General features: G+C 72.6%; 45 protein-coding genes. 8 read left to right on the top strand and 37 right to left on the bottom strand.

Features of this window, described 5'->3' with window-relative positions; genetic code table 11:
* Nucleotides 1-545: 545 nt before the first annotated feature.
* The 12 genes from FM125_RS05340 to FM125_RS05285 form a co-directional block, all read right to left on the bottom strand.
* Nucleotides 546-2,999 (bottom strand): hypothetical protein, encoded by a 2,454-nt coding sequence (locus FM125_RS05340; RefSeq protein ID WP_087133871.1) that lies wholly within the window; start codon nt 2,997-2,999, stop codon nt 546-548.
* Nucleotides 2,996-4,840 (bottom strand): ABC transporter ATP-binding protein, encoded by a 1,845-nt coding sequence (locus tag FM125_RS05335; protein WP_087133870.1) that lies wholly within the window; start codon nt 4,838-4,840, stop codon nt 2,996-2,998. The genes FM125_RS05340 and FM125_RS05335 overlap by 4 nt, the downstream gene beginning before the upstream one ends.
* A complete protein-coding gene (locus tag FM125_RS05330) occupies nt 4,840-6,108 on the bottom strand; it encodes a glycosyltransferase family 4 protein (RefSeq protein ID WP_087133869.1) in 1,269 nt (422 codons plus the stop codon). The genes FM125_RS05335 and FM125_RS05330 overlap by 1 nt, the downstream gene beginning before the upstream one ends.
* A 12-nt stretch (nt 6,109-6,120) precedes the next feature.
* Complete coding sequence (locus tag FM125_RS05325; protein WP_087133868.1) at nt 6,121-7,356, bottom strand: glycosyltransferase; 1,236 nt, start codon at nt 7,354-7,356, stop codon at nt 6,121-6,123.
* Entirely contained in the window at nt 7,346-8,638 is a 1,293-nt protein-coding gene (locus FM125_RS05320) for a glycosyltransferase family protein (RefSeq protein WP_180525368.1), read from the bottom strand. The genes FM125_RS05325 and FM125_RS05320 overlap by 11 nt, the downstream gene beginning before the upstream one ends.
* Nucleotides 8,639-8,868: 230 nt before the next feature.
* Entirely contained in the window at nt 8,869-9,315 is a 447-nt protein-coding gene (locus FM125_RS05315) for a pilus assembly protein TadG-related protein (RefSeq protein ID WP_067190927.1), read from the bottom strand.
* A gap of 58 nt (nt 9,316-9,373) precedes the next feature.
* Nucleotides 9,374-9,802, bottom strand: a complete 429-nt coding sequence (locus tag FM125_RS05310; RefSeq protein WP_087133867.1) for a hypothetical protein — start codon at nt 9,800-9,802, stop codon at nt 9,374-9,376.
* Nucleotides 9,803-9,845: 43 nt separating this feature from the next.
* Entirely contained in the window at nt 9,846-10,190 is a 345-nt protein-coding gene (locus FM125_RS05305) for a TadE/TadG family type IV pilus assembly protein (RefSeq protein ID WP_082739851.1), read from the bottom strand.
* Nucleotides 10,191-10,294: 104 nt separating this feature from the next.
* Nucleotides 10,295-10,489, bottom strand: coding sequence for a hypothetical protein (locus FM125_RS05300; RefSeq protein ID WP_369804933.1), 195 nt, complete (start codon nt 10,487-10,489; stop codon nt 10,295-10,297).
* A gap of 107 nt (nt 10,490-10,596) precedes the next feature.
* A complete protein-coding gene (locus tag FM125_RS05295; RefSeq protein ID WP_227718757.1) occupies nt 10,597-11,526 on the bottom strand; it encodes a type II secretion system F family protein in 930 nt (309 codons plus the stop codon).
* A gap of 5 nt (nt 11,527-11,531) precedes the next feature.
* Nucleotides 11,532-12,392 carry a type II secretion system F family protein gene (locus tag FM125_RS05290; protein WP_067190930.1) on the bottom strand — a complete coding sequence of 287 codons (861 nt, stop codon included), beginning with the start codon at nt 12,390-12,392 and terminating at the stop codon, nt 11,532-11,534.
* Nucleotides 12,393-13,619, bottom strand: a complete 1,227-nt coding sequence (locus tag FM125_RS05285) for a TadA family conjugal transfer-associated ATPase (RefSeq protein ID WP_067190931.1) — start codon at nt 13,617-13,619, stop codon at nt 12,393-12,395.
* Between the two features lie 303 nt (nt 13,620-13,922).
* Here FM125_RS05285 and FM125_RS05280 point away from each other — a divergent pair, with 303 nt between their 5' ends.
* Both FM125_RS05280 and FM125_RS05275 read left to right on the top strand, forming a co-directional pair.
* Nucleotides 13,923-16,967: an FtsK/SpoIIIE domain-containing protein gene (locus FM125_RS05280; protein WP_067190933.1), complete on the top strand. Its 3,045-nt coding sequence runs from the start codon at nt 13,923-13,925 to the stop codon at nt 16,965-16,967.
* A gap of 98 nt (nt 16,968-17,065) precedes the next feature.
* Nucleotides 17,066-17,644, top strand: a complete 579-nt coding sequence (locus FM125_RS05275) for a dienelactone hydrolase family protein (protein WP_067190935.1) — start codon at nt 17,066-17,068, stop codon at nt 17,642-17,644.
* A 66-nt stretch (nt 17,645-17,710) separates the two neighbouring features.
* On the opposite strand, the gene FM125_RS05270 is transcribed toward FM125_RS05275, so the two are convergent.
* Nucleotides 17,711-19,135, bottom strand: a complete 1,425-nt coding sequence (locus tag FM125_RS05270; protein ID WP_087133865.1) for an MFS transporter — start codon at nt 19,133-19,135, stop codon at nt 17,711-17,713.
* Nucleotides 19,136-19,255: 120 nt separating this feature from the next.
* Nucleotides 19,256-19,834, bottom strand: a complete 579-nt coding sequence (locus FM125_RS05265) for an LURP-one-related/scramblase family protein (RefSeq protein ID WP_067189933.1) — start codon at nt 19,832-19,834, stop codon at nt 19,256-19,258.
* Nucleotides 19,835-19,914: 80 nt separating this feature from the next.
* Between FM125_RS05265 and FM125_RS05260 the strand changes: the two genes are divergently transcribed.
* Nucleotides 19,915-20,202, top strand: coding sequence for a DUF805 domain-containing protein (locus tag FM125_RS05260; protein ID WP_143745229.1), 288 nt, complete (start codon nt 19,915-19,917; stop codon nt 20,200-20,202).
* Between the two features lie 37 nt (nt 20,203-20,239).
* Here the strand turns inward: FM125_RS05260 and FM125_RS05255 are convergent, their stop codons facing one another.
* The 7 genes from FM125_RS05255 to FM125_RS05225 form a co-directional block, all read right to left on the bottom strand.
* Entirely contained in the window at nt 20,240-21,028 is a 789-nt protein-coding gene (locus tag FM125_RS05255) for a helix-turn-helix domain-containing protein (protein ID WP_087133873.1), read from the bottom strand.
* Between the two features lie 126 nt (nt 21,029-21,154).
* Nucleotides 21,155-22,519, bottom strand: a complete 1,365-nt coding sequence (locus FM125_RS05250; RefSeq protein WP_082739727.1) for an FMN-binding glutamate synthase family protein — start codon at nt 22,517-22,519, stop codon at nt 21,155-21,157.
* 100 nt (nt 22,520-22,619) lie between these two features.
* Entirely contained in the window at nt 22,620-23,354 is a 735-nt protein-coding gene (locus FM125_RS05245) for a GltB/FmdC/FwdC-like GXGXG domain-containing protein (RefSeq protein WP_082739726.1), read from the bottom strand.
* Between the two features lie 80 nt (nt 23,355-23,434).
* On the bottom strand, nt 23,435-24,334 hold the full coding sequence (locus tag FM125_RS05240; RefSeq protein ID WP_067189929.1) for a class II glutamine amidotransferase domain-containing protein: 900 nt from the start codon (nt 24,332-24,334) through the stop codon (nt 23,435-23,437).
* A 114-nt stretch (nt 24,335-24,448) separates the two neighbouring features.
* Complete coding sequence (glnT, locus tag FM125_RS05235) at nt 24,449-25,825, bottom strand: type III glutamate--ammonia ligase (RefSeq protein WP_067189927.1); 1,377 nt, start codon at nt 25,823-25,825, stop codon at nt 24,449-24,451.
* A complete protein-coding gene (locus tag FM125_RS05230) occupies nt 25,822-27,426 on the bottom strand; it encodes an MFS transporter (protein WP_087133863.1) in 1,605 nt (534 codons plus the stop codon). Before FM125_RS05230 ends, glnT begins: the two co-directional genes overlap by 4 nt.
* Before the next feature lie 129 nt (nt 27,427-27,555).
* Nucleotides 27,556-28,188, bottom strand: a complete 633-nt coding sequence (locus FM125_RS05225; RefSeq protein ID WP_087133862.1) for a hypothetical protein — start codon at nt 28,186-28,188, stop codon at nt 27,556-27,558.
* 119 nt (nt 28,189-28,307) lie between these two features.
* On the opposite strand from FM125_RS05225, the gene FM125_RS05220 reads away from it, so the two are divergent.
* The 3 genes from FM125_RS05220 to FM125_RS05210 are packed head-to-tail and all read left to right on the top strand — an operon-like array spanning nt 28,308 to nt 30,672.
* Nucleotides 28,308-29,459, top strand: coding sequence for an LLM class flavin-dependent oxidoreductase (locus FM125_RS05220; RefSeq protein ID WP_087133872.1), 1,152 nt, complete (start codon nt 28,308-28,310; stop codon nt 29,457-29,459).
* Nucleotides 29,456-30,175, top strand: a complete 720-nt coding sequence (locus FM125_RS05215; protein WP_087133861.1) for a CE1759 family FMN reductase — start codon at nt 29,456-29,458, stop codon at nt 30,173-30,175. Before FM125_RS05220 ends, FM125_RS05215 begins: the two co-directional genes overlap by 4 nt.
* Nucleotides 30,176-30,216: 41 nt before the next feature.
* Nucleotides 30,217-30,672, top strand: a complete 456-nt coding sequence (locus tag FM125_RS05210; protein ID WP_087133860.1) for a MarR family winged helix-turn-helix transcriptional regulator — start codon at nt 30,217-30,219, stop codon at nt 30,670-30,672.
* 90 nt (nt 30,673-30,762) lie between these two features.
* On the opposite strand, the gene FM125_RS05205 is transcribed toward FM125_RS05210, so the two are convergent.
* From FM125_RS05205 to FM125_RS05180, 7 genes are all read right to left on the bottom strand, one after another.
* Nucleotides 30,763-31,719, bottom strand: a complete 957-nt coding sequence (locus FM125_RS05205; protein WP_087133859.1) for an SseB family protein — start codon at nt 31,717-31,719, stop codon at nt 30,763-30,765.
* Nucleotides 31,716-32,501, bottom strand: a complete 786-nt coding sequence (priA, locus tag FM125_RS05200; RefSeq protein ID WP_087133858.1) for a bifunctional 1-(5-phosphoribosyl)-5-((5-phosphoribosylamino)methylideneamino)imidazole-4-carboxamide isomerase/phosphoribosylanthranilate isomerase PriA — start codon at nt 32,499-32,501, stop codon at nt 31,716-31,718. Before priA ends, FM125_RS05205 begins: the two co-directional genes overlap by 4 nt.
* Before the next feature lie 101 nt (nt 32,502-32,602).
* A complete protein-coding gene (locus tag FM125_RS11950; RefSeq protein ID WP_180525362.1) occupies nt 32,603-32,758 on the bottom strand; it encodes a hypothetical protein in 156 nt (51 codons plus the stop codon).
* A complete protein-coding gene (gene hisH / locus FM125_RS05195) occupies nt 32,758-33,417 on the bottom strand; it encodes an imidazole glycerol phosphate synthase subunit HisH (RefSeq protein WP_067189907.1) in 660 nt (219 codons plus the stop codon). The genes FM125_RS11950 and hisH overlap by 1 nt, the downstream gene beginning before the upstream one ends.
* Nucleotides 33,417-33,998 carry an imidazoleglycerol-phosphate dehydratase HisB gene (gene hisB / locus FM125_RS05190; RefSeq protein WP_174520637.1) on the bottom strand — a complete coding sequence of 194 codons (582 nt, stop codon included), beginning with the start codon at nt 33,996-33,998 and terminating at the stop codon, nt 33,417-33,419. The genes hisH and hisB overlap by 1 nt, the downstream gene beginning before the upstream one ends.
* Before the next feature lie 142 nt (nt 33,999-34,140).
* Nucleotides 34,141-35,247 (bottom strand): histidinol-phosphate transaminase, encoded by a 1,107-nt coding sequence (locus FM125_RS05185; protein ID WP_087133857.1) that lies wholly within the window; start codon nt 35,245-35,247, stop codon nt 34,141-34,143.
* Nucleotides 35,248-35,503: 256 nt separating this feature from the next.
* On the bottom strand, nt 35,504-35,872 hold the full coding sequence (locus FM125_RS05180; RefSeq protein ID WP_087133856.1) for a LysM peptidoglycan-binding domain-containing protein: 369 nt from the start codon (nt 35,870-35,872) through the stop codon (nt 35,504-35,506).
* A gap of 260 nt (nt 35,873-36,132) precedes the next feature.
* On the opposite strand from FM125_RS05180, the gene lexA reads away from it, so the two are divergent.
* Entirely contained in the window at nt 36,133-36,885 is a 753-nt protein-coding gene (gene lexA, locus FM125_RS05170; RefSeq protein WP_070639357.1) for a transcriptional repressor LexA, read from the top strand.
* 89 nt (nt 36,886-36,974) lie between these two features.
* Here lexA and FM125_RS05165 read toward each other — a convergent pair whose 3' ends face one another.
* Together FM125_RS05165 and hflX are read right to left on the bottom strand one after the other, a co-directional pair.
* Nucleotides 36,975-39,059 carry an ATP-dependent DNA helicase gene (locus tag FM125_RS05165; protein WP_067189896.1) on the bottom strand — a complete coding sequence of 695 codons (2,085 nt, stop codon included), beginning with the start codon at nt 39,057-39,059 and terminating at the stop codon, nt 36,975-36,977.
* Complete coding sequence (gene hflX, locus FM125_RS05160; protein WP_087133854.1) at nt 39,059-40,678, bottom strand: GTPase HflX; 1,620 nt, start codon at nt 40,676-40,678, stop codon at nt 39,059-39,061. The genes FM125_RS05165 and hflX overlap by 1 nt, the downstream gene beginning before the upstream one ends.
* Before the next feature lie 441 nt (nt 40,679-41,119).
* Here hflX and FM125_RS05155 point away from each other — a divergent pair, with 441 nt between their 5' ends.
* A complete protein-coding gene (locus FM125_RS05155) occupies nt 41,120-41,755 on the top strand; it encodes a class I SAM-dependent methyltransferase (protein WP_067189944.1) in 636 nt (211 codons plus the stop codon).
* 133 nt (nt 41,756-41,888) lie between these two features.
* Here the strand turns inward: FM125_RS05155 and FM125_RS05150 are convergent, their stop codons facing one another.
* From FM125_RS05150 to miaB, 7 genes are all read right to left on the bottom strand, one after another.
* Complete coding sequence (locus FM125_RS05150) at nt 41,889-42,209, bottom strand: HigA family addiction module antitoxin (protein ID WP_067189892.1); 321 nt, start codon at nt 42,207-42,209, stop codon at nt 41,889-41,891.
* A 14-nt stretch (nt 42,210-42,223) separates the two neighbouring features.
* Entirely contained in the window at nt 42,224-42,484 is a 261-nt protein-coding gene (locus tag FM125_RS05145) for a type II toxin-antitoxin system RelE/ParE family toxin (protein WP_067189890.1), read from the bottom strand.
* A gap of 225 nt (nt 42,485-42,709) precedes the next feature.
* On the bottom strand, nt 42,710-43,639 hold the full coding sequence (dapF, locus tag FM125_RS05140; protein ID WP_067189888.1) for a diaminopimelate epimerase: 930 nt from the start codon (nt 43,637-43,639) through the stop codon (nt 42,710-42,712).
* Nucleotides 43,640-43,750: 111 nt separating this feature from the next.
* A complete protein-coding gene (locus tag FM125_RS05135) occupies nt 43,751-46,321 on the bottom strand; it encodes a PEP/pyruvate-binding domain-containing protein (RefSeq protein WP_087133853.1) in 2,571 nt (856 codons plus the stop codon).
* Nucleotides 46,322-46,392: 71 nt separating this feature from the next.
* Entirely contained in the window at nt 46,393-47,568 is a 1,176-nt protein-coding gene (locus FM125_RS05130; protein WP_087133852.1) for a lysophospholipid acyltransferase family protein, read from the bottom strand.
* A 151-nt stretch (nt 47,569-47,719) separates the two neighbouring features.
* The gene (gene miaA, locus FM125_RS05125) at nt 47,720-48,643 is read right to left on the bottom strand and encodes a tRNA (adenosine(37)-N6)-dimethylallyltransferase MiaA (protein WP_087133851.1); all 924 of its coding nucleotides are present in this window, start codon (nt 48,641-48,643) and stop codon (nt 47,720-47,722) included.
* Entirely contained in the window at nt 48,643-50,175 is a 1,533-nt protein-coding gene (gene miaB / locus FM125_RS05120) for a tRNA (N6-isopentenyl adenosine(37)-C2)-methylthiotransferase MiaB (protein WP_087133850.1), read from the bottom strand. The genes miaA and miaB overlap by 1 nt, the downstream gene beginning before the upstream one ends.
* Nucleotides 50,176-50,309: the final 134 nt, after the last annotated feature.

Genomic DNA, 50,309 nt, shown 5'->3' with positions numbered 1-50,309 from the left:
ACAACTATCATCGGCCTCATACCTCCTGCGGAGACGCTCCTCCGGCCTCACTGGCCCCTGCATGTGTCAACAACGTCATGCCCTCCTACATCTAGCGGGCCGTCGTCGAGAGCCTGGCCGCGCTGTTTGCCGAGGGCGAATTGCCTCTCCCGCCCGGTGTGGTCTCCCCCGCCCTGCCCGAGCGCTGGACCCCGGACCACAGCCGCCGCGCCGGCGGCACCGCGGTACTCACGGGCGCTGGCCGGCCTGGACGGGACAGCGGGTCGAGGACGCGTACCGCACGCTCGAGGAGGAGGTGCTGCAGCTGCTCGGCAGCGCCGACGGCGCCGGGCTGCGCCTGGCGGTGATCGGCGGCCGTGACCTTGCCACGGGCCGGTTACTGCCGTATCTGCCGCACCGGTTTCACGTGCCGGCCAGCACCAGCCCCGAGCATGGCCTCGTCTGGCCGCGGAAGCTCCGGTCGAGCCTCTCCCGGGCCGGGCCGTGCACATCAGCCCCGACCACCCGGATCCGGGGCTACCCTGTCAGCTGGCCGCGTCGCCGGACTACGGCCCACCGGCGAGCTCGGCTTCGAGGTCCGCCGCGGCCTGCGCGTAGCGGGGTCGCAGCGCGTAGACGCAGCGCAGCCGCAGCAGGGTGGCGTGCTCGTAGAGGCCGATCCGCGGCGCGGGCAGGCCCTCGGCGAGGGCCAGCTCGTCCACCGTGCGGCGCACGACGTCCGCACGGGCCGCAGACCAGACGCCCTGCCGTTGGCGCCACAGCGCGTGGGCGCGCAGGTTGCCCAGGTCCAGGGCCGGGTCGCCCAGGCAGGCGGTGTCCACGTCCAGCAGCCCGGGGCCGAGCTCCGGGTCCCAGAGCAGCTGCTTGTCATGCAGGTCCCGGTGGGTCGGGACGTTCCCGACGGCGGGCAGTCCCCTCAGCGTCTGCCCCACCTTCTCCACGGCGTGGACGAACCCCGGCTGCGCCCCGGTCCAGTCGGCGGTCCGCTCGAGCCAGTCGGCCAGGACGGCGGCCTCCTGCGCCGGGCCGTGGACGGGCAGGGCCGCCGTCTCCTGCACGGGCAGGGCCGCCGGGGCGGGGATGCCCGCGTTCTCGGCCGCACCGTTCGGGCGGGCGCGGCGGGCCGCGGCGAGGGCCTCGGCGATCTCCGCCCAGGCCCGGGACCATTCGGCGGCGGTGAACGCGGACTCGTGGTGGAGGCTGCGGCCGGGCAGGGCCGCGAACGTCACGGTGGCCTCGGTGGAGTCCAGCACCTGCGGGGTGCGGAAGCCGGCCTCGAACGCTCTGGCCCGCTCGATGCCGTCCAGGATGCCCTGGGCCCTGCCGGCGCGGACGACCTTGGTGAAGGCCTCCGCCTCCGCACCTGTGGTGCGCACGACCGCACGCTTGCGGGGACGCCAGGAGACCACGGTGCCGCCGGCGGCCACGAGCGGGGCGAGGGCCTTGAGCGTCGGGTCGGCGTCGGCCGGCAAGAGCCCGAGGGAGCCGTCCCGCCAGTGCCCGGCGCGCAGGGCGCCACCGCTGGAGACCTCCACGGCCAGCTCGCCGACCGCGCCGGAGGGCCAGCAGCGGTCCACGGCCCAGAGACGGCCCTCGGCTTCGGCCTCGGCCGGCGGCAGTGCGGTGCGCAGTGGCGCGACGGGCAGCGGCGACTGCTCGGCCGGCAAGGCCGAGGCGACGGGCGAACAGGCGGTGACGGACGAACCGAGGGGCGCGGACGAGGCGGAGGTCGCGGAGCCGTCGTCGGGACGGTCTGAGCCGGCGGCGAAGGCGCGGGCGGCCTCCAGCTCGCGCAGGCAGGCGCGCAGGTGGACCACGCGGTCGGTGAGCTGTTCGGCCCAGTCCGCGTGGCGGCGGCGCAGCGGGTCCACCGCCGCGGCCAGGTGGGCGTAGGCCTCCCAGGCGAGCACGGTGACTCGGTCGGCCTCCCCGTGGACGCGGGCGTGGCCGGCGGCGTGGGCGTCGGCGAGCGCGGGCAGCTCCTCCCGGCGGCAGGCGGCGTTCCAGGAACCGAGGTCCACGGCGGCGGGGCCGGTGCGGGCGCGGTCCACGTCGATGATCCGCACTCCCCCGGTGCCGTCGGCGGCGGCGGAGAGGACCTGGTCCGGGGACCAGTCGCCGTGCAGCTCCACGGCGGGGTCCTGGGCGCAGGACGCCTCGAGCAGCGGCTGCAGGTGCGCGGCAGCGTCCCGGACGACCTCATCCAGCCAGGCAGCCGACGACGCGATCGCCTCGGCCGCGACCGGGGCGTCCGGGACGAATGGAGGCAGTGGCGAGCCGGCGGCGGGCAGGGCGTGCACGGCGGCGACCGCCTCTCCGGCGGCCTCGGCGGCGGACGCGACAGGGACGGCCTGGAGGTCCCCGGCGCCCCAGAACGGGGAGGACGCGGCGGTGCCCTTGGTGCCGACCGGCTCGAGCGGCACCACCGGCACCCCGGCGGCGGCCCAGCGGGCGACGGTGGCGACCATGCCGCCGGGCTCGTCCAGGCGGCGCGCGTGGATGCGGACGACCTCGTCTCCCACCCGCACGACCGCGCGGCGCCTGGGGTTGTGGCGCAGCACGGTCCAGGCGGCGTCCGGGCGGCGCTCGGCGAGCGCGGCGCGGGCCCGGTCCAGGGGCACCGCGAGCGCCGGGTCGGTCCAGAGGCTTCCCCAGAGGACGGTGGCGTCCCCGTCCCAGCGGTGGACGCGGACGTGGTCGGCCCGGCCGATGCGCTCGGCGCGGCGCAGGGCGGAGTCCGCCTTGTCCTGGTCCCGGGTGAGCATCAGCCAGCCGTGGCCGGCCTCGGCGAGCGGGGCGTCGAGCGGCTCGGTGCCGTCTGCGCCGAGGGCACGCCAGGAGACGACGATCGACCGCCCGGGCTTCACACGCTCGTGCACGGCCTGCACGCGGCGACCGATGATCCGGGACAGGCCTGCGTCCGAGAGGACCTGCTCCACGCCGGGCAGGGCGGTGAGCGCGGCGCGCTCGGCGTCGGCCGTGTGCTGGGCGGGGGTCATGCGCTCTCCTCCTGGCGTTCGGCCGCTGCCACGCGCTGCTGCGCGGCCCACTGGGCCACCCGGGTGTCCGGGCGACGGAGCAGCTCCGCCGGGGAGCCGTCCTCCACGATCCGGCCGTCCTCCAGCCAGAGCACGCGGTCCAGCTCGCGGATCATCGAGAGGTCGTGGGTGATGGCCAGCGTGGTGCGGCCCTGGGTGAGCGTCCAGAGGGACTCCTCCACCAGGGCGCGGGAGGCCGGGTCCAGGCCGGTGGTGGGCTCGTCCAGGATGACGATCGGTGCGCGGCGCACCAGGGCGCGGGCGATCGCGATGCGCTGGCGCTGGCCGCCGGAGAGGGTGTCTCCGCGGGCGCCGAGCATGGTGTCATAGCCCTGCGGCAGCGCCCTGATGAACTCGTCCGCACCGGCGCGGACCGCGGCGTCCTCGACCTGCTCGTCCGTGGCGTCCAGGCGACCGTAGCGGATGTTCTCCCGCACGGTGGTGGCGAACAGGACGGACTCCTGGAGCAGGATGGACACGTGCGAGCGCAGGTCCGCCCGGGTGACCTTGCGGGTGTCGTAGCCGTCCACGAGCACGGCGCCGGAGCCGGTGTCCGCCAGGCGCAGCAGGTAGCCGGCGAGGGTGGATTTGCCGGCACCGGAGGGGCCGAGCAGGCCGACGCGCTGCCCGGCCGGGATCATCAGGTCCAGCCCGGTGAACAGCGGGCGGCCGTGGCCGTCCTTGGCGCAGATCCTGTCGAAGACCACGTCCCCGACCACCTGCTTCATGGGGACGGGGTGTTCGGGGTCCTGGATCTCGATCTGCTCGTCCATCAGGTCCGCGATGCGTTCGCCCGAGGCGGCGGCGCGGGCGATGCGGCCGGTGTACTTGGCCATGTCCCGCAGCGGCTTCATGGCGGTCTTCAGGTACATGAGGAACAGCACCATGTCCCCCGGTGTCATGGCGCCCTGCATCACCTGCAGGCCTCCGAAGCCGAGGACCACGGCGGTGGACAGGCCCACGAGCACGTCCGTGGAGCGTTCGAGGCCGGCGGCGAGCTTGCGGGCCTTGATGCCGGCCTTCAGCGCCTTCTGGTTGCCGGCGGCGAAGCCGGCGGCCACGGTGTCCTCGAGGCCGTAGGCCTGGACCACCCGGATGGCGCCGAGCGCCTCGGCGGCGTCCCCGACCAGGGCGCCCTCGCCCTTGCGGGTCTTGCGGGAGGCCCGGGTGATCTTGGGCGTGGCGATCCTGGAGATCACCAGGTAGACGGCCCCGGTGGCCAGCACCACCACAGACAGCGTGGGGTTCAGGACCATGACCACCGCGAACAGCACCACCACCGTGAGCAGGTTGCCGATCAGCGGCAGACCCGCGGTGACCGCGACCTCCTGCAGGCGGCCCATGTCCCCCACCAGGCGCTGGGAGGTGTCTCCCACGGAGGCCTGCGTGTGGTAGCGTAGGGACAGGGACTGGATGTGGTCGAACACCCGTGCGCGCAGCCGGGTCACCACCTTCACGCCGGTCTTGGCGAAGGCGATGGTGGAGATGTAGTTGCAGACCGCGCGCCCGGCCACGATGCCGGCGAGGATCAGCGCCCAGGTGACCAGGGTGCCGGTGATGTCCCCGCTCAGCCCGGTGGCGGCGGAGACCTGCGCGCCGAGGGCGACGGTCACGGCGTCCACGGCGATCTTCACCGGCCACGGCTCGAGGATGCGGAAGACCACGTCCCCGATCAGGGCGAGCATGCCCACCAGGATCAGCGTGCGGTGCTCGCCCAGGTGCGGGCGGATGAGGGCGAGGGTGCGGCGGGTCGGGCCCGGCCCCTGCTGCTTCCGGGACCTCGTCTTCGGGGAGGACGTCATCAGGCGGTGCGCTCCCGGACCAGGCGGAGCAGGTCCGCGGCACGGTGGGCCCAGGTGTGGTGGGCCTGAACGTCCGCGCGGCCGGCGGCGGCGAGCGCGGCGGTGAGCTCCCGATCCGCGGCCAGCCGGGTCAGCGCGGCGGCGAGCGCCTGGGCGTCGCCGGGGCGGACAGCCACGCCGCGGCTGCCGACGGCCACGCCCTCGGCGTCCGGCTCGCCGGCGCCGAGGACCTGCGGGATCTCCCCGACGGCCGAGGCCACCACGGTGGCCCCGGCGGCGAGGTACTCGTAGACCTTCAGCGGGGAGAAGTAGTGGTCCTCCGGGTTCTGCGGCCGCGGGTACGGGGCGGTGGCCACGTCCCAGGTCCCGACGACGGCCGGCACCTGCTCCGGGGCGACGGCGCCGTGGAACGTGGTCGCCTGACCCAGGCCGAGGCGCTCGGCCTGCTCGCGCAGGGCCTGAAGCTGGGGTCCGGCACCGCAGAACTCGATCCGCCAGTCGGCGGCGGCCGCGCCGGCCGCGGCGACCGCGTCCAGGAGGGTCTGGGTGCCGTGCCAGGGCTTCAGCGTGCCGAGGAAGCCCACGGTGAACCCACGGGCGGCGGGCTCGGGCGAGCCGCCGTCGTCGTGCAGGAACGCGCCGGAGGCGGCGTGCCGGGAGAGGGGGCGGATGCGCTCGGTGTTCACGCCGTTCGGGATGACCACGGTGGCCGCGGCGGCGGCCGGCACGTCCCGGCGGACCCAGGCGGCGACCGGCTCGGAGACGCAGGAGACCACGTCCGCGGCGGACAGGGCGGACTCGGTGAGGGCGAGGGCGGTGTCCACGTCATGCAGGGACCGGTGCGCGGACTGCTCGGCCACCAGCGGGGCGTTGACCTCCATCACCAGCGGGATCCGGCGGCCGGCGTTCTGGGACAGGGTGGCGGCCAGGCGGGCGCCGACGTCTGAGAACAGGGCGTAGCGTTCGTAGACCAGGTCTGCGCCGTCGGCCGCGGCGGCGGCCAGCATGCGGTCCCCGGCGCGGCGCAGCTCGACCTCGCGCTCGGCGGAGCCGGCGGCGGAGGCGACCGGGACCACCTCGACCTTCAGGTCCGCCAGGTCCGCGGGCACGGACTCGACGCCCTTCTTGTCCCCGCGGCGCAGGCAGTACACGGTGACCTGGTGGCCGAGGCCGCGCAGGGCACGGGTGATCTCCTGGACGTGCACCGAGGCGCCCTTGGTGCCGAAGGGGCCGATGCCCGGATCGGCGAGCAGGTAGGCGATCTGCATGGGTGGCTCCTCTCAGGCGGTCACGAGGTCCCGCAGGCGGGCCGCCTGGCCGGCGGAGCCGAACAGCTCCTCCACCTGGGCGCGGGCGGCGGCGGTGAGTCCGGAGTGGTCCGCGTCCGGGGCGATCGCCTCGGCCACGGCCTCGGTGAGTGCGGCGGTGTCTCCGGTGGGTACGAGCCAGCCGGTCCGGCCGGTCTTGACGACCTCCCCGACGGCGGTGACGTCTGCGGCCACGCAGGGCAGGCCGCGGGCCATGGCCTCGAGCAGCACGGTGGGCAGGCCGTCCGCGTTGCCGTCCGCGCCGACCACGAAGGGGGCCACGAAGACGTCCCGGGTGCCGAGCAGCTCGGCCACCTCGGCCTGGGTGAGGGCGCCGAGCAGGTGCACGTGCTCGGTGAGGCCGAGCTCCTCGATACGGCGGCGCAGGGTGGGGGCGAGCGGGCCGTCCCCGGCGATCTCCGCGGTGACCTCATGGCCGGCGGCCCGCAGGCGGGCGACGGCCTCGACGACGTGTTCGAAGCCCTTCTTCTCCACCAGGCGGCCCACGGCCAGCAGGCGGGCCGGGCGGTCGGCGGTGCGGGCCGGGCGTTCCACGTAGGGGAAGCGGTCCAGGTCCAGGCCGTTGCGGACGAGCCTCAGGGTGCCGGTGGACTCGGGGAAGCGGCGCTTCAGATCGTCCACGTTGTACTGGGAGATGGTGACGGCGTGGTGGGCGTCCGCGAACTTGGCCTGCAGGTCCTGCGGGTCCACGTCCTCATGGAAGATGTCCTTCGCGTGGGCGGTGAAGGAGTACGGCAGCCCGGCGATCTTGGACGCCATGCGGGCCACGGTGGTGGCCACGGACGCGAAGTGGGCGTGCAGGTGGGTGACGCCGTGCTCACGGGCGGCCCGGGCGACCTCGACGGCCTGGTGGGCGTCGTCATGGCCCAGGGCCACCAGCTCGGGCAGGTGCGCGGCGATGCCGGCGGTCAGGGAGCCGTCCCCGTGGTCCCCGCCGTCCGCGGCGACCGCGCCGGCCAGGCCCTGCCAGAGGCGGTGGGCGGAGGTGGGGCGGCCGATGTGCACCACCGGGGCCTTCACGCGGGCCAGTTCGGGGTGGAAGCGGGCGTCCGTGGTGGGGCGCAGGGAGAAGATGACGATCTTCTCGCCCTGGGCCTCGCGGGCCAGGATCTCGGAGACCACGAAGGTCTCGGAGAAGCGCGGGTACATCTTCAGGACGTAGCCGATCACGGGGGTCTCAGCAGGCATTCTGGGCCTCCAGGGAGGAATCGATGGAGCGGGTGGGCAGGGCGGCGGCCTCGCCGCTGAGGACGGTGCGGGCGGCGCGATGGCGGGTGCGGCAGGAGCGCACGACGTCCGCGGCGAGCGGTCCGATGTGCGCGAGGCCGTCCAGGTCCAGGTGGGCGCGGTTTACGCGGCGGGTGACGGCGTCGGTGAGCCAGTGGCCCACCACGGCGGGGCAGACGTCGGCCATGGGCACGGTGTCCACGGCGTCGGCGGCGGCCAGGGCGGCGGCGCGGCGCGGCTGCTCGGCGCGGCGGGAGGCGCGCGGGACCACGAGGGCCGGGGTGTCCGTGGCGAGGACCTCGGCGGTGGAGTTGTAGCCGCCCATGCAGACGGTGGCCGCGGCGTGGGTGAGCAGGGCCGGCAGGTTGCCGACGGCGCGGCGGACCTCGATGCCGGGGCGGGCGACGCCCTCGGCGCCGGTGACCGGGGCCGAGCACGGGTTGGCAGCGGCGGCCTCGCGGACCCGGGCGACGTCTGCGGCGGGCATCTGCGGGCCGGTGACGATGATGTGGCGGTGCCCGGCCGGGACCTCGGCACCGGCGGCGGCGAGCAGGACGTCCACGCCGTCCGAGCCGCCGCCGACGGAGGTGAGGATGTACGGGGTCTGCAGCGGGGCGCCCTCGTCCTCCGGACGGCCGCGGGAGAGCAGGCCGGTGAAGCGGGTGAGCTCGGCCAGGTCCGCGGGGATCTCGCCGGTGGCGGTGGGGTCGTAGACGGCGCGGTCCCCGTAGACCCAGAGGGCGTCATAGTGGGCGGCGACCTCGGCGGCGCCACCGATCGTCTCCCATTCGCCCCGCACGGCGGCCGGGGTGTCCAGCACGTCCCGCAGCCCCAGGACGGTGGCGGTGCCGTGGTTCTGGCGCAGCTGGGACAGGGCCGGCTTGAGCTCGCTGTCCACGCCGAACGCGTGGCGGTCCGCGATGAACAGGTCCGGGGCGAACGCGTCCAGGGCGGAGGCGATGACACCGGAGCGCATGTCCGCCAGATCCTGCACGGACATGCCGATGTTGCGGGCCGCGTAGCCGCCGGCGGTGCGGGAGAACCCAGGCAGCAGCAGCCAGTCCCAGCCCTCCGGGAGGGAGTCCTGCGGGGCGTCCGGGTGGCCGGCGATCAGCATGCCGGTGACCTCCTCGCCGGTGAGCTTCGGCAGGGAGTTCGCCAGCGCCCAGGCCAGGGCCCGGTTGCGCCGGGCATGGCCGAGGCCCACCGAATCGTGCGAGTAGAGCGCCACGCTGATGCCCATGGGATGGCACCTCCTGAAGCCGTCCGTGACCGGCCCTGTGCCGATCGATGGGGACGACGCTAGGCAGGGTCCATGAGGCGTTCATGAGACCGCAGGGAGGTGTTCATGAGAGGTGCTCATGACAGGTGTTCATGAAAGGTGTTCATGAACCGCTGGCCGGCCCGGCCGGTGGACGGCGTGTCGGCGGGGGTGGACGGACCCTGCCGCCGTGGTGGGTGTCCGTCAGGTGGTCAGCGCTGGAGCGACGTGCGGGAGCTCCCTTCCGCGGAGATCGGCACCCGGGCCGGGAGCACGTCGGCGAAGGCCGGCGGCAGCGGAAGCACGTCGGCGGTGCCGGTGAGCGTGACGACGACCGTGGTGTCGTCCGGCGCAACGTGGGCGTGGACGCCCGCCAGCCCCGGAACGGTCTCCGTGGCCCCCACTGCTGCGAGGTACTCGTTTACGGCCTGCCGGGCCTCCGCGTCCGTCAGGGCGAGTCCGGGGCCGGTGTCCAGCGCGAACGCGACCGCCTCGGCACCGGATGCCGCCGCCCCATCCGCCAGGGACTGCAGCTGGCGCGCCTGCACGTTCACCCAGGTGGCGGCGAACATCACCAGGACCAGGGCGAGGACGATCACGGTCATGCCGATGACCAACGGCGTGGTCTGGCCGTCCTCGGCGGCGAGGCGTCTGCGCATCGTTGTTCCCTTCATGCGGCGGCAGGTCGGCGGTGCCGGAGCCCGGGTCAGGGCGCCGTCAGAAGCGGGGCACCCGGTGGCGGGCGTCCGAGGTGACGGTGACCGGTGCGGCGGTGATCCCGAAGAGCTGGTCCAGCACCGGCAGCGGCACCTCCACCCGCACCTGGACCTGCGCGACCATGCCCGGCTGGCGTTCGAGGCAGCTGCCGGGATCACACTGCACGTGGACGTCATACATGTCCGCCAGCACGCCGTAGTCCTTGAGCGTCCTCTGGGCGACCGCGTGCACCGACGCGCCGGCCGTGCCCTGTTCCTGGGATACCGCGGCCCGTGCGGCCTGGTCGGCGGCGGCGACCGCGCCGTAGGCGGCGGCCTGTGCCTGGGAGACGAACAGGAGCACGTAGAACAGCGGGACCAGCAGGACGAACGTCAGGCCGAGGAACTCGACCACGGCGGATCCCCTGTCCTCCCGGAGACGGTTCGCCATCACCCCACGGCTCGGTCCCGATGGAACAGGGCGAGCCTGCTCGTCAGTACCGGAAGGCATGGCCGTGCACCTCCCACTCGATCGGCGAATGCCACAGCCCGAGCACGGGCATGGTGCCGGTGACGGTGACCCGCAGGACCGGGGTGCCGCCGTCGCTGAGGTCCTCGGCGGACACGCTGGTGCCCAGGGCGGTCACCGAGCCGGCTGCCAGGACCTGTTCGGCCCGGGCGACTCCGTCTGCCGCCGTGCGATCCGCCAGTGCTCCGTAGCGGGCGCCGGCACTGGCAGCGTCGATCATCGCGTTGCGGGCGTGGACGGCGATCGCCCCCTGGACCAGCGTCAGGAACAGGACCGCCAGCAAGGCCAGCACCATGGTGCTCTCGGCCACGGCGCTGCCTCGCTCCCCCGCCGACGGGCCGGCCCGTAACGGGCGGCACCGGGGCGGAGCCGGCGCATTGCTCCGGTGCGGAGCGGTCGGACGACGGCCCACGGTCAGCGGGCGGCGTCGTTCACCTGCTGGATCGCCTGCTGGAACATGCCGCTCAGCGCAGGTCCGGCGATGGCGATCAGCGTGGCGACCAGGGCAGCGGACATGAGCGTGATCATGACCCAGCCGGGCACGTCGCCGCGCTCGTCTGCGGCGCGCTCACGGGCGTCGCCGAAGAAGGCGGCGACGGACTGCAGCATCATCATGGCCTTGGTCTGGATATCCATGGTGGGTTCCCCTCTCGTGGTGTCAGCCTGGCTCTCAGGCGGATTCGGTGGTGATGGCTATTCAGTTGTGCCCCGACGTGTCAGATCCCGATGTCCAACAGTGCGATGCCGGGGAAGACTGCGAAGAGGACGGTCAGCGGAAGGATTCCGAAGACGAGCGGAATCATCATGTGGACCTCTTTCCGCCCGGCCGCCTCCATGAGCTCGCGTTTGGACAGCTCCCGGACGTCCTGGGCCTGGGCCCTGACGACGTCGGCCAGGGGCGTGCCGCGCTCGAGGGCGACGAGGATGCCGTCGATGAACCGCTCGAGCGGCGGCAGCTGGGTCCGACGTCCGCACGCCTTGAGGGCTGCGGCCAGCGAGGCCCCTGCTCTCATGTCCGCCAGGGTTCGGGCGAACTCGTCTGCCAGCTCTCCGCGGGCCGTGACGGTGATCCGTTCCAGGGCGCCGGTGGTGCTCTCGCCGGCGCTGACGGACAGGGCGAAGAGCTCGGCGACGGACGGGAACTCGGTGAGGATGCGTCGGCGCCGTCGGGTGATGGCCGAGGCGAGCATCGAGTCGCGCGCCACTACGGCCAAGCCAGTGAACGAGACGACCAGCAGCACCGCCACGACGACACCGATGCGGTCGAGGCCAACGAGGGTGACGGCCAGCAGCGTGGACACGAGCGCTCCGCCGACGCCGAGGACGACCTGCTGGGCCCGGTAGTCGGCCACGGACAGGTCGCTGCCGGCCGCATCGAGCTTGCGGCGCAGCGACTCCTGCCCCGGGTTGAAGCGCTGCAGGGTACCGATGCCGGCGCCGAGGAGCGGCTGGACGATGCGGGCGAGTCCGGACCAGGGAGAGGCCGGTCCCTCCTGGGCGAGCAGGCTCGAGGCGGGCGCGTGGTGCCGCATCTGCGGCTCGACGCGCTCGGCCAGGCTCGGGCGCCATCCCCACGGAAGGTGCTGGACGATGAGGAACAGGCCGAGCCCCAGGGCCAGCCCGAGGCCCAGCGCGATCGCTGTCATGCCGTTCATGCGATCACCCGCTCGTCCTGGGGAAGCGCGCCGATGCGCAGCATCAGCTGGTAGCAGACGACCGAGACCACGAGACCGGCGAGCAGCACTGCTGCTCCTGCCGCGGTCCGATACGTCTCCACGGCCACGGGCTGCGTGCCGATGAGCAACAGGACGACCCAGGGCGCGGCCACAGCCAGGCGTGCCGCGTTGACGGTCCAGGACTGACGGGCCTCCAGCTCGGAGCGGACCCGGGCGTCCTGGCGCAGGAACTCGGACAGGGTCTGCAGCAGCTGGCCGATGTCTGCGCCGCCGACCTCACGTGTCATGCGCAGCGCGGCCACGAGCCGGTCCGCAACGGGGTCGGACATGCGGACCTTGAGTCCCTCGAGCGCATCGAGGAAGCGGGCGCCGGCGCGGTAGTCGCGGCTGAACTCCTGGAAGGGTTCGCGCAGCCCCTCAGGGCCGTTCTCCCCCAGCTGCATGAGCGCCTCGGGCAACGTGAGACCGGCACGGATCGCCGAGCGGACGTGGTCCACCGCGTCCGGCCACACGTCACGGAGGAGGACGTGGCGGCGCCGGGCCTGGAAGGACAGCAGCGCGTAGGGCACCACGGCGCCGAAGAGCGCGAAGCACAGGGCGATCGGCAGGGCACGGGTCAGGGCCAGGACGAGCAGGAGGGCGAAGACGCCGCATCCGGCCATCGCGGCGACCACGCCGGCCGGAGACAGGCGCGCGATGCCCGCCTGCGCGATCAGGCGGCGGAGCCTGCCCTGCCTCGCCGGGGCGTCATCCTCGGCGGGCGCGGGCTCGTTCCAGCAGGACCACCAGACCAGGAAGAGTCCGGCGCCCAGCAGCAGTCCCAGAAGAAGGCCCATTCAGCGATCGCCCACCAGGTCGAGGATGTCGATGCCGTGACGTTCCAGCTGGGGCATCTCGAGGCTCGCGGCCTGGTTTACCACCAGCTGCCCCTCGCTGTCCCTGCGGAACAGGGTCGAGGTCTCGATGACGCCGTCCTCCACCCGCGAGCCGACGGTGAGGATCTCCTCCACCTGGCGGCGGCCCTGCCGGTCCCGGGCGCAGTGCACGACCACGTCGATGCAGGTCGCCACGGTCGGCACGACGAAGTTCCGCGAGATGTTCTCCCCGGCCAGCAGCGGCAGGGTGCAGAGCTTGGTGAGGGCGTCGGAGGCGGAGTTCGCGTGGATGGTGCACATGCCGGCCAGGCCGGAGTTCAGTGCCACGAGCATGTCGAGTGACTCCGCTTCCCGGACCTCGCCGATGATGAGGCGGTCCGGCCGCATGCGCAGTGCCTCCTTGACGAGGCGACGCAGCGGGATCTCTCCGTGGCCTTCGAGGTTCGGCTGGCGGCACTGCATGCCGACGACGTCACGGACCGGCAGCTGAAGTTCGAAGATCTCCTCCACGGTGATCACCCGTTCCCGCGGACCGATCGAGGCCGCCAGACAGTTGAGCATGGTGGTCTTTCCGGCCTGGGTGGCCCCGGAGACCAGGATGTTCATGCCGGAGGACACTGCGGCGTCGAGGAACTTCGCGGCCTGGACGGTGAGCGAGCCGCCGCGCACGAGATCGTCCAGGCGGTTCGCCCGGGCGATGAACTTCCGGACGTTCACGGCCCAGTGCCGCCGGGTGATGTCCGGGATCGCGACGTGGAGACGGGAGCCGTCGGGCAACGATGCGTCCACGAACGGCGTGGACAGGTCCAGGCGGCGCCCGGAGGACTTGAGCATCATCTCCACGGTGTCGCGGACCTGCTGCTCCGTGAGCACGATGCCGGTCAGCTCGGAGCGTCCGGAGCGGGCGCAGTAGACCGCGTCCGGTGCGTTCAGCCAGAACTCCTCGACGCTCGGGTCGTCCAGCAGAGGCTGGAGCGGACCGAATCCGGCGAGCAGGTCGAAGAGCCACCGCTGAGTCTCGGAGGGGTCCTTGAGCGCGGGCAGGGACCCCTTCATGGCCCGGGACTCGTAGTCCGTGGTGGCGTCGCTGATGAGCCTGCGCATCGACTCGGGCTCCCGCTGGGGGTCGATGTCACGCCGTCGGATGAGCTCACGCAGCTCCGATTCGAGGATGCGCACTGCTTCCATTGGTCCCTCCTGCACATGCCGATGCAGCCCCCTCCGCTGGGGTCTCCCGTTTCCGGCGCCATCCCTCGCGCCGCCACCCACAGTACCGTGGCCTGGCTCACACCTCCGGAACCTGTGGACAACGCGTGCCGCGAGCGGACCCGACATGCCCCGGAGAAGGGTTTTCCACAGATCGCAGGCCTGACTCGACGCCCGGTACGGGCGTCAGGGCAAGGTGGGACGCACGGCGACGCCGGGAACGGGATTCCGGCGCCGTCGGCCGCGGCGGCAGGTCGCGGACACGACCGACGGAGGGGAGCCCTGATGTCCTGGACGGTGGAGATCGTGGGGATGTCCGGCATCGAGAGCTGGATCGTGTCCGACCTGCCGCCGCACCCCGCGGATCAGGACCGCGCTGTGGCCGAGCACTTCCCCGACGTCGTGCTCGAGTGTGAGAGTCGCCGAGGCTCCCGCCTCCGCTACATCGCCCGTCCGCCCGGTGCACATCGACGCCTCCGGGGACCGGAGCTGAGCCTCGTGGCCGCGAGCGGCCCGGACGCCGGACACGTCGTGCCGTTCCCGAGGGGCGGCACCACGGTCGGCCGCGGCGGCAGCCGGTGGCGTCTGGCGGATCCGACCGCCCCGGCCCGTCCCGTCGCCCTGACGGCCTCCTCGTCAGGCCTCTGCGTGGACGACGACGGTCCCTCGCCGTGGCAGAACGCGTCGCCCGTTGCTGTGGGCACGACCGACATCGTGGTGGCGCGCGGCCCCGGAGAACCGCTGCCGCCTGCCGCCGTGCCGCCGACGGCCCGCGTCGACACCTCCGGCGCACCGGCGCCGATGTCCCTGGTGCTCCCCGCCGTCATGGCTGTGGGACCGCTGCTGCTCGGCGTGGTGCTGGCCGTGAGCACGGGACGCGCGTTCTTCCTGCTGTTCGGGCTGCTCTCCGTGGTCGCCGTGGGGACGATGCTCGGGCTGCAGCGTCGCAGCAGGACCCTGTTCCGCCGGCGCCTGCACGCTCGGGTGGACGCCGTCATCGAGGAACGGGAGCGCAGCGCCCTCACTCCGCTGTCGCTCACCCGGGCGTGCCGGTCCCCTTCGGCCGACAGGTTTGCGCTGCAGGCCGACGCCGCTGCGGAGGATCGCGGAACCACGTTCTTGCCGCCGGTGTTGCACTGGGGCTCGGGAATAGGAGAACTCCCCGTCGACGACCCGGTGCGCCAAGAGCGCTGGCGCCCCGACACGGTGCGTCGACAGCCGGTGCTGAGCCGCCCGGCCCCCGGGGCGGCCGTGCGCGTGGCCGGCGCCGGGCCCGAACACGACGGCGTGCTTCGGTGGCTGGTGGTTCAGCTGCTGCTTCAGACCTCGCGCCGTGGCCTCGGGTTCGCCGTCTGCTCCGCGGACACCGGCCTGCTGTGGCAGACCGGACCGGGTGCGGCGGGCGTCCTGCTCACCCTGCCGTCCGGGCGGATCGTCGCTCCCCTCCGGCGGGCGTGGTCGCGGCGCTGCCCTGCCGGCTCCGCCACGGCCGTCCCGTCGTCCGGCGAGCGCTGGGCCGAGGTGACGGTGGTGGAAGGCGCAGTCCGCGCCGCCGACGGCGAGGACCTGATCGACATCAGCGACGGCAGCGCCCGCCTCGGCGCCGAAGGTCAGGACCTGGAGGATCTCCACGCCTGCAAGGTCTCCGTCCGCACCGCCTGCTGGTGGGTGGAGGAGATCGCCTCGGATATGGCCGCAGCAGCACCTGGCCTGCGGCCCGGAACCGCTCCGACGCCCCTGCGCGTGCCCACGGCACCGGGTGTCCGGGCTGCGGTGGAGGAGCTGGTGACGCCCCTCGTCGGACCGGACGAGGGCGGCCATGCCCAGGTCGACCTCGACTTCGTGGCGGACGGTCCCCATGTCCTCGTCGCCGGCACCACCGGGTCCGGCAAGTCCGACCTGCTCCTGGGGATGCTGACCGGGCTGTGTGCCACACACCCACCGTCCGAGGTGGCGCTCGTCCTGCTGGACTTCAAGGGCGGCGCCTCGTTCTCGTGTCTCGAGCAGCTGCCCCACACCATGAGCGTGGAGACCAACCACGTCGCCTCCGCCTCCCTCCGTGCGCTGGACGCCGTCGGCGCCGAGCTCCGCCGCCGCGAGGAGCTGTTCGCGGCCCACCGGGTCAGCGACTATCCCGAGTTCCGCCGCCGCGTTCCGGGCATGGCGCTCCCCCGGCTCGTCGTGGCAGTGGACGAACTGCGTGTGCTCATCGACGAACACCCGGAGGCCTCCGAGGTGCTGCGCCGTCTTGCAGCCACCGGGCGATCCCTCGGATTCCACCTCGTCTTGGCGACTCAGCGGGCGACCGGGAGCGTAAGTGCGGACATCCGCTCGAATCTCGGTTCGGTGCTCTGCCTACGCACAGCCACGGAGCAGGAGTCGTGGGACCTGACCGGATTTGCCGGGGCGGCACGCATTCCGTCGGATCAGCCGGGAACCGTCGTCCATGTCGGGCAGGGGAGGGCACCACGCACCTTTCGGGCCGCAACGTGGGTCCGCTCTGACGCCGCCCGCCGATGGGTCCGTCCCGGGGCCGCAGAGATCCAGCAGGTCGCCCCGACCCTCTGGAGCGAGGTCGTCGCCGAGCTGGCTGCCCTCACGGAGGGAGCCGCCCTTCCCGTCCCGGACCCGATCCTGTCTCCGCCGCTGCCGGAGAGCTGGACCCCGCAGGCATCGGGAGCCGTTCCGCTCGCCCTCGTGGACGACACCGCGTCCGGTCGCCATCGTCGGCTCGATGCCGACGCCGGCCCGGAGGCGAGCACCGCCTGGCTCATCGAACCGCGAGGGGGACGCGATCTGCTGATCGCACGGCTTCGGCAAGACCTCATCGGCACCGGCGAGCACGTCCTCCACCTCGACGGCACCGGGACACCGGAGTCAGAACGGAACGGCACCCCACACGACGTTCCCCGCCGTTGGCGTGTCCTCACCCCGGACGGACCGCAGGAGCCCGTCGAGGCAGTCCTCGAGTCTGCGGCCGCACTGGCAGAGACCGGCGGCACCCTGCTGATCTCCGGGTGGGCCGCGTGGGCTTCCCTGCGCTGCCCTCGGTCCTATCGCGGACTGGAGGAGCTCCTGGTCCACCACCTCGGCACGGACGGATCGCGTGGTATCCGCGTCGCCGCCGTCGGCGGTCGGGAGCTGGCCTCCTCGCGCCTGCTCGCGCAGTTGCCCCGTCGGCTCTACGTGCCGGCCGGCACCACCCCGGAGCAGCGGATGATGTGGCCCAGGCTTACCGAGGTCCTGCACGTGCCGGGGCGCGCCGTCCTGATCGACGCCGACCACCCCGAGCCCGGCGCTCCTGCCCAGCTCCCCTTCCCACCGCCGTGACCTGCGCGCACCGTGGGACGCGACGGCGCACCGAAGCCCACCTGTGAAACGCCTCCCCCGGCAGAGGACACCGACCCCATCTGATCTAGGCTGAGCGCATGAGCCAGATCCTGCTGTTCCACCACGCGCTCGGCCTCACCGACGGCGTCCGTGCTCTCGCCGAGAGGATCGAGGCCGGCGGCCACACCGTGCACCTGCCGGACCTCTACCAGGGCACGACCTTCGCCACCGTGGAGGAGGGCGTCGCCCACCTGCAGCAGGTCGGCATGGACGAGATCGTCTCCCGCGGCATCGCCGCCACCGCCGAATACCGCCAGGCCTCCGTGCTCGCCGGCATCAGCATGGGCGTCTGCCCCGCCTTCAAGGCCGCGCAGACCGTCCCGGCGTTCCGCGCCTGCATCGCCATGTCCGCCGCCCTGCCGCTGAACGCCTACGCCCCTCTGTGGATGCCTCACGTGGCCCTGCAGGTGCACCTAGCCAGCGAGGACCCGTGGGTGAAGGACGAGGACCTGCCGCTGGCCCTCTCCTACGCCGCCTCCGCCGAGGAGCCGGACAACCCGGCCGACCTCTTCGAGTACGACACCGCCGGCCACCTGTTCATGGACTCCTCCACAGACGACTACGACGAGGCGCTCACCGACCTCATGGTCCAGCGCATCCACGAGCTGCTGCGGTGACGCCGCCTCACTGACGGAGGCCAGTGCCGTCGTCGGGAAACCGGCGGCGAAGCCGACCGGACTGGCTCAGTACTCCCCGTGGATGCCGCGGCGGCGGGCGCTGGCCGAGAGCAGCAGGGAGGCCACGGCGATCACCGCGCCCACCGCACCGGCCGTGTAGAAGCCGGCCACCGGGGAGAAGGCCTCGATCGCGGCACCGCAGAGCGGGGCGCCTGCCGCCGAGCCGGCCGTCATGCAGGAACCGTAGAAGCCCATCGCCTCACCGCGGCGCTCCTCCGGCACCAGCCGGGACAGGCGGCCCGATGCCGCCGCCAGCGTGGGCGCGGTGAGCAGGCCGGACGGGATGGACAGCAGCGCCAGGGACCACAGATCCCAGGCCAGGGCCATCGGCAGGGAGGCCAGGGCGAACAGGCCCATCAGGACGGTCGGGGAGACGTCCCGATGCGTGGCTCCGTAGAACACCCCGCCCACCGCGGAGGCACCGCACCACAGGGCGAAGACCACACCCACCGAGGCGGCCTGCCCCGCGTGCTGCAGCGTGGCCATGATGGACACCTCGGTGCCGATCAGGCAGAAGCCGGCGCCCACGGCCACCAGCAGCGTGGCCACCGAGGCCCGGTTCATCCACCCGAACGAGTTCCGGCGCCACTGCCGCAGGCGCTCGGCGCGCCCGGTCCGGCGGGTCCGGGCATCCGGAGACACCGGCCCGGAGCCGTCCGCCTTGATCACCGGCAGGGCACCGGTCACGGCCGGGATGGCGGAGGTGACCACCGGGATCGCGCCGGTGGCCAGGTCCGCCGCCGCCACGTCCAGGTGCATGGGGGCGCCGGTGACCGCCTGGGCCACCGCCTGCTCACGGTCTTCTTCCTCCGTATAGGCGTCCTCGCGCTGCGGGCCGGCCTCCAGCTGCCAGGAGCGGGTCGGCGGGTTGAACCACATCAGCAGGGCGCCGCCCACCGCGCCGGACAGGCCCACGACCACCAGGCCCAGCGACGAGTTGCCGGTGGCCGCGATGATGCCGCCGAGCGTCGGGCCGATGATGAACACGCCCTCGGTGATGATCGAGTCCAGGGCGAACGCCGTCTGCCGGTCCCGGCCCTTGGCCAGCACGCCCAGCCCCTGCCGCACCACGGAGAACACGGGAACCGTGAGCACGCCGCCGAGGAAGACGCCGGCAAGGATGAACGGGAACGGCAGATACGCCACCACCGGCCAGATCAGCGCCTCACCGATCACCGAGGGGATCAGGGCACGGCGCAGGCCCTTGTTGTCGATCACCCGGCCGCGCCAGGGGGCGCCCACCGCGATGCCCAGCGTCATGGCCGCCACCACGAAGCCGGCGGTGCCGTACCCCAGGCCCATCGTCGCCGCCACGTGGAAGGTCAGGATCACGCCCGCCGCACTGTGCGGGAAGCGAGCGATGAACCCCACGCCCAGCAGGTTCCGGATGCGCGAGTCCCTGAGAAGTCGAAAGTAGGCGCCGAAGTCCACCCGCGGCAGTCTAGTCCCGCAGGCGCGGCCAGCCGCCCGGGCGGGCCTGCCGGCGTCACGGTGCGGTCAGGGCGCCTGCGCGCCCCGGCCGGACCCCCGACGACGTCCGCTCGCCTCCGTCTAGCTGCTCGACTGGTCCTTCGCCCGCATCAGGTCCAGGCCCAGGACGGTGCCGACCACGGCGCAGCGCACGATGGGCGGCATGGACGGGTCCAGCGTCACCTCGTAGCGGGAGTGCCCCATGAGTCCGCGGGACAGACCCGCCCAGCGCCGCTCGACGGCGGCGATCTGCACCCCGCGGGCGTGAACCTGGTAGGCCTTTCCCCAGGCGTTGCCGACGATCTCGAACTCGGTGCCGTCCACCACCTGGCAGCTCACCTTGGTGCTGAAGAACGCGTGCTCCCGGCGCAGGCGTGCCAGCGGCAGGCCCTCGGCATCCACCATGGACATCCGGTCCCGGCCCCACGTGACCACGTCCTCGAAGCCGAACAGCGTGCGGCCGGTCTCCGCGTCCTCGATCACGAAGGACCGGTTGCCCATGAAGAAGCGGCTCGCGCCGGAGCCGGTGGTGCGCACCCGCAGCACCGGCCGCTCCTGGGCATCGGTGACCTCGAAGTCGTTGGACATGAAGGAGGTCGTCTGCTGCATGTGCAGCACGTCCGTGTGCGCCAGCCGTCCGGCGAAGAACCCAGAGTCCATGGACACCAGTGTGCCGCGCGGGCAGGAGGCAGGTCGAGCGGCCCGGGCGGTCCCGACTCACCGGGCCGCTGCCCGGCCTGATGTCCCGCCCCGCCCCGCCGGTGAGGAAGGTCACAGCTGCGGTGGACGCGGCCGGGACGACCTCCTCCGGTCTGCCGGACCAGAACATCGTCGGTTCCCTCCTGATGTTCGTGTTCACCGTCGCCCACATCCTGCCCATGCTGGGCCTGGCCGTGCGTCGGCTGCACGATGCGAACATGAGCTGCTGGCTGGTCCTGCTGGGTCTGATCCCGGCCGTGGGATGGATCGTCATGATCGTGCTGTTGGTCATGCGGCCCAAGCCCGAGGGCGCCCGCTACGACTCCTGACCGACGTCCCGGGGGCGGTCCGGCCGTGCCCGTCGGCTCAGTTGTGCCCGTCGGAGCCCGAGCCGGCCGGGGCGTCCACCACTGACAGCATCCGCACCGGGGTGGCCAGCAGCTGGGCCACCCCGTGCGGAGCCTCCCCGTCGAAGTAGAGCGAGTCCCCGGTGCGCAGGTGATACCGGCGGTCGCCGTGGGCGTAGACCAGCGCGCCGGCCAGCACATGGATGAACTCGCTGCCCGGATGCTGGAACGTCTCTGAGATGTCAGCGCCCTCGGCGAAGGTGATCAGGGCCGGACGCATCGACTTGGTCCGGTGCGGCAGGGCCCCGAGGGTGCGGTACTCCACGCCCGAGGCGGAGCCGGAGCGGACCACCACGGCCCCCTCGCCTGCGGCGGTGTGCACCGCCTGGTGCTTGCGGTCCAGGCCTCGGAACAGCTCGGTGACCGGGATGCCCAGGCCGGTGGCCAGCAGGTCCAGGGTCTTCAGGGAGCAGGAGGTGGCGGCCCGCTCGATCTTGGAGATCATCGCCTTGGACAGGCCCGTCACACTGGCCAGCTCGGTGGCGGTCATCCCCAGCGCGGTGCGGTAGAACTTCACCTGGTCGCCGATGGAACGCTCCAGACGCCCGCCCACCGGCTCCTCCGGATCTTCCCCCACAGAGGAGTCCGCGGGGATCGCCGGGGCGGGATCCGCCGCAGGCGGCGCCGCCGTCGTCCCCTGCTGCCTGCCCTCAACGGGGGGCACCCGTCCGCCCAGAGGCACGGCGGCGGTCTCGGACAGCGGATCCGGCTCGCCGGGAGCCGGGGCGGAGGGAACCTGGGCAGTCATGGACAGCATTGTGCCCCATCCCGCCGGCCACGGGCCGAGCGGCACCGCCGGTCCACGTCACAGCCACGGCGCGGCGGACCTCCGGGGCGTGTCCTTCCGTGGTCCAGTGGTCCTGCGGAGCGGTGGTCAGCGGGTGCCGGGGATCCAGTCGGTGCCGGCCAGCGGGACCTTCGCCATGGCGGAGGCCTCCAGGGTCAGGGCCACCATGTCCTCCGGCTCGAGGTGGCGCAGGTCCGACTTGCCGCAGGCCCGGGCGATGGTCTGGGCCTCCATGGTCATCACCCGCAGCAGGTTCTCCACCCGCCGACCGCCCTCCACCGGGTCCAGCCGGGCGGAGAGCTCCGGATCCTGGGTGGAGATGCCGGCCGGGTCTCGGCCGTCCTGGAAGTCGTCGTAGTAGCCCGGGGCAGACCCCAGGGCGGCGTACTCGTCCCGGTAGCGGGGGCTGTTGTCTCCCAGGGCGATCAGCGCGGCGGTTCCGATGGACACCGCATCGGCGCCCAGGGCCATGGCCTTGGCGACGTCGGCGCCGTTGCGGATCCCGCCGGAGACCACCAGCTGGACCCTCCGGTGCATGCCCATGTCCTTCAGGGCACGGACGGCCTCGGGCACGGCCGCCAGGATCGGGATGCCGACGTGCTCGATGAACACCTCCTGGGTGGCGGCGGTGCCGCCCTGCATGCCGTCCAGGACCACGACGTCCGCCCCGGCCTTCACCGCCAGGGAGGTGTCGTAGTAGGGGCGGGTGGCGCCGACCTTCACGAACACCGGCTTCTCCCAGTCGGTGATCTCACGCAGCTCGCCGATCTTGATCTCCAGGTCGTCCGGGCCGGTCCAGTCCGGATGTCGGGAGGCCGAGCGCTGGTCGATGCCCTGCGGCAGGGTGCGCATCTCGGCCACCCGCTGGGTGATCTTCTGGCCCAGCAGCATGCCGCCACCGCCGGGCTTGGCGCCCTGGCCCACGACCACCTCGATGGCGTCGGCCCGCCGCAGGTCGTCCGGGTTCATGCCGTAGCGGGAGGGCAGCAGCTGGTAGACGAGGGTGTCGGAGTGGTCGCGCTCCTCATCGGTCATGCCGCCGTCGCCGGTGGTGGTGGAGGTGCCCACGGCCGAGGCTCCGGTGCCCAGGGCCTCCTTGGCGTTGGCGGACAGCGCGCCGAAGCTCATGCCGGCGATGGTGATCGGGATGTCCAGATGCAGCGGGGTCTTCGCGTGCCGGTCCCCCAGCACCACGTCGGTGGCGCACTTCTCCCGGTAGCCCTCCAGGGGATAGCGGGAGACGGAGGCTCCCAGGAAGAGCAGGTCGTCGAAGTGCGGGACCCGCCGCTTGGCACCCCATCCTCGGATGTCGTAGACACCGGTCTCGGCGGCACGCTGGATGGCGTGGATGGTGGCGCGGTCGAAGGTGGCCGACTCGCGCAGGCCGTGGTCGCCGGGCCCGGGCACGGCGTCCGCGCGGACCTGGGCTGCGGTCTGGTTCTGCTGGGGCATGAGGGGTGTCCTCTCCGTGACGTCCCTGTACGGGGACAGGCGGGTGTGTCTGCTCGGGCGGGGCATCCGGGCCGCAGCGGGCGGCCCAGCCGGAACGGGCTCAGTAGGCCTTCGAGTTGTCGGCGGTGAAGTGGTAGAGCCGCCGAGCCGAGCCGTAGCGGCGGAACTCCTCCGGGGACTCGGTGCGCCCGGCCGCCTGCAGCAGCCCGGCGAGCTCCCGGCGGTGCTCGTCCCGCATCTGCTTCTCCACGCAGTCGGTGCCCAGCGAGGCCACCGACCCCTTCACGTAGAGGCGGGCCTCGTAGATCGAGTCGCCGAGGGACTCCCCGGCGTCGCCGCAGACCACCATTCGGCCGGCCTGGGCCATGAAGGCGGACATGTGGCCCACGCTGCCGCCGACGACGATGTCCACCCCCTTCATGGAGATCCCGCAGCGGGCGGAGGCGTTGCCGTCGATGACCACGAGCCCGCCCCGGCCGGTCGCGGCGGCGGACTGGGAGGCATCCCCGTGGACGTGGACACGGCCGGACATGATGTTCTCCGCCAGGCCCTGCCCGGCGCTGCCGGAGACGGTGAGGGTGGCGTGCTTGTTCATGCCGCCGAAGTAGTAGCCGACGTGGCCCTCGACGTCGACCCGCACCTCGCGGTCCACGCCGACGGCGATGGAATGCAGTCCACGCGGATGGGTCACGGTCCAGCGGGTGGCAGTGGCGGCGGGGTCGTGCAGGGCGGCGTTGAGCTCGCGGACGGACTGCTCGGCCAGGTCGACACTCACGTGCTCGGCGGCGTCGGCCTCGGCGGGATGCCGCGGTGCGGCGGTCGGGAGGGTGCTCATGCGGGGATCACTCCTGGAGGGGGTCTCGGATCGGGCGCGGCGGGGCAGTGCGTTCGGGACGGACATGTCCGACCCGGAGGTCACCAGGTGTAGACGCGGCCGGGCTCGGGTTCGAACACGCGGGCGGACTCGATGCCGGGCAGCTCGGACAGCGCCCGGAACTCGGAGGCCACCGCGACCCAGTCGTCGGTCTCGGCCACCACGCAGGGCTTGCAGGCGATGGGATCACGCACCACGGCCATCCCGTCCCGAGTGGTCACCACCAGGGTGTAGAAGCCGTCGAACACCTCGCCCAGGCGCAGCAGGGCGGTCTCGAGGTCCGCGCCCTCCTCCAGCTGGGACGCCACATACCGGGCAGCCACCTCGGAGTCGTTGTCCGAGCCGAAGCGCACTCCGTGGCGCTCCAGCTCGTCGCGCACGGTGAGGTGGTTGGAGAAGGAGCCGTTGTGCACCAGGCAGAGATCGTCCGCGACGGAGTAGGGGTGGGAGCCGGCGGCCGTCACCGCGGACTCGGTGGCCATGCGGGTGTGGGTGACGCCGCGGGTCCCGGACATCGCCTCCAGGCCGTGGGCGGAGGCGACCTCACGAGGATTGCCCACGCCCTTCATGACGGCCACATGGGAGCCCTGGCCGATCACCGAGGCCTCCGGGGCGAGCTCCTCCAGGGCCTGCAGCAGGGCGTCGGTGGACGCCTGGGAACGGACCAGGGTGGTGTGCCCCACGGCCTCCACGGTGGTCTCAGCGCCCTCGAGCCGCTCCGTCAGGCGGTCGGCGAGCTCAGCGGCCGGCAGCGGCAGATCGATGCCCAGCAGTGAGACCAGGCTGGCCGCACCCTGCATGGTCTGAGGATCGTCGTAGACGGCGAGTCCGGCGGAGTCCGGGCCACGCTCGATCAGGTCACAGGTCATGGAGTGCAGCAGGGTTCCCAGCTGCGGGCCCATCTCGGGATTCTTGATCTGCAGGGCGGCGATCCCGCACATCGGCGGTCTCCTCTCTCACGGTGGTCACTGTGTCGGCTCCGGCGCGGGTGCCGGTCCTGTGCCCCGGGGCCGGGCCGTCGCCGGCCCCGGGGGCGAAGCAGTCTCAGAACGAGGTCAGATCTGGGTGAGGTAGGTCTCGACCTCCCAGTCGCTGACCCGGTTGTGCCAGGTGAAGAACTCCGTCTCCTTCAGACTCGCGTAGTACTCGCCGATCTCCCGGTCACCGGAGAGGCAGCCCAGGATGGTCTCGTCGGCGCGGAGGGCGTCCACGGCATGGAGCAGGGTCATCGGCAGGCGCTTGGCGCCGGCCGAGTTGCCGCCCGGCTCGGCGGGGTCGCCCGGGTCCAGGCTGCGGTCGATGCCGTCCAGGCCGGCCTCCAGGGCGGAGGCCATCATCAGGTACGGGTTGCCGGCGCCGTCGCCGGTGCGCAGCTCTACTCGGTTGCCCTCCGGCACGCGGATGGACTGGGTGCGGTCGTTGCCGCCGTAGGTGGACATCTGCGGGGCGTAGGTGGCGCCGGAGACGGTGGTGGTGGCGTTGGCCCGTTTGTAGGAGTTGACGGTGGGCGCCAGGAAGACCTGCAGCGCCGGACCGTGCTCCAGCAGTCCGCCGATGAACCCGTAGGCGGTCTCGGACAGGCCCAGCCCGCGGTCGTCCTCGGCATCCGGGAACAGCGGGGTGCCACCGTCCCAGAGGGAGAGGTGCATGTGCAGGCCGGACCCGGCGCGCTCGGTGAACGGCTTGGGCATGAAGGAGGCGACGTAGCCCTCCCGGTGGGCGATCATCGAGATGATGTAGCGAGCGGCGATCACCCGGTCCGCAGTGGTCAGCGCGTCGGCGTACTTGAAGTTCTGCTCGAACTGGCCGGCGCTGTCCTCGTGGTCGTTGGCGTAGTTGTCCCAGCCCAGCTCGTTCATGGCGGCGGCCACGGTGGTGAGGTGGTCGAACATGCGGGTGACGCCGCGGGCGTCGTAGCACGGGTTCGGGGAGGTGTCCTCGTCGTCGCCGGTGGCGATGCCGCCGTCCTCGGTGCGGCGCAGGATGAAGTACTCCAGCTCCGCGCCGACCATCGCGGTCATGTCCCTCGCCGCCAGACGGGCCAGGGTGTTGCGCAGGATCACGCGAGGGGCATAGGGCCACGGACGGCCCTCCACGTGCGGATCGCACTGGACCATGGCCAGGCCCTCCTGCAGGAAGTGCAGCGGCATCCAGGAGTCCGGGTCCGGCAGGACCAGCAGGTCCGGGTCCTGCGGGCCCTGTCCGATGTTGCCGGCGGCGAAGCCGGAGAACCCCATGCCGCCGGCCTCCAGCTCCTCGGCGGCGGAGACGGGCACCAGCTTGGAGCAGGCACGGCCGGTCATGTCCACGAAGGTGGCCAGGATGTAGTCCACGCTGTCGCGTTCGGCGAGCTCGCGGAGGGTGGGGCGGTCCGCGGCGGCGGGATCCTTCGGGACGTCGGTGGCCTCAGGGCCGGCGGCGACAGCGGTCATCGTGATCTCCTCACAGCGGTCGAGGTGTCGTGATCAAGAACAGGGTCCACTGTCAGTGGAACACGGGGACCAGCAGGAATGAAACCTGTGACGGACTGTGTCCTGGACCACGACGAGACCGTGCCCGTGCAGAGCGTGTGACCGTCATCGGGCGGCGACGCCGGTCGTTCGGCCACAGGGGGCCGACGCACATCAGGCCCGGCGCCGGCCGCGGGCGTGAACCGCGCGGCCACGCCCACCAGCAGCAGGGAGACGGCCACGGCGAACACATAGCCGGCCTCCGGGGACACGGAGTCGATGAACACCCCGGCCAGCGGGGCGCCCATGGCGGATCCGGCGGTCATGGCCGAGCCGTAGAAGCCCATGGCCTCGCCGCGGCGCTCCTCGGCCACCAGCAGGGAGACCGTGGAGGAGGCCGAGGCCAGGGTGGGGGCGGTGAACAGCCCGGAGAGCACGGAGACCGCCGCGAGCACCCAGAGACCGTCCACGAGCGCCATGGGCAGGGTGGACACGGAGAACAGGGCCATCAGCACCAGCGGAGACACGGCCCGAGCCATCGCACCGTAGAGCAGGCCGCCCACCGCGGAGGCCCCGCACCAGAAGGCCAGCACGATGCCCACCGCCCCCTCCCGGCCGGTCTGCTCCAGCTCCGCGATGGCGGAGACCTCGGTGCCCACCAGCAGGATGCCGGCGGCCATGGCCACCGCGTAGACAGCGGCCACCCGCCCGGTCAGCCAGGAGAACTGGCCGCGCAGCAGGGCCATCCGCTGCCCGGCGGTCAGCCGGCGCCGCTGACGTGGAGCGCGGACAGCAGCCTGGTCCTGGGTGTCGGCGGAGACCACCGGGAGGGAGCCGGTGACCGCCGGCAGCGCCCCTGTGACCACGGGGAGCGCCCCGGTCATCAGCTCGGCCGCGCCGGCGCCCGGATTGACCGGGCCGCCCTGCCCGGCCTGCTCCACGGCGCGCTCCTGGTCCTCGGCGGCGGTATAGGCACCCGGCACGGAGGGTCCGGTCAGCTGGCTGGAGCGGGTGGGCGGATCCGAGACCATGAGCACGATCCCGCCGGCGGCCGCCGAGAGCCCGATGACGGTCAGCCCCAGGGCGGTGGAGCCCAGGGTGGCCACCACGGCCCCGAGGGCCGGACCCACCATGAACACCGTCTCGGTGATGATGGAGTCCAGGGCGAAGGCGGTCTGGCGGTCCCGTCCGCGGGTCATCACGCCCAGGCCCTGACGGACGATGGAGAAGATCGGCAGGGCCAGCAGCCCGGCCAGGAACACGCCCACCAGCATCAGCGCATAGGGCAGGTGCGGGACCACCGGCCAGAGCACGGCCACCGCGATCACCGAGGGCAGCAGGGTCCGGCGCACGCCGCGCCGGTCCAGCACCCTTCCGCGCCAGGGCGAGCCGATGGCGATGCCCAGGGTCATCACCGCGGTGGCGATGCCCGCCATGCCGTAGCCCAGCCCCAGGGTGGTGGCCACGTGCAGGGTCAACACCACGCCGGCGGCGGTGTTCGGGAAGCGGGCCACGAACCCCACGGCCAGCAGGCTGCGGATGCGCGGGTCCAGCAGCTGACGGCGGTAGGCGGTGAAATCCACCGGACCATCCTAGGGGGTGGAGGGCGCTCTCACACCTGCGCCGGACGACCGGCGGACCGCCGAGCACGACGACGCCGCCCGCCGTCCCGGGCAACGCACCCTGGGGCTCCCGCGGGGGGCCGGGGCGGCTCAGACGCGCATCTGCGCCGCGGTACGGGTGAGGTCCAGGGCCAGGATGGTGCCCAGGATGGCCAGGCGCACGATGCGCGGGGCGACCGGGTCGATCGCGACGACCACCTGGGTGACCCCCTCGGTCCACTCAGGGTGGCCCGGAGCCGTGGTGCGCACGGCGGCGGCCACGCCGGGGCCCGCAGTGAGGTGGTAGGAGCCCTCCAGGGCGTCGCCGTGCAGCACCAGGCGAGTGCCGTCGCGGACCTCGGTGACGACCTCCACCCCGGCCAGGGTACGGGAGCGCCGGACCACGGCCAGCGGGCGGCCCCCGGCGTCCATGAGCTCTACCACGCAGCGGTCCAGGCCCAGCACGTCCCGGGCAGTGAAGGCGAAGGTGCCGTCGGCCTCCCACATGGTGAGGTCGCGAGCGCAGGACAGCCTCTCGGTGCCGGGGGTGTCCTGGATGCGGACCCGGCCCATCACGCGCCCCTCGACGTCCTGCACAGGGACCTCGCCCGAGACGTCCAGGGCCAGACGGGGCAGCACCAGGGTCCGCTGGGTCTGCCCCTCGGCGGTGCCCTCCATCACCCAGGCATCCGAGGCCCGCGGCCGGGGGCGTCCGCCTGCGGGGTCGAAGACACGGGAGGCCATGCCCATCTTTATGCCCTTCCCCGCCCGATACCAGGGAATACCCCGCCCCTCCGCCTCGTTGGACCGCATAGTTCAGTTTTGGACAAGTTCCGCCCGGCCCCAAGGAGAGCGTGAGCACCATGCAGTTCGGCGTCTTCACCATCGGCGACATCACCACCGACCCCACCACCGGCACCACTCCCACCGAGCATCAGCGCATCAAGGACACCGTCAGGATCGCCCGTCACGCTGAACAGGCCGGCTTCGACGTCTTCGCCACGGGCCAGCACCACAATCCACCGTTCGTGGCGCCCGGCAACCCGCCGACCCTGCTGTCCTACCTGGCCGCGGCCACGCAGCGGATCATCCTGTCTACCGCCACGACCCTGATCACCACCATGGACCCGGTGCGCCTGGCAGAGGACTACTCCTACCTGCAGCACCTTGCGGACGGCCGGGTGGACCTCACCCTGGGCCGGGGCAACACCGGCCCCGTGTACCCGTGGTTCGGCAAGGACATCCGGCAGGGCATCGAGCTGGCCGTGGAGAACTACCACCTGCTGCACCGGCTCTGGCATGAGGAGTCCGTCACCTGGTCCGGCCGCCACCGCACGCCGCTGCAGGACTTCACCCTCACCCCGCAGCCTCTGGACGGCGTGGCCCCGTTCGTCTGGCACGGCTCCATCCGCTCCCCCGAGATCGCCGAGCAGGCCGCCTACTACGGCGACGGCTTCTTCCACAACAACATCTTCTGGAACAAGGAGCACGTGATCCGCATGGTCCGCCTGTACCGCCAGCGATACGAGCACTACGGCCACGGCGCCGCCCACCAGGCCTTCGTGGCCCTGGGCGGGCAGGCCTTCATGCACCGGGACTCCCAGGAGGCCGTGCGCCGCTTCCGCCCCTACTTCGACAACGCCCCGGTCTACGGCCACGGCCCGTCCCTGGAGGAGTTCAGCCGCCTGACCCCGCTCACCGTGGGCTCCCCGCAGCAGGTGATCGAGCGGACCCTCGAGTTCCGCGAATGGGTGGGCGACTACCAGCGCCAGATGTTCCTGATCGACCACGCCGGCCTGCCCACGGACGTGGTGCTGGAGCAGATCGACCTGTTCGGCGAACACGTGCTGCCGACACTGCGCCGGGAGTTCGCCGCCCGGAAGCCGTCGGATGTCCCCGAGGCACCCACCCACGCCTTCCTCGTGGAGCGGGCCCGCCGCGGGCAGGCTCCGGTGCCCGGCGGGACAGCGGACTCTCCTGCCGGTCACGAGCGCGCCGCGGCGGCGGAGGCATGAGCATGCACACCCCTTCCTTCCCGACGGCGTCCCACGCCTCCGACGCGCCCGTCCGGCTGACCGCCGTGTCCGGCGGCATGGGCGAGCCGTCCCTCACCACCCGCCTGTCCACGCGCCTTCACGACGCCGCCCGACGGGAGCTGGAGGCCCACGGCCTCGATGTGGAGACGGCCCAGGTGCCTCTGCGCCCGCTCGCCACGGCAGTGGCACAGGCCCATCTGGGCACGGTCCGTGAACCACACCTGGACAGGGCGCTGGACACGGTGCTCGCCGCCGACGCCCTCGTGGTGGTCGCCCCCACCTACAAGGCCTCCATGGCCGGGATGAGCCGGGCGTTCTGGGAGCTCGTGGAGGACGGGGCGCTCCGGGGCGTGCCCGTCCTGCTGGCCGCGACCGGCGGCACGGCCCGCCACAGCCTCGTGCTGGACACCTCCCTGCGGCCGCTGTTCGCCCAGCTGGGGGCCACGGCCCTGCCGCGCGGAGTGTTCGCCGCGACGGACGACTGGGGCGGTGGACCGGCCGCGGCGGACGGCGCCGGGGCCCTCGACGTGCGCATCGCAGGCGCCGGAGCAGACCTGGCCCATGCGGTGCTGCGGGAGCGGGCCGCACCCCGCCCGCCCGAGGCCTCCGTGAGGCTGCCGACTGCGGACATGCCCACGGCACAGGCACCCTCCCCCACCGAGACACCGTTCGCGGCCATACTGGGAAGGCCCTGACACCGGCAGGGCACGGAACCGTCAGAGCCGGGAGGAGGACCATGGATTCCGTCGATGCCCCGTGGCCGTCGGGCCGCCGCGACGTGTGGCGCTCCTACTTCGAGTCCAGTGCCATGCTGACGCAGCGCCTCGAGCAGTCGCTGCGCGCCGAGACGGGCCTGTCCCTGGCGGACTACAACGTCCTGCTCCTGCTCACCGAGGCCCCGGAGCGCCGGCTCCGGATGGGCGAACTCGCCCGGAAGCTCGTGTTCTCACCGTCCCGGCTGACCTATCTGATCGGGTCACTGGCCCGGCGCGGGCTGGTCGTCCGGCAGGACGCCGTGGACGACGGCCGCGGCAAGGAGGCGTCCCTCACCGATGCCGGCGCCCAGGCCTTCCGGCGTGCGGCCGTCCTGCACGCCCGCGACGTGGACGAGCTCTTCCTCGACGCTCTGTCCGAGCAGGACCTGGCCGTCCTGGCACGGGTGTTCGCCCGCCTCGGCCGCCACCTGTCCTGACCGTACGAGGTCCCGGCGCGCGGGCAGCCTGCGCGACGGCCATGCCCTGGCGGTGGACAGACACCCGTTCCGGCCCCGCACCCGGTGTGCTCAGCGGCGCACGGTGATCTGCACGGAGTCCGCCCGCTCGGCCAGCAGCGGCAGGTCGGCCAGCAGCATCCGCAGGGTGGTGGTCATCAGGCGCACGGAGGTCTCGTCCGCCCCCTTCTCCGGCATCGCGACGACCTGCAGCTCCGGGCCGGAGCCGCCGCCGTTCATGACCGTGCCGGAGGCGGACTCGGTGGCCACGCCGGTGCCCGGTGCCAGGCCCAGGTTCAGCAGACCGGGAACAAGGTCCGCGACGGAACCGATCTCCTGGGCGATCTCCTGATCCCAGTAGGACGGGGTCCAGTCCTTCTGCTGGGCCAGCGCCCACACGGCGGGGCGGCGCACCACATAGGTGTGCTCGGCACCGGCGTCCACCACCACAAGCTCACAGCCCTCGTCCACGGCGGACAGGCAGGCGCGCGGCATCCACACCGCCACCGGCCGGGCCTGCGGATTCCAGGCCGTCAGCGCCGGGACGGAGGTGAAGACGGGCAGCGCCTGCCGGCCGTCGGCGGCGCGCATGGTCACCAGGGCGACGTCGGCGGCCTTGTCCCCCTCGGACAGGTCGTGCTCGTGGCCGGAGTGGTCCGCATGGTCGTGCACGTCGGACTCGTCCACGGCCAGGGTCGGCACCACGGCGGCGAAGACGCGGATCCCGGAGAGGACCTTCGTCACGTGCGTCTCGTCCGCCTCGCTGGTCTCCAGCTGAGCCATGACCTCGGTCCACTCGGCCGGGCTGGTGCCGTCGTCCTCGTCGAAGACGTGCAACGGGTTCTTCGACCCCTCGAGGCCGGGCCCGGAGAGGTCCCGCCCCTGCCAGGGGACGCCGGCGGTGTCCGCGGTGTTCTCCCCCGCGGTCTTCTCCCGCATCCGGTCCAGAGCGGCGCGGATGTGGCCCGGCAGCTCGCGGCTGCCCGGCTGCGGGACGTCGACGGTGTGCTCGGTGTCCCCGCCGGTCACTCGTCGGCCTCGAACGGGTGCGCGGCACGGGCCTCGTCCACGGTGGTCCCGGCGGCCACGGCCAGCGCCTGCTCCAGGGAGAAGCGGCCGGCGTAGAGGGCCTTGCCCATGATGGCCCCCTCCACGCCCTGGTCCACCATGGCGGCCAGGGCGGCGACGTCCTCCAGCGAGGAGATCCCGCCGGAGGCCACCACCGGCTTGGTGGTCGCGGCACACATCTGGGCGAGCAGCTCCGTGTTCGGGCCCTTGAGGGTGCCGTCCTTGGTCACGTCGGTGACCACGTAGCGGGAGCACCCGGCCTGCTCGAGGCACTCGAGGACCTCCCAGAGGTCCCCGCCCTCCTTGGTCCAGCCGCGGGCGGCCAGCACCGTGCCGCGCACGTCCAGGCCGACGGCGATCTGCTCGCCGTACTGCTCGATGACGCGGGCGGTCCACTCCGGGTCCTCCAGCGCCGCGGTGCCGAGGTTCACGCGGGTGGCGCCCATGGCCAGGGCGTTCTCCAGGGAGGCGTCGTCCCGGATGCCGCCGGAGAGCTCGATCTTCACGCCCAGCTCCTCGACGACGCGCTTCATCACGTCCCGGTTGTCGCCGCGGCCGAAGGCGGCGTCCAGGTCCACCAGGTGGATCCACTCGGCGCCGGCGTTCTGCCAGTCCAGGGCGGCGGCCAGCGGGTCGCCGTAGCCGGTGGCGGAGCCGGCCTCGCCCTGGACGAGGCGGACCGCCTGGCCGTCCTGGACGTCCACGGCCGGGAGCAGCTCGAGGGCCTTGCGGGAGGAGGTCATGGGGGTGATCCCTTCTTCGGGGGTTCAGGGGGTGGGACGGACACCACAGGTGGGCGGCCGTCGTCGTGGTTCATCAGGCGGGCCCACAGCCCGCAGCCCCGTCAGGGGACGGTGAGGAACGCCGCGGCGATCGCCATCACGGCGAGCACCAGCGCGATCGCGGCGGCCCACCATGGGGCGCGCTGGGAACGCAGCGACCAGGCGGCGCCGAGCAGGATGCCGCCGAGGCCGAGGTAGAGGATGGACCAGTACGGCATCAGAGGGACCCCAGCCAGTTGGCCAGCAGCTGCAGGCCGGCGTCCCCGGACTTCTCCGGGTGGAACTGCGTGGCCGAGAGCGGCCCGTTCTCCACGGCCGCCACGAAGTCCGTGCCGTGGTGGGCCCATGTGACCTGCGGCGGCTTCATGGCGGAGATGGACTGGTCGAACTGCCACCTCAGCACGCCGTAGGAGTGGACGAAGTAGAACCGCTCGTCCTCGACGCCGCGGAAGAGCACGGTGTCCTCGGGCGGGCGGACGGTGTTCCAGCCCATGTGCGGCAGCACGTCCGCCTGCAACTCCTCGACGAGACCGGGCCACTCCCCCATGCCCTCGGTGCGCACGCCGTGCTCCACGCCCTCGTCGAAGAGGACCTGGTGGCCCACGCAGATGCCGAGCACGGGGCGGCCTCCGGCCACGCGGCGGCCGATCCAGCGGGTGCCTCCGGAGGCCGCGAGCGCCTCCATCACGGCGGAGAAGGCGCCGACGCCGGGGACGAGCAGGCCGTCCGCGTTGAGCACGGTGTCCGCGTCGTCGGTCAGCTCCACGGTCGCGCCGGCGCGTTCGACCGCACGGACGGCGGAGTGGACGTTGCCGGAGCCGTAGTCCAGGACGGCGACGGTCGGCCTCACGCCGGGGACGGAGGTCGGGCTCGCCATCAGAGGGCGCCCTTCGTGGACGGGATGTCGTTCACGCGCGGGTCGTCCTCCACGGCCGCGCGCAGGGCGCGGGCGAAGGCCTTGAACTGGGCCTCCACGATGTGGTGCGGGTCCCGGCCGCGCACCACGTCCATGTGCAGACAGATGGAGGCGTGGTACGTGATCGACTCGAACACGTGGCGGGTCATGGAGCCGGTGAAGTGGCCGCCGATCAGGTGGTACTGCTGCCCCTCCGGCTCGCCCTCGTGCACCAGGTACGGCCTGCCGGAGACGTCGACGACGGCGCGCGCCAGCGCCTCGTCCAGCGGCACCGACGCCTCGCCGAACCGACGGATGCCGCGCTTGTCCCCGAGGGCGGCCTTGAGGACCTCTCCGAGGGTGATGGCGACGTCCTCGACCGTGTGGTGCACGTCGATGTGGGTGTCGCCCGTGGCCCGGACGGTCAGGTCCATCTGCGAGTGCTTGCACAGCGCCGTGAGCATGTGGTCGTAGAACGGCACGGTGGTGGAGATCTCGGCGGTGCCGGTGCCGTCGAGGTCCATCTCGACGTACACGTCCGACTCGCTGGTGGTGCGCTGCATGCGGGCGCGGCGTCCGGAGACGAGCTCTGCTGCCACGGCGGTCCTCTCTGGGTGCGGTCGCCGGCGACGGGCCGGGCGATCGGGCGGTTCGGGGAATCGCCTCCCATCGTACGGAGGCGGGCGGTGCGGTGCCGCCTCGGTCTCAGCGGCCGAGCACCTCGGCCAGCGCGGTGAGGAACGCGGTGGTCTCCTCCTCGGTGCCGGCGGTGACGCGCAGATGGTGCGGGATGCCCACGTCCCGGACGAGCACGCCGCGCTCCAGCAGGCCCTGCCAGACGGCGTGCGCGTCCTCGAGGCCGCCGAAGAACACGAAGTTCGAGTCCGAGACGGCCGGGGTGAGGCCGTAGTCACGGAGGGTGTCCACGATCCGGTCGCGCTGCACCTTGATCTCCTCCACGGTCTCCAGGAGCGCGTCCACGTGCTGCAGGGCCGCGTTGGCGGTCGCCTGGTTCACGGCGGAGAGGTGGTAGGGCAGGCGCACAAGGCGAAGCGCGTCGCAGACAGCCGGGTCCGCGGCCATGTAGCCGAGGCGGACGCCGGCGAGGGCGAAGGCCTTGGACATGGTGCGGGTGACGACCAGGCGCGGTCGGCCCTCGAGCAGGGTGAGGGCCGGCTCGGTGCCGGCGAGGGCGAACTCGGCGTAGGCCTCGTCCACCACGACCATGGCGGCCGGGCCGCCCGCGGCCCCGACCTCCTCCGTGGCGTCGTAGACGGCGCGGATGGTGTCCAGGGACAGCGCGGTGCCGGTCGGGTTGTTCGGGGACGCCAGGAACACGAGGTTCGGGCGGTGGCCGCGGATGCAGGCCGCGGCGTGCTCGGCGGAGAGCGTGTAGTCCGCGGCGCGGCCGCCGTCGATGAACTCGGTGTCCGTGCCGGAGGCCAGCAGCGGATACATGGAGTAGGAGGGCAGGAAGCTCAGCACGGAGCGGCCCGGGCCGCCGAAGGCCTGCAGGATCTGCTGGAGGACCTCATTGGAGCCGTTGGCCGCCCAGAGGTGCTCCGGGGTGAGGCCGTGGCCGAGGTAGTCCGCCAGACGCTCGCGCAGCTCCACGAACTCACGGTCCGGGTAGCGGTTGAGACCGCCGGCGACCCGGGCGACCGACTGCACGATGGCGTCGGCCACGATCGGAGGCACCGGATGCGTGTTCTCGTTGGTGTTCAGCGCGACGGTGACGTCCAGCTGGGGCGCACCGTAAGGACTCTGCCCCTTCAGGGACTCGCGGAGCGGGAGGGCGTCCAGATCGGTCATGGCGATCAGTCTAGGAACCGCCGCCGCCGGCGGCCGCCGCGTGACGCCCGAGGGCGCGGGCAGCGACAGAGGGGGAAGCACGCCGGGCGGCGGCGGGGTCTGGAGCAGGCCTGTGATCAGCCGGGAGCCGCGGGATCGTTCCCGCGCAAGAGGAGGACATGAAGGGATCGGGGGGCACGACGTGCAGGGATCCAGCCGGGGCAGTCGGCCATGGCCGGCACGGGCGGGTCAGTCGGCCATGGCCGGCACGAACGGGTCAGTCGACCATGGCCGGCACGAAGAGGTCGTCGCCGGTCTCGAGGGTGCGGCCCTCGAGGCCGTTGAGCTCGGTGATGCGTTCCATGGTGGCGAAGCGGTCGGCCGCCGGATCCACACGGCCGGCGATGTCCCACAGGTTGTCACCGGGCATCACGGTGACCTTCTCCAGCTCCGCGCCGGCCTGATTGGAGGACACGGCCGCCGGGGACAGGGTGATGGACAGGGCCGTGGCTGCCAGAGCGGTGAGCACGGCCGCGAGCACCATCACGGGCAGGCCGCGCAGGACGAAGCGGCCGCGGCGGTTCAGCCGCCAGTCGGCAGCCTGGACGGTGCCGGTGCGGGTGACGGAGCGGGGGCGAGCGTTCATGGTGCTGCCTTGCCTTTCCACCTGCCGAGCAGGCTGTTCGAACATCCGTTCGATCTGTTCGAACACTTTTCTAGCACACGCCTTCGAGACACGCCATGCCGAGTTCGAACATATCTTTGAACCGGTCGGTCTCCTGGGCTACGGTCGAGCCACGGGTTCCACCCATGGACGACCCTCTCCAGGTGACGCCGGACAGCAGACCACGAGGGGCGGACACGATAGGGAACACCGCCGACGCCGCCGAGCAGGAACGGACCGCCATGGCCACTCCTCAGCCCCCTGAGCACCCCACCGGGACGCCGCAGACCCTCACGCCGCGCCAGCGCGCGATCGTGGAGACTATCCGCGCGTCCATCGCCGAGCACGGCTACCCGCCGTCCATGCGCGAGATCGGCGACGCCGCCGGCCTGGGCTCACTCTCCTCCGTGAAGCACCAGCTCACCCGCCTCGAACAGTTCGGCTACCTGCGCCGCCACCCGGGCCGCCCCCGTGCCCTCGAGGTGCTGCGGGACGAGGACGGGACACTCCTGGCCGCCTCCGGTGAGGCCGCCGGTGAGGCCGCAGCCGGCGCGACGTCCGCCGACGGCGACGCCGTGGTCTCGGCGCTGCCCACATGGCACACCGGCACGGAGGAGGGAGACTCCGTCCCCGTGCCGTGGGTCGGCCGCATCGCCGCCGGTGGGCCGATCCTCGCCGACCAGCAGGTCGAGGACGTCATGGCACTGCCTCGCCGCCTCACCGGCGAGGGCGAGCTGTTCATGCTCAAGGTCTCCGGCGACTCGATGGTGGACGCCGCCATCTGCGACGGCGACTGGGTGGTGGTCCGCCGCCAGAACACCGCCGTGAACGGGGACATCGTCGCCGCCCTGCTGGACGACGAGGCCACCGTGAAGACCTTCCGTCAGCGCGACGGCCACACCTGGCTGCTGCCGCAGAACACCGCCTACGAGCCGATCCTGGGAGACCACGCCACGATCATGGGCCGCGTCGTCACCGTGCTCCGCGCCCTCTGAGCCGCACCGCCCGGCGCCACGAAGCCTCTCACCCGGAATCCGGGTGAGGGGCTTCGTGCAGGTGAGGAGCCGTCGTCGGGAAGGCGGCGTCAGCCGTCCTGATCCACGGACGCGGCGAGGCGGCCGAGGACGCCTTCCACCACCGTCGGGTCCGTGGTGCGCCAGAAGTCCGGCAGGGCCGAGGCGAGGAAGCCGCCGTAGCGGGCGGTGGCCAGACGGGAGTCGAGCACGGCCACCACGCCCCTGTCCTGCACGGAGCGGATGAGACGGCCGGCGCCCTGGGCCAGGCGGATGGCGGCGTGGGTGGCGGAGACCGCCATGAACCCGTTGCCGCCGTGGCTGCTGATCGCACGGGTGCGGGCCAGGGAGAGCGGGTCGTCCGGACGTGGGAACGGGATGCGGTCGATCACCACCAGGCGCAGCGAAGGGCCCGGGACGTCCACGCCCTGCCAGAGGCTCATGGTGCCGAACAGGCAGGTGTCCGGCTCCTCGGCGAACTGCTTGACCAGCGCGGAGAGGGTGGCGTCGCCCTGGCAGAGGATCTCGATGTCCTTCCCGCACCGGCGGCGCATGGCCTCGGCGGCGTCCTCGGCGGCCCGGCGGGAGGAGAACAGGCCCAGCGCCCCGCCGCGGGAGGCGGTGATGAGCCGCTCGAGCTCGTCCAGGGACTCCTCGGAGGCGAAGCGGCCCGGCTTGGGAAGGTGGCGGGCCACGTAGAGCACCCCCTGCCGCGGATAGTCGAAGGGACTGCCGACGTCCGCGACCGTGAACCTCGGCGCGTCCGGTCCGGCCAGGCCCACGTCCCCGGCCACGGAGTCGAAGCGGCGCTCGCCCGTGCCCACGGTCAGGGTGGCGGAGGTGAGCACAGTAGTGGCGGCGCCGAACAGCCCCTCGCGCAGCTTGCCGGCCACCGAGAGCGGGGCCACGTAGAGCTGGGGCGGGTCCTCCTCGTTGCCGGGCTGCCAGCCGACTCCGGGCTCGAAGTGGCCGGGACGGGTGGCCCAGACGACCTCCGGGAAGTCGGCCTCGGGCCGTGCGGCGAGCATCCGCTCGGTCACCTCGAGCACGTCCAGAGCGCGGGCCCGGGCCATCTGACGGCCGCCGTCGGTCTCGGTCTCCTTGCCGGTGCCGAGGTCGGACAGGCACTGCCGGACGGCGGCGAGCACGGCGTTGAGCGCGGTCTCCTGCGCGTCGTCCAGGCCGGTGGCCAGCAGCCCGGAGGGGCAGGGGGTGAAGGCGGCGTCCAGGCTCGCTGCGGCCGCGACGAGGTCCTCCACGGCCACGGTGCCGTGGCGGCGCAACGACGTGGCCGCTCCCAGCACGATCGAGCCGGACAGCTGCCCGGTGACCGCGCCGGTGACCCGGTCCTGCAGCTCATGGGCCTCGTCCACGATCACCGCCGAGTACTCCGGCAGCACGGCCAGGCCCTCGAACGCGGAGATCGCGAGCATCGCGTGGTTGGTGACCACCACGTCCGCGTCGGCGGCGTTGGCGCGGGCGCGCTCGGAGAAGCATTCTTCGGCCACGGGGCATTTGGAGGCGCCGAGGCAGTCGGTCGCGGAGACCGAGACCTGCCGCCAGGCGCGGTCCGTGACGGGGACCTCGAGGTCGTCCCGGTCGCCGGTCTCCGTCTGCTCGGCCCACGTGCGCAGGTACACGACCTCGCGCCCGAGGGAGGTGGTGGGACCGGACTCGTCATCCGCCTCGGTGGAGAGCATGCCGCCGTCGTCCGCCACGGTGAAGAGGGTCTCGGCGTCCTCGTCCCCGGGGTAGCCGCCGTCCACCTTGTGTCGGCACAGGTAGTTGGAACGGCCCTTCACCAGGGCCACCACCGGCTCGCGCGGGAGCTCGTCCCTGAGGGCCTCGATCAGCCGGGGCGCGTCCCGGCGCATGATCTGCGCCTGGAGGGCGAGGGTCGCGGTGGCCACCACCACGGGGTCCTCCTGCTCCATGGCGTGCTGCAGCGCCGGGATGAGGTAGGCCAGCGACTTGCCGGTGCCGGTGCCGGCCTGCACCAGCAGGTGCCGCCGGGACTCCAGGGACCGAGCGACCTGCAGGACCATCTCCCGCTGGCCCTCGCGATGCTGGCCGCCGGTGGCCTCCACGGCGGCGTCCAGCAGCGCGAGGGCCTCGCGCTCGCGGTCCGTGCGCGGGGTGCTCTGCTGCGTCCCCATCAGTCCTGCCGGTCCACGCGGTAGGCCTCGATCTCCCCGGCCACATCCGGCCGGACGAGCACGTGCATGCGGGTGCCGCCCTCCTCATAGGTCTCGGAGAGGATCTCCGCGTCCGGGGAGTGCAGGCGGGAGACGAGCTCGCCGTGGGTGAAGGGGATGAGCACCTCCATGGGCACGTTCGGCCGCGGGATGGTGTCCGCGATCAGCTGCTCCAGCGCCTCGATGCCCTCGCCGGTGCGTGCGGAGACCACCGCGGTGTGCGGCTCCTTGGCGCGGATGCGGGCGATCACGGCCGGATCTGCCGCGTCCGCCTTGTTCAGGACGATGATCTCCGGGATCTTCTGCGCGTCCACCTCGGCGAGCACCCCGCGCACGGCGGCGATCTGCCCTTCCGGGTCCGGGTGGGCGGCGTCCACCACATGGAGGATCACGTCCGAGTCCGTGACCTCCTCCAGGGTGGAGCGGAAGGCCTCCACCAGCTGGGTGGGCAGGTTGCGCACGAAGCCCACGGTGTCCGAGAGGGTGTAGCCGATCCCGTCCGGGGTGACCGCCTTGCGGACGGTCGGGTCCAGGGTGGCGAACAGGGCGTTCTCCACGAGCACGCCCGCCTTGGTGAGGCGGTTGAGCAGGGAGGACTTGCCGGCGTTGGTGTAGCCGGCGATCGCCACCGAGGGCACCCTGTTGCGGCGGCGGTTGGCGCGCTTGGCCTCGCGGGCCGGCTTCATGCCCGCGATGTCCTTCTTCAGCTTGGCCATCCGGGTGCGGATGCGTCGGCGGTCCAGCTCGATCTTGGTCTCGCCGGGGCCGCGGGAGCCGATGCCCTCGCCGCCGGCGGCGCGGCCGCCGGCCTGGCGGGACATGGACTCTCCCCAGCCGCGCAGGCGCGGCATCAGGTACTCGAGCTGGGCCAGCTCCACCTGGGCGCGGCCCTCGCGCGACTTCGCGTGCTGGGCGAAGATGTCCAGGATCAGGGCGGTGCGGTCGATGACCTTCACGCGCACCAGGTCCTCGAGCGCACGGCGCTGGGACGGGGCGATCTCGGAGTCCACCACCACGGTGTCCGCGCCGGTCATGGCGACGATCTCCCGCAGCTCCTGGGCCTTGCCCTTGCCCAGGTAGGTGGCCGGGTCCGGGGTGTGGCGGCGCTGGATGACGCCGTCCAGGACCTCGGAGCCGGCGGTCTCGGCGAGCGCGGCGAGCTCGCGCAGCGAGTTCTCGGCGTCCTCGGCGGTGCCCTCGCTCCAGACGCCGGCGAGCACCACGCGTTCCAGGCGGAGCTGGCGGTACTCGACCTCGGACATGTCCTCGAGCTCGGTGGACAGCCCGGCGACGCGGCGCAGGGCGTTGCGCTCGGCGAGCTCGTCCTGGTCGCCGTCGTAGCCGGTGTGCCCATGGCCGCCGTCGTCGAGCGCGAGCGCCCGGCCGGACAGGGCGGAGCCACGCTCTGCCGGGCCGTCCTCGGCGGCGAGGTCGGCGGCCGCCGGCGAGCGGCCGTCGTCGTGGGTCTGGTCCTGAGCGCCGCCGTGGGTGGCGAGGATGCGGTCGATGACGGCCTGGATGTCGTCATCCCCCGGCTGCTGGGGGTCGACGTCCGGGGTGTGGCTGTTCTTCTGGGTCATGGTCTCCTCTGGGCCGGCCGGGGCGGCGGCTTCGGTGCCGCGCGGGCGCCGGCGGGCCCGGGTCTCAAGCGTAGTGGGTGGTCTCTGCGGTGGACCGCCGGAGCGACAGGCTGTGGAAGCGGCGCACCCTGTGCAGGAGGAGATTGACGACGACGGACGGTCGCCTACTCCTGCTCGGGCATGCGGGGGTTCCTGGTCGCCTCCGTGAGCCGCGGCACGCGGGGCGCGCGCACGGGCGGCACCGGGTGGGTGCGGACGGGGCGGAGCTGTCGGCGAGCGGTGCTCGAGCCGTGGGCTCAGACGTACATCAGGAACATGCAGGACAGCATACCGATCCGGCGCCTGGTGTGCACGGGGCGCCCGTTCGCCGGCCGCTCTGTCCGCGGACGGGTCCCGGTGGGGCGCCGAGGCCGCCAGGGCTGTGGACGGGGCGCCGGTACGATCGTGGCCGTGACCAGCAGCGCCCACTACTTCTCCGCAGACCCCGGCACCCCCGAACGCCGCCGCACGATCAGCGTCGAGCTGGCCGGGCGGCAGGTGCGCGTGCAGACCGCGAACGGGGTCTTCTCCCCCGAGGGGATCGACAAGGGCACCGGCGCCCTGCTGTCGGTGGTGCCGCAGCCGCCGGCGGAGGGATCGTTCCTGGACGTGGGCGCCGGCTGGGGTCCGATCGCCCTGAGCATGGCGCTGCAGTCCCCGGCCGCGACGGTGACGGCGGTGGAGGTCAACGAGCGCTCGTTGGCGCTGTGCCGGGACAACGCCGCCGCCGTGGGCGCGGGCAACGTGACGGCGGTGCGTCCGGAGGAGGTGGCCGAGGATGCCGGCTTCGACCTGATCTGGTCCAATCCGCCGATCCGCATCGGCAAGCCGGCTCTGCATGCGCTGCTGCAGCGGTGGCTGCCGGCGCTGAACCCGGGCGGGCAGGCGTGGCTGGTGGTGCAGAAGAACCTCGGGGCGGACTCGCTGCTGCCGTGGATCCGCACGATGCTCCAGCAGCGGGCGCCCAGCGAGTTCACCGCCGAGCGCGCGGACAGCGTGAAGGGCTTCCGGATCCTGAAGGTGAGCAGGAAGAGCTGATCGCCGCCCCGAGCGTTTTCGTTCGGGAAACGGTCGAGTTCCAGAGCGCTTTCGTTCGGGAGAGCGTCGAGTCTCGGAACACCTGCATTCGACGAAGAGACCGAGCACCGACGGGGCGGGAGGCGCCGAGGGCTCAAGCGACCTGCAGGGGCTGGATCTCCTCGAGTTGCCCGTCGAGCACCCGATGCTGCATGCGCAGCTCGTAGTCGACCTGAAGGTTCATCCAGAACTGTTCCGATGTGCCGAAGTAGCGCGCCAACCGAATGGCGGTGTCGGCGGTGATGCCGCGCTTGCCGAGGACGATCTCGTTGATGCGGCGCGGCGGGACGCCCAGGGCGACCGCCACGCGGTTCTGAGACAGGTCGAAGCCCTGGATGAAGTCCGCCAAGAGGATCTCGCCCGGATGGACGGGCTCGATCAGGTCCAGGTCAGTGGCAGTCGACGAGTTCGACATCCTCCGCTCCTCCTTCAGTCCAGACGAAGCAGAGCAGTCCAGACGAAGCAGAGCCGCCACTGCGTATTGACACGGATGCTGTACTGACCACGTCGGTCACCGACGAGCTGTTCCAGGCGGTTCCCCGGTGGAATCCGGAGATCGTCCACCACATGGGCGGCGTTGATCATCTCCAACTTCCTCAGGGTCGCGCGCTGCACCGTTCGATCGATGCGCTTCACGTAGGCCCCGTGCCAGATGCGCTCGGTGTCCTTGCTTCCGAACGATCTGATCATGCACTCGGAGTATAACGCTCTGCGTCATGGATGGGTCGGGTGTGGAAAACCTTCGCCGTCTGCGCGACGGCCCCGCTGCCCCACAGCCGGGCGGTCGCAGGAGCGTCGGGTTGGCTGCACGACGAACCCGACGTTCTTCCGAACGAAAGTACCCCGGAACGCGACGTTCTCCCGAACGAAAGCGCTCCGGGACTCGACGGTTTCCCGAACGAAAGTGCCAGGGGTTCAGCCGAGGGTGCCGCGGAAGACCAGTTCGGCCGGGCCGGCGAGGACCACGTGCTCGGTGCCGTCGGCGTGGGCGAGGAAGTCGACGGCCAGCAGGCCGCCAGGGACCTCCACGAGCCAGGAGTCGCAGCCTTCGGTGCCGGCCCAGGCGCGCATCGCGGTGGCGGCGGCGCAGGCGCCCGTGCCGCAGGACCGGGTCTCCCCCACTCCGCGCTCGTGCACACGCATCTTCACCCGGCCGACGCCGTCGCGGATCATCGGCTCGAAGGCGGCCACGAACTCCACATTGGTGCCTCCCTCCGGGGCCGGCTCCACGTGCGGGGCGCGGGTCAGGTCCAGCTCGGCCAGGTCCTCGAAGGACTGCACGGGCACCACGGTGTGCGGATTGCCCATGGAGATGCTCAGCGCCGGACGGGGATCCTGCAGGCCCGCGGCCTCCACCACGGAGTCCGACGCCGCTTCCTGCGCCAGCTCCGGGTCGATGTAGCTCCACGGACCCATGTCGATGGCGTAGCCGTGGTCCAGGCGGGTCACGTGCTTGACGCCGGCGCGGGTGCCGATCGCCAGGGTCTGCCCCGGCTCGAGGGGCACGAGCTGCTCGGACACCAGGAAGTGCACGAACACGCGCACCCCGTTGCCGCACATCTCGGACACGGAGCCGTCCGCGTTGCGGTAGTCCATGAACCACTCGGCGTCCGGATGCTCGGCCAGCAGAGCCTGCCCCTCGGCGAGGTGCTTCGAGGGCACCGCACGGATGACGCCGTCGCCGCCGATGCCGTGGTGGCGGTCGGCCAGCGCGGCCACCTTCTCGGCCTCAAGGGCCACGGTGCCGTCCGGGTCGGCGATCAGGACGAAGTCGTTCCCGGTGCCGTGCCCCTTGGCGAAGGTCAGTCCGGACAGGGCGTCGAGGGCGGCACGGTGCTTGCTCATGCCGCCCAGTCTAGGGGCCGCAGCCGACCCGGGACGGCCGCCGGCTCGGGATGTCCCCGTCGGCCGTCGGCTCGGGATGTCCCCGCACGCCGCCGGCCCTGGTCCCGGCCCTCACTCCTGAAGCAGCGAGACCGTCCCGGCGGAGCCGTCCACGCGCACCCTCTGCCCGTTCTCCAGCCGCTGCATCACGCCGCGGATCGCCATGACGGACGGCAGCCCGAGCTCGCGCGCGGTCACCGCACCGTGGGAGAGCGCGCCGCCGGACTCCGTGATGACGCCGGAGGCCTGGTAGAACAGCGCGGTCCAGGCCGGGTTGGTCGTGCGGGCCACGAGGATCGCCCCGGACGGGAAGGACGCGAAGTCCTCCGGCCCGTGCACCAGGAACACCTCCCCCTCCACCGAGCCCGGGCTGCCCGCGGCACCCACCAGCGCGTCGCCGTCGACCTGCTCGGCCTCCGACTCGCCCCACACCCAGTCCGGGGTGCCCGCGCACGCGGCCTCGTAGGCCGCCTTGTGTTCGGCGGCCACCGCCGTCAGCGGCGCCAGATCCTGCTTCCCGACGGCGGCGCCCTCGCCGTCCGAGGGCGTGTGGCCGTCGTCGTGCCCCTCGCCGGTGACGCCGAAGGCGGCGTCCAGGTCCGCGACCGGCAGGAAGAACGCGTCCATGGGGTCGCTGAGCACGCCCTCGTCCAACAGGCCGGCGCCGAGGGAGCGGACGGCGCGGCGCAGGATCGGACTCATGCGGGTGGTCTGATAGTGCTCGAGGTCGTCCAGGGCGGTGTACTCGCGGGCCAGGCGGATGACCTCCTGCACCAGGTAGCGCAGCGGGTCCGGGACCTCGGCCAGCACGGCCAGCTCGGTCTCCATGGCGGTGACCTTCGCCCGCCGGTCCGCGGCGGCGTGGTCCTCGTCCTCGCTGTCGGCCATGAGGCGGATCTGGTCCAGGACGATGTGCGGGGCCTCCACCCAGGTGGGATGGTAGGCGTCGAAGTCGAGCTCACGGTGGCCGTGCCGCTGCAGGAACCGCGTGAAGGCGGCGGCGAACTCCGGCCACGCCTCGAGGCGGTCCACCACGGCGGCCGCACCGTCCGCGGCGAGCGCGTCCAGCAGCTCCGGGGTGGCGCGCAGGGTGCGGGAGAGCTCCCACAGCTCGGCGTTGACCTGACTGGTCTTGGTGTCCGTGGCGGAGAGGAGCTGCTCGAACACCTGCTGCGCCTGCTCCGTGCTCAGCGCCATGGACAGCATGCGCTGCAGGGCGCCGTAGAGGGTGCGCTGGGTCAGGGAGATGGCGATGTTCGGCAGGAAGTAGGCGTTGCCGGCGGCGGCGATGGCCTTGACGTGCTCCCAGCGGGCCGGCAGGTCCAGTGCGTCCGGGTCCACGGCGTCGAGCCGGCCGAGGGCGAGCAGGTAGGTGTCCAGGTCCCGGGCCCACTGCAGGGGCAGCTGCTGCACCCAGGAGTAGTCGCGGATGATCTCCGGGATGGCGGCCTCGAGGGACTCGGCGTCCGTGAGCATGCGCAGCGGCAGCCGGTCCGCGTAGAGCTCCACGGCGGTCTGGTTGCCGTAGATCCAGGAGTCCTTCATCACGAACCACTTGTCGTCGAACGGCGGCAGGCCCATGAGGTCGAAGGAGTGGTTCAGGGAGCGGTGGAAGCCGTCCTCCACCAGGTCCCAGGTCAGCGGGGCGATCGGCGTGGGGAACCGCTCCGCGGACTCGTCCCGGGTGAGCCGGGCGGCCACGCGGGTGACGGGGCGGGACTGCAGCAGGAACAGCCGCCCCTGCGAGTACGCCCATTCGATGTCCTGCGGGAACCCGGCGTGCACCTCGGCGGCCACGGCCAGGTCCGCGACCTCGGCACGCTGGTCCTCGGTGAGGGCCGGGCGGGCCCCGTGCTCGGCGGAGAGGTCCACCTCCTTCGTGCCGCCGTCGGGAAGGGAGACGAGGGCGTGGGGCTTCTCCGCGATCGTCTCGGCCACCTGCTCGTGCCCTTGGCGGGCGACGATGTACTCGTCCACCGGCTCCTCTCCCCCGACGACCGTCTCGCCCAGGCCGAAGGCCGCGTTGATCAGCACGTGCCCCATCTGCCCGCGCACCGGATCCACGGAGAAGGCGACGCCGGCCGCCTCCTCGGCGCCCACCTCCACCATCTGCTGCACGACGACGGCCATGGCCGCCTCGAGATGGTCCACCCCGAGCCGCTGCCGGTACCGCATGGCATGGGCGTTCCAGAGCGAGGCGTGGCAGGCCAGCACCTTCGCCAGCACGTCCTCCACGCCGCGCACGCCCAGGTGGGTGTCGTGCTGCCCGGCGAAGGCGGCGCCGGGCAGGTCCTCCATGGTGCCGGAGGACCGCACCGCCACCGCGTGGTCTGCCAGCCCCGACTGCTCCATCAGCGCGGCGAGCTGGCTGCGCCAGGCCTCCGGGACCTCGGCGTCCAGGATCAGCTCCTGGGCTTCGGCGGCGGCGGTGTCCACGTCGGTCTCGCCGGCGTCCAGGCGGGCCAGGACCGCCCGCAGGTCCGGTGCGATGTCCTTCACCAGGTCCCGGTAGGCCTCGGCGGTGACGATCAGCCCCGGCGGCACCGGCAGCGCACGGGCCGTCCGGGCCAGGGACGCGCCCTTGCCTCCGGACACGGCCAGCTCGGCGGCGTCCTCGTGGTGGAAGTCGATGATCAGGGCCATGGCGTCTCTCCTGGTGGCGGGTCGGGCGTCTGGTTGAGGAACAGGCGGGGCGGACGGCGGACGGTTCGGGGCTACAGCCGCCAGCGGTTCACACCGAGCAGTGCCCACCCGGCGGCGCTCGAGGCCAGCGCGGCGGCACCTGCAGCGGGCTTGGCCACGGTGAGCCCGGCGAGCACGGGGGCCCACAGCAGGGCGGCGGCCGTGCCGCCGAGCACACGGAAGAAGCTGACGGTGTTCACGGCGTCCGCCTTCTTCCCCACCGCCCAGGCGGTGAGCAGGACCGGGGCGATCGGAGCCTGCAGGGTCAGGCCGAGCACCCGCGGCCAGCGCGGCGCCTGGGCTCCGGGCAGCGGCGGGCGGCCGGCGCGAGCCTGACGCTGATGGTGCAGGAAGGACTCGGTGAAGCCCTCTGCGGCGCGGGCGTCGGCGCCGGCGGCCGTGAGGACAGCGTGGAAGGACTGATCGTCCGGGCAGTCCACGGACACCTCGTCCAAGGCTGTGGACAGCACCTGGTGGATGCGGTCGACCTCGGCGGGGTCAGGCGCTCCGCCGGCGCCGGGCACCGGGGCGCGCGACGGCTCAGGCGAGGCGGCATCGGACGCCGAGGTGCCGTCGTCAGGAAGCGGGACAGGGCCCCCGAGGAGGACCTCCACGCGGGAGCGGTAGCGGTCCGGGGCGGAGTAGAACAGGCCCACCGGGACGACCTCCACGTCCACGCCCTGGGCTCGGCAGGCGGCGAGGATCCGGGCGGCGCCCTTCCGGTACGGCTGCGGGGCGTGCGACCACTCGGAGGTGCCCTCGGGCAGGACCACGAGGTCTCCCCCGGCGGCCAGGTGGCGCACCCCGGCGGTCACCGGGTCCGCGACCTCGGCCGGGTCCATGCCGTAGCGCTCCACGTCCTTCGGCCGCACCACGGGGATGCCGGTGAACAGCAGGCGCAGCAGCGGATGGCGCAGCAGCTGGGCCGAGACGAGGAACTGCGCGCCGGGGGCGGCGGAGGCCAGGGCGCAGCCGTCGATGGCGCCGTTGCGGTGGCTGGCGAGGTAGAGGCGGGGACGGTGGCCGTCGTCGGTGGGCCGGGTGCTGCGCGAGCGGCGCGGGCCGCGCGGGCTGCGGCGCAGGGCACGGGCAGGGCGGACCTCTCCCAGGATCCGGGGCCGGCCGAAGGCGACCGTGCCGAGCGTCGTCACCAGGCCGCGGTGCCATGCGCTGGAGGCGCTGCCGGGCTTCGGTGTGCTGAAGGCCATGACGCTTCCGCTCCTTCCCTCTGCTTTCCAGCACCGTAGCGGCGCCTGTGTGAGCGGCGCCACCGCAGGGAGCGCTCCGGGGATGCGCTCAGAGCGAAGGGCGGCTGTGCAGGAGAGGACGCCCGGGGCACGAGCTCAGTCCCGCGACGAGTCAGAGCACCGCCAGCGCCTGCTCCACCACGTCCTCGGCCAGCGCCTCCACCCAGTGCACGCGCGGGTCGGCGCGGAACCAGGTCTCCTGGCGGCGGGCGAAGCGGCGGGTGGCCACGATGGTCTGCTCGATCGCCTCGGCCTCGGTGATCTCCCCGTCCTGCACGGCCAGGAACGGGGCGTAGCCGATGGCCCGCGAGGCCGTCCTGCCCTCCCGCAGCCCGGCGGACTCCAGGCGGCGGACCTCCTCGGCGAGCCCGGCGTCCACCATGGCGTGGACGCGGGCGGCGATGCGCTCGTGCAGCACGGCCCGGTCGATCTGCAGGCCGATCTGCACCGCCGGCGCGACGTCCGGGTGGGTCTGCCGCTGCGGCAGGAACGCACTGAAGGGGCGGCCGGTGATGCGGTGGACCTCCAGGGCGCGCACCAGGCGCCGCTCGTCCTTCACGTTCTGCGCGGAGGCCGCATCCACCGCGGCGAGCTCGGCCCGCAGGGCTGCCGCTCCCCGCGCGGCCAGCTCGGCCTCCACCTCGGCACGCACCGCGGGATCGGTGGGCGGGAACTCCAGCACGTCCAGGGCGGCGCGGACGTAGAGGCCCGAGCCGCCCACGAGGATCGGGGTCCTGTCCCGCCGGCGGATCTGCGCGAACAGCTCCCGTGCCTGCGCCTGGAACGCGGCCACGGAGGCCTCCTCGGTGACGTCCAGGACGTCCAGCAGGTGGTGCGGTACCCCCTGCTGCTCGGCCGGCATGGTCTTGGCGGTGCCGATGTCCATGCCCCGGTAGAACTGCAGGGCGTCCGCGTTGACGACCTCCCCGTCCAGGCGCTGTGCCAGCGTCACGGCCAGTGCCGACTTGCCGGTGGCCGTGGCCCCGACGACGGCGATCACCGGGCGCTGCCGGCTCGCCTGGGTGCCGGAGGACATCAGGAGCGCGGGCGCAGCGACGGCATGCCGAGGCTGGTGGCGCCGCCGGCGCCCGGGGTGGGCACGCCGCAGGACTCGGCCTGTGCGCGGTCCCAGGCGTCGCCGGCCCGGCTGCGGCGGACCTGGTAGTCCTCGGCGGTCGGGTCCGCGATGGCGAAGAACGCGGCGGCGTCCGTGACGGTGACGGTCACGAAGTCGCCCGGGCGCGGGGTCTCACAGCCGGCGGGCACCGAGAAGTGCACCAGCCGGTGGTCCGGGGCACGGCCGGCCAGGCGGCCGGTCTCCCCGGCCTTGGATCCGGACTGCTCGGTGACCATCAGCTCCTGGCGGGTGCCCACGAGGGTCTTCATCTCCTCGGCGGAGATGCGGTCCTGCAGCGCCACGAGGCGCTCGAAGCGCTCCTGCACCTTCTGCTTGGGCACCTGGTCCTCCATCTCTCCGGCGGAGGTGCCGGGGCGGATGGAGTACTGGAAGGTGAACGCCGAGGAGAAGCGGGAGGCCTCCACCACGCGCAGGGTGTCCTCGAAGTCCTCGTCGGTCTCGCCGGGGAAGCCCACGATGATGTCCGTGGTGATGGCCGCGTGCGGCATGCGCTCGCGGACCTTCTCCAGGATCCCCAGGAACTTCTTGGAGCGGTAGGACCGGCGCATGTCCTTGAGGACCTTGTCCGAGCCGGACTGCAGCGGCATGTGCAGCTGCGGCATCACGTTGGGGGTCTCGGCCATGGCGTCGATGACGTCGTCCGTGAAGGACGCCGGATGCGGGGAGGTGAAGCGCACCCGCTCCAGCCCCTCGATCTCGCCGCAGGCGCGCAGCAGCTTGGCGAAGGCTCCGCGGTCTCCGAACTCCACGCCGTAGGTGTTCACGTTCTGCCCGAGCAGGGTCACCTCCACGATGCCCTCGGCCACCAGCGCCTTGATCTCCTGCAGGATCTCGCCCGGGCGGCGGTCCTTCTCCTTGCCGCGCAGGGACGGGACGATACAGAAGGTGCACGTGTTGTTGCAGCCCACGGAGATGGACACCCACGCCGAATGGGTGGACTCGCGCTTGGTGGGCAGCGTGGAGGGGAAGACCTCGAGGGACTCGAGCAGCTCGACCTCGGCACGGTGGTTGTGGCGGGCGCGCTCGAGCAGGGTCGGCAGCGAGCCGATGTTGTGGGTGCCGAACACCACGTCCACCCACGGCGCCTTCTTCACGATCACGTCCTGGTCCTTCTGGGCCAGGCAGCCGCCGACGGCGATCTGCATGCCCTCGTGGGCCTGCTTCACGTTCCGCAGGTTGCCGAGGTTGCCGTAGAGACGGTTGTCCGCGTTCTCACGCACGGCGCAGGTGTTGAAGACGACCAGGTCGGCCTGGTCGCCCTCGGCGACGGGCCTGTAGCCGGTGGACTCGAGCAGGCCGGAGATGCGCTCGGAGTCGTGGACGTTCATCTGGCAGCCGAAGGTGCGCACCTCGTAGGTGCGGCCGGTGTTGTCCGGCACGATGGGTGCGGTCTCGGCGGGGGTCTGCGGGGCGTCAGCGGTGGTGGTCATCGCAGGCCATTCTAGTTGTTGTGGGTCATGAGATTCTTGCCACGGGGTACGGGCTGAGATGAGACGAGCGGGCCTCTCCGGGCGTGTCAGATGGTCTGTGTAAGCCGTACCGAGAGGAACGGTAAGAATCATGA

Origin of the sequence: Micrococcus lylae (genome assembly GCF_900163825.1) — a bacterium.
GTDB classification, from domain to species: Bacteria; Actinomycetota; Actinomycetes; order Actinomycetales; family Micrococcaceae; genus Micrococcus; species Micrococcus lylae.
This window is presented reverse-complemented; position numbering and strand designations above follow the sequence as displayed.

Excerpts from the sequence above, each read along its gene's own strand:
- FM125_RS05340 (WP_087133871.1), bottom strand. The coding sequence starts at position 2,999 with ATGACCCCCGCCCAGCACACGGCCGACGCCGAGCGCGCCGCGCTCACC.
- FM125_RS05335 (WP_087133870.1), bottom strand. The coding sequence starts at position 4,840 with ATGACGTCCTCCCCGAAGACGAGGTCCCGGAAGCAGCAGGGGCCGGGC.
- FM125_RS05330 (WP_087133869.1), bottom strand. The coding sequence starts at position 6,108 with ATGCAGATCGCCTACCTGCTCGCCGATCCGGGCATCGGCCCCTTCGGC.
- FM125_RS05325 (WP_087133868.1), bottom strand. The coding sequence starts at position 7,356 with ATGCCTGCTGAGACCCCCGTGATCGGCTACGTCCTGAAGATGTACCCG.
- FM125_RS05320 (WP_180525368.1), bottom strand. The coding sequence starts at position 8,638 with ATGGGCATCAGCGTGGCGCTCTACTCGCACGATTCGGTGGGCCTCGGC.
- FM125_RS05315 (WP_067190927.1), bottom strand. The coding sequence starts at position 9,315 with ATGCGCAGACGCCTCGCCGCCGAGGACGGCCAGACCACGCCGTTGGTC.
- FM125_RS05310 (WP_087133867.1), bottom strand. The coding sequence starts at position 9,802 with ATGGCGAACCGTCTCCGGGAGGACAGGGGATCCGCCGTGGTCGAGTTC.
- FM125_RS05300 (WP_369804933.1), bottom strand. The coding sequence starts at position 10,489 with ATGCTGCAGTCCGTCGCCGCCTTCTTCGGCGACGCCCGTGAGCGCGCC.
- FM125_RS05295 (WP_227718757.1), bottom strand. The coding sequence starts at position 11,526 with ATGACAGCGATCGCGCTGGGCCTCGGGCTGGCCCTGGGGCTCGGCCTG.
- FM125_RS05290 (WP_067190930.1), bottom strand. The coding sequence starts at position 12,392 with ATGGGCCTTCTTCTGGGACTGCTGCTGGGCGCCGGACTCTTCCTGGTC.
- FM125_RS05285 (WP_067190931.1), bottom strand. The coding sequence starts at position 13,619 with ATGGAAGCAGTGCGCATCCTCGAATCGGAGCTGCGTGAGCTCATCCGA.
- FM125_RS05280 (WP_067190933.1), top strand. The coding sequence starts at position 13,923 with ATGTCCTGGACGGTGGAGATCGTGGGGATGTCCGGCATCGAGAGCTGG.
- FM125_RS05275 (WP_067190935.1), top strand. The coding sequence starts at position 17,066 with ATGAGCCAGATCCTGCTGTTCCACCACGCGCTCGGCCTCACCGACGGC.
- FM125_RS05265 (WP_067189933.1), bottom strand. The coding sequence starts at position 19,834 with ATGGACTCTGGGTTCTTCGCCGGACGGCTGGCGCACACGGACGTGCTG.
- FM125_RS05260 (WP_143745229.1), top strand. The coding sequence starts at position 19,915 with ATGTCCCGCCCCGCCCCGCCGGTGAGGAAGGTCACAGCTGCGGTGGAC.
- FM125_RS05255 (WP_087133873.1), bottom strand. The coding sequence starts at position 21,028 with ATGACTGCCCAGGTTCCCTCCGCCCCGGCTCCCGGCGAGCCGGATCCG.
- FM125_RS05250 (WP_082739727.1), bottom strand. The coding sequence starts at position 22,519 with ATGCCCCAGCAGAACCAGACCGCAGCCCAGGTCCGCGCGGACGCCGTG.
- FM125_RS05245 (WP_082739726.1), bottom strand. The coding sequence starts at position 23,354 with ATGAGCACCCTCCCGACCGCCGCACCGCGGCATCCCGCCGAGGCCGAC.
- FM125_RS05240 (WP_067189929.1), bottom strand. The coding sequence starts at position 24,334 with ATGTGCGGGATCGCCGCCCTGCAGATCAAGAATCCCGAGATGGGCCCG.
- glnT (WP_067189927.1), bottom strand. The coding sequence starts at position 25,825 with ATGACCGCTGTCGCCGCCGGCCCTGAGGCCACCGACGTCCCGAAGGAT.
- FM125_RS05225 (WP_087133862.1), bottom strand. The coding sequence starts at position 28,188 with ATGGCCTCCCGTGTCTTCGACCCCGCAGGCGGACGCCCCCGGCCGCGG.
- FM125_RS05220 (WP_087133872.1), top strand. The coding sequence starts at position 28,308 with ATGCAGTTCGGCGTCTTCACCATCGGCGACATCACCACCGACCCCACC.
- FM125_RS05215 (WP_087133861.1), top strand. The coding sequence starts at position 29,456 with ATGAGCATGCACACCCCTTCCTTCCCGACGGCGTCCCACGCCTCCGAC.
- FM125_RS05210 (WP_087133860.1), top strand. The coding sequence starts at position 30,217 with ATGGATTCCGTCGATGCCCCGTGGCCGTCGGGCCGCCGCGACGTGTGG.
- priA (WP_087133858.1), bottom strand. The coding sequence starts at position 32,501 with ATGACCTCCTCCCGCAAGGCCCTCGAGCTGCTCCCGGCCGTGGACGTC.
- FM125_RS11950 (WP_180525362.1), bottom strand. The coding sequence starts at position 32,758 with ATGCCGTACTGGTCCATCCTCTACCTCGGCCTCGGCGGCATCCTGCTC.
- hisH (WP_067189907.1), bottom strand. The coding sequence starts at position 33,417 with ATGGCGAGCCCGACCTCCGTCCCCGGCGTGAGGCCGACCGTCGCCGTC.
- hisB (WP_174520637.1), bottom strand. The coding sequence starts at position 33,998 with ATGCAGCGCACCACCAGCGAGTCGGACGTGTACGTCGAGATGGACCTC.
- FM125_RS05185 (WP_087133857.1), bottom strand. The coding sequence starts at position 35,247 with ATGACCGATCTGGACGCCCTCCCGCTCCGCGAGTCCCTGAAGGGGCAG.
- FM125_RS05180 (WP_087133856.1), bottom strand. The coding sequence starts at position 35,872 with ATGAACGCTCGCCCCCGCTCCGTCACCCGCACCGGCACCGTCCAGGCT.
- lexA (WP_070639357.1), top strand. The coding sequence starts at position 36,133 with ATGGCCACTCCTCAGCCCCCTGAGCACCCCACCGGGACGCCGCAGACC.
- FM125_RS05165 (WP_067189896.1), bottom strand. The coding sequence starts at position 39,059 with ATGGGGACGCAGCAGAGCACCCCGCGCACGGACCGCGAGCGCGAGGCC.
- hflX (WP_087133854.1), bottom strand. The coding sequence starts at position 40,678 with ATGACCCAGAAGAACAGCCACACCCCGGACGTCGACCCCCAGCAGCCG.
- FM125_RS05150 (WP_067189892.1), bottom strand. The coding sequence starts at position 42,209 with ATGTCGAACTCGTCGACTGCCACTGACCTGGACCTGATCGAGCCCGTC.
- FM125_RS05145 (WP_067189890.1), bottom strand. The coding sequence starts at position 42,484 with ATGATCAGATCGTTCGGAAGCAAGGACACCGAGCGCATCTGGCACGGG.
- dapF (WP_067189888.1), bottom strand. The coding sequence starts at position 43,639 with ATGAGCAAGCACCGTGCCGCCCTCGACGCCCTGTCCGGACTGACCTTC.
- FM125_RS05135 (WP_087133853.1), bottom strand. The coding sequence starts at position 46,321 with ATGGCCCTGATCATCGACTTCCACCACGAGGACGCCGCCGAGCTGGCC.
- FM125_RS05130 (WP_087133852.1), bottom strand. The coding sequence starts at position 47,568 with ATGGCCTTCAGCACACCGAAGCCCGGCAGCGCCTCCAGCGCATGGCAC.
- miaA (WP_087133851.1), bottom strand. The coding sequence starts at position 48,643 with ATGTCCTCCGGCACCCAGGCGAGCCGGCAGCGCCCGGTGATCGCCGTC.
- miaB (WP_087133850.1), bottom strand. The coding sequence starts at position 50,175 with ATGACCACCACCGCTGACGCCCCGCAGACCCCCGCCGAGACCGCACCC.